Annotated in this window: 51 protein-coding genes and 2 pseudogenes (2 of these 53 only partly in view); 26 read left to right on the top strand and 27 right to left on the bottom strand. The window is 67.5% G+C overall.

Features of this window, described 5'->3' with window-relative positions:
• On the top strand, positions 1–1,338 hold the 3' portion of the coding sequence (locus B1818_RS09820) for a PQQ-binding-like beta-propeller repeat protein (RefSeq protein WP_139363008.1). 3 nt of this gene lie to the left of the window's left edge; only the last 1,338 of its 1,341 coding nucleotides appear in the window; its start codon lies off the left edge, out of view; the stop codon is at positions 1,336–1,338.
• A gap of 13 nt (positions 1,339–1,351) precedes the next feature.
• On the opposite strand, the gene B1818_RS09815 is transcribed toward B1818_RS09820, so the two are convergent.
• The 7 genes from B1818_RS09815 to B1818_RS09785 form a co-directional block, all read right to left on the bottom strand.
• Positions 1,352–1,786, bottom strand: a complete 435-nt coding sequence (locus tag B1818_RS09815) for a hypothetical protein (protein ID WP_078112601.1) — start codon at positions 1,784–1,786, stop codon at positions 1,352–1,354.
• A gap of 281 nt (positions 1,787–2,067) precedes the next feature.
• Positions 2,068–3,528, bottom strand: coding sequence for an aminotransferase class I/II-fold pyridoxal phosphate-dependent enzyme (locus tag B1818_RS09810; RefSeq protein ID WP_078112600.1), 1,461 nt, complete (start codon positions 3,526–3,528; stop codon positions 2,068–2,070).
• A gap of 45 nt (positions 3,529–3,573) precedes the next feature.
• The gene (locus B1818_RS09805; protein ID WP_139363007.1) at positions 3,574–4,680 is read right to left on the bottom strand and encodes a hypothetical protein; all 1,107 of its coding nucleotides are present in this window, start codon (positions 4,678–4,680) and stop codon (positions 3,574–3,576) included.
• A 32-nt stretch (positions 4,681–4,712) separates the two neighbouring features.
• A complete protein-coding gene (locus B1818_RS09800) occupies positions 4,713–4,922 on the bottom strand; it encodes a hypothetical protein (protein WP_058253814.1) in 210 nt (69 codons plus the stop codon).
• Positions 4,923–5,009: 87 nt separating this feature from the next.
• The gene (locus tag B1818_RS09795; protein WP_058253813.1) at positions 5,010–5,702 is read right to left on the bottom strand and encodes a DUF6766 family protein; all 693 of its coding nucleotides are present in this window, start codon (positions 5,700–5,702) and stop codon (positions 5,010–5,012) included.
• A gap of 16 nt (positions 5,703–5,718) precedes the next feature.
• Entirely contained in the window at positions 5,719–6,852 is a 1,134-nt protein-coding gene (locus B1818_RS09790) for a hypothetical protein (protein ID WP_058253792.1), read from the bottom strand.
• An 87-nt stretch (positions 6,853–6,939) separates the two neighbouring features.
• Complete coding sequence (locus B1818_RS09785; protein WP_058253791.1) at positions 6,940–7,983, bottom strand: NAD(P)-dependent alcohol dehydrogenase; 1,044 nt, start codon at positions 7,981–7,983, stop codon at positions 6,940–6,942.
• 373 nt (positions 7,984–8,356) lie between these two features.
• On the opposite strand from B1818_RS09785, the gene B1818_RS09780 reads away from it, so the two are divergent.
• Positions 8,357–9,724 carry an AarF/ABC1/UbiB kinase family protein gene (locus B1818_RS09780; RefSeq protein WP_058253790.1) on the top strand — a complete coding sequence of 456 codons (1,368 nt, stop codon included), beginning with the start codon at positions 8,357–8,359 and terminating at the stop codon, positions 9,722–9,724.
• A gap of 99 nt (positions 9,725–9,823) precedes the next feature.
• Positions 9,824–11,176, top strand: coding sequence for a DUF3068 domain-containing protein (locus B1818_RS09775; RefSeq protein ID WP_058253789.1), 1,353 nt, complete (start codon positions 9,824–9,826; stop codon positions 11,174–11,176).
• Between the two features lie 766 nt (positions 11,177–11,942).
• Here the strand turns inward: B1818_RS09775 and B1818_RS09770 are convergent.
• On the bottom strand, positions 11,943–12,908 hold the full coding sequence (locus B1818_RS09770) for an alpha/beta hydrolase family protein (RefSeq protein WP_065632259.1): 966 nt from the start codon (positions 12,906–12,908) through the stop codon (positions 11,943–11,945).
• 439 nt (positions 12,909–13,347) lie between these two features.
• Between B1818_RS09770 and B1818_RS09765 the strand changes: the two genes are divergently transcribed.
• From B1818_RS09765 to B1818_RS09735, 7 genes are all read left to right on the top strand, one after another.
• Positions 13,348–14,826 (top strand): amidase, encoded by a 1,479-nt coding sequence (locus tag B1818_RS09765; RefSeq protein WP_078112598.1) that lies wholly within the window; start codon positions 13,348–13,350, stop codon positions 14,824–14,826.
• A 75-nt stretch (positions 14,827–14,901) separates the two neighbouring features.
• Positions 14,902–16,578 carry an FAD-binding dehydrogenase gene (locus B1818_RS09760; RefSeq protein WP_058253786.1) on the top strand — a complete coding sequence of 559 codons (1,677 nt, stop codon included), beginning with the start codon at positions 14,902–14,904 and terminating at the stop codon, positions 16,576–16,578.
• 98 nt (positions 16,579–16,676) lie between these two features.
• On the top strand, positions 16,677–17,681 hold the full coding sequence (locus tag B1818_RS09755) for a Dyp-type peroxidase (RefSeq protein WP_058253812.1): 1,005 nt from the start codon (positions 16,677–16,679) through the stop codon (positions 17,679–17,681).
• Positions 17,682–17,716: 35 nt separating this feature from the next.
• Complete coding sequence (locus B1818_RS09750) at positions 17,717–18,526, top strand: family 1 encapsulin nanocompartment shell protein (protein ID WP_058253785.1); 810 nt, start codon at positions 17,717–17,719, stop codon at positions 18,524–18,526.
• Between the two features lie 171 nt (positions 18,527–18,697).
• Positions 18,698–20,431, top strand: coding sequence for an ABC transporter ATP-binding protein (locus B1818_RS09745; protein WP_078112597.1), 1,734 nt, complete (start codon positions 18,698–18,700; stop codon positions 20,429–20,431).
• On the top strand, positions 20,428–22,347 hold the full coding sequence (locus B1818_RS09740) for an ABC transporter ATP-binding protein (RefSeq protein ID WP_078112596.1): 1,920 nt from the start codon (positions 20,428–20,430) through the stop codon (positions 22,345–22,347). Before B1818_RS09745 ends, B1818_RS09740 begins: the two co-directional genes overlap by 4 nt.
• 280 nt (positions 22,348–22,627) lie before the next feature.
• Positions 22,628–23,845 carry an IS110 family transposase gene (locus B1818_RS09735; RefSeq protein WP_058253782.1) on the top strand — a complete coding sequence of 406 codons (1,218 nt, stop codon included), beginning with the start codon at positions 22,628–22,630 and terminating at the stop codon, positions 23,843–23,845.
• A gap of 420 nt (positions 23,846–24,265) precedes the next feature.
• Here B1818_RS09735 and B1818_RS09730 read toward each other — a convergent pair whose 3' ends face one another.
• Positions 24,266–24,838, bottom strand: coding sequence for a YdeI family protein (locus tag B1818_RS09730; protein WP_078112595.1), 573 nt, complete (start codon positions 24,836–24,838; stop codon positions 24,266–24,268).
• A gap of 45 nt (positions 24,839–24,883) precedes the next feature.
• Here B1818_RS09730 and B1818_RS09725 point away from each other — a divergent pair, with 45 nt between their 5' ends.
• Positions 24,884–25,582 carry a hypothetical protein gene (locus B1818_RS09725; RefSeq protein WP_078112630.1) on the top strand — a complete coding sequence of 233 codons (699 nt, stop codon included), beginning with the start codon at positions 24,884–24,886 and terminating at the stop codon, positions 25,580–25,582.
• Positions 25,583–25,596: 14 nt separating this feature from the next.
• Here B1818_RS09725 and B1818_RS09720 read toward each other — a convergent pair whose 3' ends face one another.
• The 3 genes from B1818_RS09720 to rnhA form a co-directional block, all read right to left on the bottom strand.
• Positions 25,597–26,388 (bottom strand): SDR family oxidoreductase, encoded by a 792-nt coding sequence (locus B1818_RS09720; protein ID WP_078112594.1) that lies wholly within the window; start codon positions 26,386–26,388, stop codon positions 25,597–25,599.
• 77 nt (positions 26,389–26,465) lie between these two features.
• The gene (locus B1818_RS09715; RefSeq protein WP_078112593.1) at positions 26,466–27,377 is read right to left on the bottom strand and encodes a D-isomer specific 2-hydroxyacid dehydrogenase family protein; all 912 of its coding nucleotides are present in this window, start codon (positions 27,375–27,377) and stop codon (positions 26,466–26,468) included.
• On the bottom strand, positions 27,374–27,868 hold the full coding sequence (rnhA, locus tag B1818_RS09710) for a ribonuclease HI (RefSeq protein WP_058252779.1): 495 nt from the start codon (positions 27,866–27,868) through the stop codon (positions 27,374–27,376). Before rnhA ends, B1818_RS09715 begins: the two co-directional genes overlap by 4 nt.
• A gap of 59 nt (positions 27,869–27,927) precedes the next feature.
• Between rnhA and B1818_RS09705 the strand changes: the two genes are divergently transcribed.
• The 3 genes from B1818_RS09705 (at position 27,928) to B1818_RS09695 (ending at position 30,934) form a co-directional block, all read left to right on the top strand.
• Positions 27,928–28,695 (top strand): methyltransferase domain-containing protein, encoded by a 768-nt coding sequence (locus tag B1818_RS09705; RefSeq protein WP_058252780.1) that lies wholly within the window; start codon positions 27,928–27,930, stop codon positions 28,693–28,695.
• Between the two features lie 425 nt (positions 28,696–29,120).
• On the top strand, positions 29,121–30,410 hold the full coding sequence (locus B1818_RS09700) for a DUF4185 domain-containing protein (RefSeq protein ID WP_078112592.1): 1,290 nt from the start codon (positions 29,121–29,123) through the stop codon (positions 30,408–30,410).
• Positions 30,407–30,934, top strand: a complete 528-nt coding sequence (locus B1818_RS09695) for a DUF1697 domain-containing protein (protein WP_058252781.1) — start codon at positions 30,407–30,409, stop codon at positions 30,932–30,934. The genes B1818_RS09700 and B1818_RS09695 overlap by 4 nt, the downstream gene beginning before the upstream one ends.
• A gap of 284 nt (positions 30,935–31,218) precedes the next feature.
• Here the strand turns inward: B1818_RS09695 and B1818_RS09690 are convergent, their stop codons facing one another.
• From B1818_RS09690 to B1818_RS24405, 4 genes and pseudogenes are all read right to left on the bottom strand, one after another.
• Positions 31,219–31,695, bottom strand: a complete 477-nt coding sequence (locus B1818_RS09690) for a hypothetical protein (RefSeq protein WP_058252782.1) — start codon at positions 31,693–31,695, stop codon at positions 31,219–31,221.
• Between the two features lie 13 nt (positions 31,696–31,708).
• The gene (locus B1818_RS09685; RefSeq protein ID WP_058252783.1) at positions 31,709–32,980 is read right to left on the bottom strand and encodes an acyl-CoA dehydrogenase family protein; all 1,272 of its coding nucleotides are present in this window, start codon (positions 32,978–32,980) and stop codon (positions 31,709–31,711) included.
• Positions 32,981–33,017: 37 nt separating this feature from the next.
• The gene (locus tag B1818_RS09680; RefSeq protein ID WP_078112591.1) at positions 33,018–34,418 is read right to left on the bottom strand and encodes a phosphotransferase family protein; all 1,401 of its coding nucleotides are present in this window, start codon (positions 34,416–34,418) and stop codon (positions 33,018–33,020) included.
• A 103-nt stretch (positions 34,419–34,521) separates the two neighbouring features.
• A pseudogene (locus B1818_RS24405) lies at positions 34,522–34,749 on the bottom strand (DUF4440 domain-containing protein); the annotation flags it as partial.
• Between B1818_RS24405 and B1818_RS09670 the strand changes: the two are divergent.
• Complete coding sequence (locus tag B1818_RS09670) at positions 34,733–35,122, top strand: LysR family transcriptional regulator substrate-binding protein (protein WP_368275505.1); 390 nt, start codon at positions 34,733–34,735, stop codon at positions 35,120–35,122. The pseudogene B1818_RS24405 and the gene B1818_RS09670 overlap by 17 nt on opposite strands.
• Positions 35,123–35,161: 39 nt before the next feature.
• Here B1818_RS09670 and B1818_RS09665 read toward each other — a convergent pair whose 3' ends face one another.
• Genes B1818_RS09665 through B1818_RS09655 form a run of 3 tightly spaced genes read right to left on the bottom strand, consistent with a single transcriptional unit; the run spans position 35,162 to position 37,017 of the window.
• Positions 35,162–35,959 carry a hypothetical protein gene (locus B1818_RS09665; RefSeq protein WP_078112590.1) on the bottom strand — a complete coding sequence of 266 codons (798 nt, stop codon included), beginning with the start codon at positions 35,957–35,959 and terminating at the stop codon, positions 35,162–35,164.
• Between the two features lie 16 nt (positions 35,960–35,975).
• Positions 35,976–36,401 carry a CoA-binding protein gene (locus B1818_RS09660; protein WP_058252786.1) on the bottom strand — a complete coding sequence of 142 codons (426 nt, stop codon included), beginning with the start codon at positions 36,399–36,401 and terminating at the stop codon, positions 35,976–35,978.
• Between the two features lie 28 nt (positions 36,402–36,429).
• Positions 36,430–37,017 (bottom strand): TetR/AcrR family transcriptional regulator, encoded by a 588-nt coding sequence (locus B1818_RS09655; protein ID WP_078112589.1) that lies wholly within the window; start codon positions 37,015–37,017, stop codon positions 36,430–36,432.
• A 116-nt stretch (positions 37,018–37,133) separates the two neighbouring features.
• Here B1818_RS09655 and B1818_RS09650 point away from each other — a divergent pair, with 116 nt between their 5' ends.
• Positions 37,134–38,267: a phosphotransferase family protein gene (locus B1818_RS09650; protein ID WP_078112588.1), complete on the top strand. Its 1,134-nt coding sequence runs from the start codon at positions 37,134–37,136 to the stop codon at positions 38,265–38,267.
• Between the two features lie 4 nt (positions 38,268–38,271).
• Positions 38,272–39,417: a hypothetical protein gene (locus B1818_RS09645; protein ID WP_078112587.1), complete on the top strand. Its 1,146-nt coding sequence runs from the start codon at positions 38,272–38,274 to the stop codon at positions 39,415–39,417.
• 7 nt (positions 39,418–39,424) lie between these two features.
• Here the strand turns inward: B1818_RS09645 and B1818_RS09640 are convergent, their stop codons facing one another.
• The 4 genes from B1818_RS09640 to B1818_RS09625 are packed head-to-tail and all read right to left on the bottom strand — an operon-like array spanning position 39,425 to position 43,219.
• Complete coding sequence (locus B1818_RS09640) at positions 39,425–40,093, bottom strand: response regulator transcription factor (RefSeq protein ID WP_078112586.1); 669 nt, start codon at positions 40,091–40,093, stop codon at positions 39,425–39,427.
• Positions 40,090–41,679, bottom strand: coding sequence for an ATP-binding protein (locus tag B1818_RS09635; RefSeq protein WP_238994966.1), 1,590 nt, complete (start codon positions 41,677–41,679; stop codon positions 40,090–40,092). Before B1818_RS09635 ends, B1818_RS09640 begins: the two co-directional genes overlap by 4 nt.
• A complete protein-coding gene (locus B1818_RS09630) occupies positions 41,660–42,058 on the bottom strand; it encodes a hypothetical protein (RefSeq protein WP_238994967.1) in 399 nt (132 codons plus the stop codon). The genes B1818_RS09635 and B1818_RS09630 overlap by 20 nt, the downstream gene beginning before the upstream one ends.
• 57 nt (positions 42,059–42,115) lie before the next feature.
• A complete protein-coding gene (locus B1818_RS09625) occupies positions 42,116–43,219 on the bottom strand; it encodes an alpha/beta hydrolase (protein WP_078112584.1) in 1,104 nt (367 codons plus the stop codon).
• A 153-nt stretch (positions 43,220–43,372) separates the two neighbouring features.
• Here B1818_RS09625 and B1818_RS09620 point away from each other — a divergent pair, with 153 nt between their 5' ends.
• Positions 43,373–43,942, top strand: coding sequence for a type 1 glutamine amidotransferase domain-containing protein (locus tag B1818_RS09620; protein WP_058252794.1), 570 nt, complete (start codon positions 43,373–43,375; stop codon positions 43,940–43,942).
• Between the two features lie 17 nt (positions 43,943–43,959).
• Here B1818_RS09620 and B1818_RS09615 read toward each other — a convergent pair whose 3' ends face one another.
• Positions 43,960–44,571 (bottom strand): maleylpyruvate isomerase family mycothiol-dependent enzyme, encoded by a 612-nt coding sequence (locus tag B1818_RS09615; RefSeq protein WP_078112583.1) that lies wholly within the window; start codon positions 44,569–44,571, stop codon positions 43,960–43,962.
• 1 nt (position 44,572) lies between these two features.
• Positions 44,573–46,567 (bottom strand): OPT family oligopeptide transporter, encoded by a 1,995-nt coding sequence (locus B1818_RS09610; protein ID WP_078112582.1) that lies wholly within the window; start codon positions 46,565–46,567, stop codon positions 44,573–44,575.
• A 245-nt stretch (positions 46,568–46,812) separates the two neighbouring features.
• Between B1818_RS09610 and B1818_RS09605 the strand changes: the two genes are divergently transcribed.
• Positions 46,813–47,451: a TetR/AcrR family transcriptional regulator gene (locus B1818_RS09605; RefSeq protein WP_078112581.1), complete on the top strand. Its 639-nt coding sequence runs from the start codon at positions 46,813–46,815 to the stop codon at positions 47,449–47,451.
• Here the strand turns inward: B1818_RS09605 and B1818_RS09600 are convergent, their stop codons facing one another.
• Positions 47,452–49,053: a GMC oxidoreductase gene (locus B1818_RS09600; RefSeq protein ID WP_078112580.1), complete on the bottom strand. Its 1,602-nt coding sequence runs from the start codon at positions 49,051–49,053 to the stop codon at positions 47,452–47,454. It abuts the gene before it with no gap.
• Between the two features lie 433 nt (positions 49,054–49,486).
• Between B1818_RS09600 and B1818_RS09595 the strand changes: the two genes are divergently transcribed.
• Positions 49,487–50,323 (top strand): SDR family oxidoreductase, encoded by an 837-nt coding sequence (locus tag B1818_RS09595; protein WP_078112579.1) that lies wholly within the window; start codon positions 49,487–49,489, stop codon positions 50,321–50,323.
• 19 nt (positions 50,324–50,342) lie between these two features.
• On the opposite strand, the gene B1818_RS09590 is transcribed toward B1818_RS09595, so the two are convergent.
• Entirely contained in the window at positions 50,343–50,765 is a 423-nt protein-coding gene (locus B1818_RS09590) for a DUF5313 domain-containing protein (protein WP_078112627.1), read from the bottom strand.
• A gap of 55 nt (positions 50,766–50,820) precedes the next feature.
• Here B1818_RS09590 and B1818_RS09585 point away from each other — a divergent pair, with 55 nt between their 5' ends.
• The 6 genes and pseudogenes from B1818_RS09585 to B1818_RS09560 all read left to right on the top strand — a co-directional run.
• The gene (locus B1818_RS09585; RefSeq protein WP_065629451.1) at positions 50,821–51,315 is read left to right on the top strand and encodes a MarR family winged helix-turn-helix transcriptional regulator; all 495 of its coding nucleotides are present in this window, start codon (positions 50,821–50,823) and stop codon (positions 51,313–51,315) included.
• Positions 51,316–51,347: 32 nt separating this feature from the next.
• On the top strand, positions 51,348–52,526 hold the full coding sequence (locus B1818_RS09580) for a CaiB/BaiF CoA-transferase family protein (RefSeq protein ID WP_078112578.1): 1,179 nt from the start codon (positions 51,348–51,350) through the stop codon (positions 52,524–52,526).
• A 72-nt stretch (positions 52,527–52,598) separates the two neighbouring features.
• Complete coding sequence (locus tag B1818_RS09575; protein WP_058252802.1) at positions 52,599–54,131, top strand: catalase; 1,533 nt, start codon at positions 52,599–52,601, stop codon at positions 54,129–54,131.
• Between the two features lie 87 nt (positions 54,132–54,218).
• Positions 54,219–55,499, top strand: coding sequence for a competence/damage-inducible protein A (locus tag B1818_RS09570; RefSeq protein ID WP_078112577.1), 1,281 nt, complete (start codon positions 54,219–54,221; stop codon positions 55,497–55,499).
• A gap of 164 nt (positions 55,500–55,663) precedes the next feature.
• Positions 55,664–57,074: pseudogene (locus B1818_RS09565) on the top strand (3' terminal RNA ribose 2'-O-methyltransferase Hen1).
• Positions 57,071–57,671 carry the beginning of a polynucleotide kinase-phosphatase gene (locus tag B1818_RS09560; protein ID WP_058252805.1) on the top strand. 1,895 nt of this gene lie beyond the right edge of the window, so 601 of the gene's 2,496 nt are visible here — the first part of the coding sequence; it begins with the start codon at positions 57,071–57,073; its stop codon lies off the right edge, out of view. The pseudogene B1818_RS09565 and the gene B1818_RS09560 overlap by 4 nt, the downstream one beginning before the upstream one ends.

The raw sequence follows: 57,671 nt of genomic DNA, 5'->3' as shown, positions 1-57,671 counted from the left end.
ACCTTTGTGGTCGTGATGACGTTGGGTGCCACTGCGCTGTTCATCTGGCGGGCGCGGGAACCTGCTTCGTGGCCGCCCCCTGACCTTGGCAGTGTCCCGTCTCTGGTGTGGTCTGTTCATGCAGAGCATGTGCCGGGCCACGATGGCGAAGCGTTGCTGGCTTTGCCTGACACACTGGATGCCTACTACGGCTATGTATCGGTCCTGGACGCGCCCACTGTGATTGTGGGCGCTCTCGGCCGTCTTGCATCCGGCAGCGATGTAGATGAAGGCAGGCGAGTCGAGTCGGTGACGCTCGTCGGATTTCATCGTGTCGACGGATCGGTGCAATGGGAGCGCTCCATCGGCCGCGTCCGGCAATGTTCCGACAGTGTCGAGTCCGGCGTGATCGCCTGTTGGAACGACGATCGCGTGTTGTTCGTGGATACTGTCGACGGTCGCCTTCTGTCGGAGCTCAGCCCCAAGATGGCCAACGTCGATGTGGTGATGGCGGGCGACCGCGCCTACGTCACCGGCATCAAGTCCCAGGGTGGCCGGCACCACCTCGTGGTGTCCGCGGGGCCGCCATCCGCGCCGGGATCAACGTACACGCGTTCAGTGCCGGTGGCTGGGCCACTGTCGGGGATCGTCGACGTACTGCCATCGGGAGAAGTCGTCGTTGTGACAAACCTCGAGGATGCCGCCATGTACCGCTTCTCTGTGCACGACTTCGATTCCGGTCGAGCGGGTTTCAGTCTCGACTCGACTCATCTGCTCGTCGTAGGTGATGGACTGTTCCTCAACAGCCCGGTCATGGTCGACGGCGGCAGTCGACAGCAAATCCTCGACGAGCAGGGAACGGTGGTCTCCACGGCCGCAGTGCCTGCCTACACACATTCCGGGATGGCCGAGGCCACCAGCGAGCAACCGCCGGTACTGATGGCCGACGGCGCCTACGACCCCGAAACCGGGCGCCTGCTGTGGCCCGACCCGCTGCTACTGCGTCGCGACAACAGCGGCGCTGTTCAAGCCATGGCTGGTCGAACGGTGATCGTGGCAGCTCAAGAGACCGGCGATCTCATCGGGTTCGATTCCGCGACGGGCGAGCAGCGCTGGCGAACACGATGGAAAGACGCCTACTGGGTGTACGGCGGAATGACCGACGGGCGGCACTACGTCTTCAGCGACTACACCGGATTCCACGCACTACGCATCACCGACGGTGCCGTTGTTTGGTCTAAGCCTCTGCCCGAAGGCGCCGATCCCCGTCGAACCACGATCCTCAACGCCGGCGGCAACATTCTCATCACCGCAAACGCCACCATCTCGATGTGGCGTGGACAAGCACTCTCGCCGTAAACGCCCCGCATCTCTACAGTGCGAGTTGCGGGTACTTCTGTAGCGCTGCCGCGAGGTCGTCGCCTTGCAGCACCCCCTCTGTCATCTGTTCCCAGTCGAGGCGTGCTGCATGGACGGCGTGAAAGATCGAGTGGCTGAGCCAGTTGCTGTCACCGCGGCCGCGGACAGCGAACTCGACGTCGTACAGACTCTGTCCAGGTCTGCGCCGTCGGCGTGAGGCCGAGTGTTGTTCGTCGTGCTGCCCGTTTCGTGCCGACGTCAGTCCGATACGGCCTGGCTGGTAGCGACCGACACACGCAACGATGGGTGCCACTACGTCGTACAGTGCGGCAGCGAAGCGTTCGGCCTCATCGCGGGTGGCAAAGATCTGGTACTCGAACTCGATCACCATCGACTCATCGAACGGCTCGTAGTCGTCTTCTGGGACCACCCAGTCGTCGTCCGTCATGTACCTGAGAATCGCACTTCGCGGCCCACCGGGTGTCGTGATTTCGCGTGACCCTCATGTTTTCGGTTCATGCCAGGCCGGCCGATTGCACCGGGCGCCTGCGTCGCATCGATTCCGCGAACGGCGCCCGCACCGACGGGATACCGGTGTGCCGGCCGCCGATGCGCGGTGAGAGAACCGGCGATGTAGACCACGCCCGTCATGCGTGGCAGGCGCCGAACTGATCTTCCGGGTTATCCCCACAGCGGCTTTCTGGGCCGACCTCGACGCGCGCCCGGAATCTACCGGACGACCTTGATCGTCTCCAGCGCATCGTCGGCGGCATCGGGGAGGTTCATGCCGGCGTTCTTGCCGGTGCGCAGGTACTCGACCACCGCCCCGTTGAGGACCTCGCCCGGTACCACGACGGGGATGCCGGGCGGATAGGGCGTGATCTGCTCGGCCGCGATCCGGCCGGGGGCCTCGTCGAGGGGCACGGCCTCAGTGTCGCCGAAGAACGCGTCCCGGGGCAGCATGCGGCTCTCCAGTTGCAGCTCGTCCGGGTCGGGTTGCTCGATCTTCGGCGGCGTCTCGAACGACCCTGCGGCGCTGGACAACTTACGCAGGGCATCGAGCAGACGCGCGGCGGTGTCCTCGTCGTCGGCGTGCGACAGGGTGGCCAGGATGCGACGGTGATCGCTCAAACCGACGTCGACGCGACAGTTCTCGCGCAGCCAGTCGGCGCACTGGTAGCCACTGGCGCCGAGTTCGTCGACGTCGATGAGCACCTGCATCTCGTCCAAGTCGTGGCTCGCCTCCTCGTGGAGTAGCTCGTCATGCATCACGTTCAGACCCGGGATCTCGTCGACGCTGCGTCGGACAGACCGCGCCAGTTCGAGTGCCCGGCCGAGGACTTCCCGGCCGGATTCGACCATGTACCGACGCCAGCCGTCCAGTGCCGAGTAGACGAGCACATTGGGGCTGGTGGTCATCAGGAGGTCGGCGCACTGCGACAAGCGCGAACGATCCACCAGGTCGCCCTGTACGTGGAACACCGAACCCTGCTCGAAACCGGCCCCCATCTTGTGGACGCTGACCACGCAGACATCGGCGCCGGCATCCATTGCCCAGGTGGGCAGCTCGTCGTGAAACGGCAGATGCGCGCCCCAGGCCTCGTCGACGATCAGCGGCTTGCCGAACTCGTGGCAGACGTCGGCGATGGCCCGGATGTCGGCGCAGGTGCCGTACGGCGTGGGACTGACCAGCAGGAAGCCCGAGGCCTGCGGGTCGGTCTCCCACGCCTTGCGGACCTCCTCCGGCGACGGCGGGTGGGTCAGGTGGAACGTCTCGTCCCAGCGCGGACGGACCCAGCGCGGCCGCAGTCCCGAGAAGATCAGTCCCGCGACGATCGACTTGTGGGCATCCCGGGTGATGAGCAGTTCGCCGTTCTCCCCACCGGCGACGGCCATCATCGCCGCCTTCACCGACAACGAACTGCCGCAGGTGGAGAAGAACGCCATCTCGGCGCCGACCGCCTCGGCCATCAGATCCTCGGCGTCGGAGAGGTAGCCGCCCGTCATGCGCCGGTCGTCGAGGCCACCCGACGACAACACATCCGAGGCGAACGCGTCCGCACCGATCGCCGACCGGGTCCGCTCGTCCACCCCGCGGCCCTGGCGGTGGCCCGGCGGCGTGAACCCGTATCGTTCGTCGCGGTGGTACGCCTCGAGGGCGTCCAGGAGCGGTGCGCGGGACTGGTCCATGATGCGATGCCTCCCTGTTGATCCGGTTGTCCGATGTCGTGCGGCTCAGCCTTTCTCACCGTCCGCGAGATGACCCGCGTCCTCAGAGGCCTGGCGGCGCAACCGCTCTCGGTATCCATAGGTGGCCCGCAGGACGTCGTCGTAGCTGTCGGCACTGGAACCGAGGGCGCCGGCGAAGATCCCCATCGAGGTCGCCAGCCACGCAAGGTACACGTAATTGCGCAGCCCCACCGGATATCCGAGCTGCGAGGCGAGGAAGTTCTTCTCGATGACGATGAGCGCAGCCGCCAGTGTCGCCAGGAACAACCCGGCGTACAAGACCACCGCACTGAACACGACGGTGCACACCGTCGCCATGTTGTAGAGGCGCGCACGCGGTTTCGCGGTGACCGTCACCCGTTCCCACAGGCGATTGTTGACGATGAGCCACAGCGAGGCGAGCACCAACGACAGCAGGGTGATGGCGGCGAGACGCCACGCACTCAGCGCATTGGCCATCGACCAGATCGTGGAGAAGAAGATGCCGAACGACGCCGCTGCGGCGGCTGCGGCGGTCATGCCGGTGAGGGTCGGGATCAGCCGCCACGGCCGATTTCCCCGCACCATTCCGGCCATCAACTTCAGACGACGCGAATAACCCTCGGCGCATACGTATTCGGTGTCGCCGTCACCGATGACGACGATGCCGCGCTGCCGCTCGAACTCGCGCATGGACCCCTCCCCGGTCACCGCCTCGGCGATGGTCGAGATCAAGGTTCGCAGCGCTCGCCGGGGAGCGGGTCCGAGAGCTGGGAGCGAGACGACGGCGGCGTTGCGTTCGCGGTCGAGTTCGGCCAGCACCACAAGGTTTCGTGGGCTGCGATCGTTGCCGTCGGCGTCCCGCGGCTTGTACAGCCGCGGCATCTCGGTGACGAACACGATTACCTCGTCGGCCGAGTCATCCGTGCCCCAGACGGTCTCCAGATCACCGCGCGGCGTCATCTGCAGTGTGGTATCCCTCGTGACGGTGTGTCCGCGGTACTCCAGTGACAGCTCGTCGGCGATCTGCTCGAAGCGGTCCTCACCGCGCTCGATCAGAGCGGCCGGAAGCCCGTGTTCGGCGACGATCCGCAGCGCTACGGCGCGCCGCGGATCGTCGTTCTCGGTGGTCATGTGCGTCTCTGCCGTCATGATCAGGCGGGGCCTCAGTCCGGCGGCTCGGACTCCCCCGCCGCAGGAGAGTCCGGGTTGTCCTCGTCGTCGCGGGCGGTGGCGGCGGAGGGATCCACCTGCTCGTCCGTGTCGGGTTCGTCGACGGTCCGCTCCTCGAGTTCGTCGACCTTGCGTCGAGCATCATCCGGCGTCGCCTCGGGCGTGCCGGTTTCGGCTGGTTCCATGGGCAATTCCTCAGACATCAGATTCATCGATCCTTCGGTCGGTGTCTCGCGATGGAGCCTCTGTCGCATGTCCGGTTTCCCGGTGACGGCATGACGTAAACGCGATCACGCCCCGGTCGCGAGATGTGGATCGGCCACCGGCTTGGACTCGGCCGAACCGCGTTGACGTAGAACAACCGACAAGACGACGATCGCCGCCACCGCGATGAACTCGCTCTGCCAGTTCTGCATCGACTCGAACCAGAACTGCGAGGTGGCCAGGTACTGCCACACCGAGACCGCGCTCTCGCCGTGCTGTTGTTGCTCGTCGCTGTAGGCGCGCGCACCGCCCACGGCGTGCAGCGCGAACGAGGCGAAGAAAAGTGCGAAAAACGCGATGGTGAGCGAGTTCTGGTAAACGAACAGCACCGGCCCGCCGCGTCGCACCGGCCACGGTGCTGCGCGCATGTCGTCGGCGGCACGCGGGTCCGCGTCCTGCGGGGCAGGACCGTCGACGGGCTTCGATTCCGACGAACCCTTCTGATAGAGGAACGCGGTCAGCACCACGTACATCCCCATCTGCAGGAATTCCGATTCCCAGTTCTCGAAGGTCGCTTCGACGAACTCGCCCGTCGTCAGGTATCGCAGCACCGAGATCGGTGGCGAGCCGTGCGAGGCCTGCTCCGCGTTGTAGACGTGCCACCCCGAGACAATCATGCCGAGCAGGAACACGAGAAACAGACCGAAACACACGAGGAACAAACCGTTGTCGCGCAACAGCTCACGGCCTCGCCGGAGACCGCCCTCCCGTGTGGCCACCAGCACTCACCCCGTCTCAGTCGTCGGCGGACATCCTCGGCGCATAGCGAAGGACCGCTCCGATCCCGTCGCGCGGGGCAACGCGCTCGTCGATCCGGACCAGATCGGCGCCGGTGAGAACCGCCGCCACCGGCAGGGCCTCGTCGGCACGCAGCGTGCGTTCCGGGGCCAGGCCCAGCTCAGAGAGGTTCTCCGCCGTCGGCGCGATCGTGGCGAGGCCCCCCGCGGCGTCTCCGCCGTCGAAGACCGTCGCATCGCCGAGGTCGCCGATGATCAGCGTCTCGACCTCGCCGTTACGCAACGCCCCGCACACGGCCGTCAGTCCTTCGACCGCGAGGGCCGGGCGATGCCCGAGTCCTGCCTGCAGACTCTCCGCCGCGTCGGCCATCGTGCGATTCTGGCGCAGTTCGAGTTCGGTGGTCACCGCCTTGCGGACGTCGTCGTCGGCGATGCCGCTGTCCCGGGCGCCGAGTTGGAGGTCGACCAGTCGCTCGGCGAGCCGCTCGGGAGCCGTTGAACGCAGATCCGACATCGACGAGAGCTCACCGATCACGAACACGAGCTCGGGGTTGTCCGAGTCGACGATCGCGGTCAGCCGGTCGGCGATCTGACGAATGTTCTTGCGGTTCTGCTCGTCGCTGCGCTGCTGCGGGTCCCCGTACCCAGGCGATTCCGCACCGGCGGCGTGGTGGATCGGATAGCCTTCTCCCTCAACGCTTTCGCGCATCAACGAGGATCCGCCGGCTTCGAAGAGCTCGATGTCGGCGCCGGCGTGATCGACCGCGGCGATCACATGTCTCGGGGCACTCGTGCCGTGTTCGACCAGCGGAACCAGGTACGGCACCGGCGAATACCGTGCCACGGATGTGACCGGTGGCCGGATGAGATGGTCGTCGAGGAGGACGCCGTCGGGACCGGCGATCACCGCACGGCCACTGGGCCCGACGGCCGGCGTCCCGTCGAGCAGGACGTTGCCGATCGACTCGGCCACCGCCGCGTCGGCCCCCGCCGACTCGAGCTCCTCGCGCAGGGCTCGCCACCGCAGCTCCATAGTGTGAGCGGCGTCCTCGGTGTTGTGGGAGTCGTCGATGTAGATGGTGGCGAACGGACCGGTTGCAGTTGCCAGCTCGCGGAATCGGGTCGAAATCATGCGCGGCCTCCTTGCCTGTCGTCGGGGCACGTCGACTCTCTCGACGGGTGCCCACCGGATTCAGGCCGCAAACATGACGGCACACCCCTACAGCGTCGAAGTGTCGATCACGAAGCGGTAGCGCACATCCGATGCCACGACGCGGTCGTAGGCCTCGTTGATCCGGTCGGCGGAGATCACCTCGATCTCGGCGCCAATGCCGTGCTCGGCGCAGAAGTCGAGCATCTCCTGGGTCTGCGCGATGCCGCCGATCATCGAACCCGCGAAACTCCGCCGCTTGCCGATCAGCGCGCCGGCCGGGACCTCGATCGGGTGTTCGGGGAGACCGAGTTCCACGAGTGTGCCGTCGAGGGCGAGCATGCCCAGGTACTTGCCGATCGGAAGATTCGCCGACACGGTGTTCAGGATCAGGTCGAAGGTGCTGCGCAGTTCCCGGAAGGTCTGCGGATCGCTGGTCGCGTGATAGTGGTCGGCGCCGAGCCGCAGGCCGTCCTCCATCTTCTTCAGCGACTGCGAAAGCACCGTGACCTCGGCGCCCAGCGCGTGCGCGATCTTCACGCCGACGTGGCCGAGCCCGCCGAGTCCGACGATGGCGACCTTCTTGCCCGGTCCCGCACCCCAGTGCCGCAACGGCGAGTAGAGGGTGATGCCGGCACACAACAACGGTGCGGCCTCGTCGAGTGCGATGCCGTCGGGAATCCGCAGGACGTAGTTCTCGTCGACGACGATCGAGGTGCTGTAACCGCCGTGCGTCGGCGACCCGTCGCGTCCGACGGCGTTGTAGGTACCCACATTGCCCCGCTCGCAGTACTGCTCCTCGCCGAGCCGGCACGGTTCGCACTCACGGCACGAGTCGACGAAACAGCCCACGCCTACCCGATCACCGACGGCGTACCGGGTGACGCCCTCGCCGACGGCCGCGACCGTCCCGGCGATCTCGTGGCCGGGCACCACCGGGAACCTCGTCCCGCCCCACTCGTCGCGCGCCGTGTGGATGTCGGAATGACAGATGCCGGCGAACGCGATGTCGATCGACACGTCGTTCGGACCGAGATCGCGCCGTTCGATGGTGGTCGGTTCGAGCGGGCGATCGGCTGCCGGCGCGATGTAGGCGTTGACCGTGGTGGGCATGCAGAACTCCTCGGTGTGATGCGGGGTCGGGTGAAGCAGGGTCTGGCGAACTCCGGGCCCCACCGCTCCCTGAGGAGGCCCGGAGCTTGCGGACGGCCCCCACCGCTCCCTGAGGAGGCCCGGAGCTTGCGGAGGGCCGTCACGAAGGGTCTCGCGACGAACCCCACCGGGCACACCCCGTGAACGGAAGAGGCCCGAGCGAGACCAACGGACTGACACGAACAGATGCGGGCCGATGCATGTGTCCGATGTGGCCAGTGTGCCCGCCGACCCCGCCGCATCGCCATAACAGCACGTCGCAGGGCCGCGTAGGCGATCCGCCGTCGCCCTATGGCACTGGATTCGCCGCCGAAGATCGTTACAATGACCGACGGTGACGATCAACAGCTCAGTCGACGACGGTCAGCGCACGCAGTTGCACCCGGTGTCCCCGATCGCCGAGCTCACGCGATTCGGGACGACCACCGCTCACGCGGCTGCGGGCGTCGGACGCTTCGTCCTCCACACGGCAGGCGACGCCCTACGGGGTCGCCCACCCGGCGCCGCCCGCGTAGCGCACGAGATCCGGACCACGTTCGAACACCTGGGTCCGACCTATGTGAAGCTCGGCCAGCTCATCGCCTCGAGTCCCGGCGTCTTCTCCGAGTCGATGTCCACCGAGTTCGAATCACTCCTGGACCGCGTGAAACCCGCCGACCCCGCACTCATGCGTGCACAGTTCATCGCCGAACTGGGCCGGGCACCCGAGGAAGTCTTCGCCACCTTCGATCCGGTGCCCATCGCGTCGGCGTCGATCGCCCAGGTGCACACCGCGACCCTGCACGGCGGCGAGGAGGTGGTGGTCAAGATCCAGCGCCCGGGCATCGCCGACCGCCTGGCCCCGGACGTCGCGATCCTCGAGCGCCTGGCCGGCCTTGCCGAGATCTCCGAGTACGGGCGCATGCTCAGCGCGCGGCACGTGGTCGAGGACTTCGCGGCCGGCCTCGACGCCGAACTGGACTTCCGCATCGAGGCCGACACCATGCGCGAGTGGTTCGCCTGCCTGCAACCGGGCCCGTACGGCGACCGAGTCCGCGTGCCGCACGTCTACGACGACTTCACGACGCAGCGCGTGCTGACCATGGAACGAATCCACGCCATCCGCATCGACGACGTCGCGGCCGTACGCGCCGCAGGCCACGACGGAGTCGCGCTGTGCCGCAACCTTCTGCTGTCCCTGCTGGACTCGGCATTCCACGGCGGTTTGTTCCATGGGGACCTGCACGCCGGGAACGTCCTCGTCGACGACGCGGGCAAGCTGGTCCTCCTCGACTTCGGCATCGTCGGGCGATTCACCCCGCGCACCCGGCGCATACTCCGCCAGCTCGTCGTCGACCTCGTGGTCCGCGGGGACTACGAGTCCGCCGGCCGGGCGATCTTCCTCCTCGGCGCCGTCCACAAGCCGGGTTCGACGTCGCAGGGCGCGGAGGACATCAAGAAGGTGACGACTCCGCTGTCGACCACCGACCTCGGTTCGATGTCCTACACCGACCTCGGGCGGCAACTCGCCGCCGTCGCCAAGGCCCACGACGCACGGCTCCCGCGTGAACTCGTCCTCGTGGGTAAGCAGTTGCTGTACGTCGAGAAGTACACGAAACTGCTGGCGCCCCGGTGGAAGGCCATGTCCGACAAGGAGATCTACGGCTACATGGCCGGCATCCTGAAGGAGGCCGAACGCGATCGTCGAGCCGCCCAGGGCTGACTCCCCGCCGCGAATCCCGGCATGTCGGACCGACTGTGGCCAACTGTGGCAAACGCGACAGTTAGGGTGGGAGCGATTAGCTGATTCCAGGAGTCACACATGAGACGTTTTGTGCCGGCAGTGCTGGCCTTCTTCGGCGCTGCGTGTATCGCGGCGGCCATCGCCATACCGCTCTACCTCGTGCCGCAGTTGAAGGTGGTTCCGCTCGATCTGGACATCACCTCTGACGCGACCACGGTGGCGGCGGACGGTTCGACTGGAGAGCGCTTCCCGGCGGTGATCTTCGACCGCTGCTCGGTGTCCGAGGATCGTGCCCGCACTCTCGAGGCGCATCTCACCCAGCAGCGACGCTCGATCATCATCGAACCGTCGGACAGCCGCCAGGCGAGCCTGCAGTCGGCGCAGACCGTGCGCATCGACCGCCTGCGCGACGCCGAGGGAACCGAGACCGAACCCAGCTTCGCGGCTGCGGGCGAGACCCGCACCTGTGAGGACGGTCTGCTGACCGCGACCATCGACCGCGTGTCGGTGAACCGCAAGACCTCGGCACCCAACGGGGCGGTCAGCTCGCTGCAGCTCGAGGCGGTCCCCGAGGGCGGCAACGTCAATGACGTGTCGGTCGCCATCGACAACCGCACCGGATACCAGTACAAGTTCGGTTTCGACGTGCAGCAGCGCGACTACCCGTACTACGACCTCAACACCCGCCAGGACTGCGCGGCGAAGTTCGAGGGCGAGGAGACCATCGACGGGATCAACACGTATCACTTCGTGTGTGACGTCCCGGAGACCGATCTCTCCAACCTCCCCAACGCGCAGGGTGAAGCAGCTCTGGGCACGATGCTGACGATGCCTGCCCGCTGGTGGGGCATCACCGGGCGCGGAGTGCGGGCGAACGACCCGATCACGATGCACCGGTACGCCGCCGCGACCCGCCACGTGTGGGTCGAGCCGGAGACCGGGACCATCGTCGACGGTCGTGAGGACCAGCACCAGTACTTCAAGTCGCCCGACCAGAGCGACGCCACCCCGGAAGCGGTGCGCGAGTTCCGGATGGACGCCCTGAAGGGCACCTTCAAGTGGACCGACGACACCGTCTCCAACCAGGCGAGCAAGGCCAGCGGCTACGTCGACCAGCTGAAGGTCGGCGGCTTCTGGGTGCCGATCATCCTCGGCATCGTCGGGGTGATCCTGTTGATCGCCGCCGCGCTGCTGCTCTTCCGCGGACGCCGCGACGACAACCGGGTCGATGACACCCCGGCGCCGACGACACCGCCCGCCGACGAGCGCGACACCACGCTGATCAATCGCGACGCACCGCCGGCCGGTGCAGCACCCGCGAGCGCCAACCCGTGGGAGCGGCCGACCGAGCAGATCCCCAAGGTCGGTGACACGCCGCCGCCCGACGACTCGGCCACGCGCACCTTCCGCAAGCAGCCGCCGCCCGAATAGGCAGCGACGCAACGACCACCGCGGGCGCATCCGGTACCACCGGATGCGCCCGCGGTGTTGTGTTTGTGGTTAAGGGGCGGTGACACACTCCTCCGTAGGCCGGCCCACCCAAGTGACCTCGACGGACGCGCGGGCACGCTACGCGTGCACGAGCTGCTCGGCCAGCAGGGGTTGCGCGCGGCAGAGTGTCTTCCGCTCCCTGAGGAGCGCCCGGAGCTTGCGGAGGGCGCGGCCAACCCCGCTCCCTGAGGAGCGCCCGGAGCTTGCGGAGGGCGCGGCCAACCCCGCTCCCTGAGGAGCGCCCGGAGCTTGCGGAGGGCGCGGCCAACCCCGCTCCCTGAGGAGCGCCCGGAGCTTGCGGAGGGCGCGGCCAACCCCGCTCCCTGAGGAGCGCCCGGAGCTTGCGGAGGGCGCGGCCAACCCCGCTCCCTGAGGAGCGCCCGGAGCTTGCGGAGGGCGCGTCACGAAGGGTCGGCGACCGAGGTTGCGAAGACCCTTCGTGACGCTCGCAAGCTCGCTCCTCAGGGAGCAAGGGGTGACGCTCGCAAGCTCGCTCCTCAGGGAGCAAGGGGTGACGCTCGCAAGCTCGCTCCTCAGGGAGCAGAGGTCGGGCTCGCAAGCTCGCTCCTCAGGGAGCAGGGGGTGAAGCTCGCTCCTCAGGGAGCAGGGGGTGACGCTCGCAAGCTCGCTCCTCAGGGAGCAGGAGGGGTCCGCACGACAAGGGCCGGTGACCCGAAGGTCACCGGCCCTTGTCAGAGGGTCTGACTCAGAAGAAGGCGGGGCGGAAGGTCTTGGCCCACGACTCCTTGAAGGTGCTCTGCCAGTAGTCCCACCAGTGCGCACCGTCCGGGGTGATCCGGGTGGTGAGCTTGACGCCCGGGACGAGCGCGAGGCGGCCGATGTAGAGCTGGCTGGAGGTCGACGCGGCGACCTCGAGCGGGATCATCTGCGCGAACTTGACGGGGTCGAAGTTGGCGCTGGCCGGGTTGACCGACGAGTCGTACTTGCTGCCGACACCGCTACCGGACGAGACGTACACGTTCTTGCCCGCCAGGTTGCCCGCGCTCAGGAACGGGTCGTTCTGGAACCAGGTGCCCGCGGGGTAGAAGCCCCACATGTTGAACGGGTTGCCGCCGACCTCCGCGACCGAGGCCATGATGCCCTGGGTGAAGCCCGGCATGGTGACCGTCGGGTAGCCGCTGTAGGACGCGACCGCCTTGTAGAAGTTCGGGTGGCGCGATGCGAGGTTCAGCGCCGAGGTGCCCGACATCGAGAGTCCGGCGATGCCGTTGCGACGGCTGTCGCTGCCGTGACGCGCAGCCATGTACCGCGGCAGTTCGCGGGTCAGGAACGTCTCCCACTTGTTGACACCCAGCTTGGGATCGGGGGTCTGCCAGTCGGTGTAGAAGCTGCCTGCGCCACCGAACGGGATGGCGACGTTGGTGCCCTTGCCGGCCATGTAGCGGGCGACGTCGGTGTTGATCAGCCAGCCGCTGTTGTTGTTCGGGGCACGGAGTCCGTCGAGCAGGTACAACGTCGGCTTGGGTCCGCCGCCGCCGGCCGAGACGATGCACACGGGCACGGTCCGGTTCATGGCGTTCGAGCGGACGTACTCGACATTGCAACCGTTGGCCGCGGAGGCCTCCGGCGGAGCTGCGACCAGCGTCGCACCCGACACGGCCACGAGAGCCACGAGTCCGGCGACGAGGCGCTTACGGGCGCGTGTCAGCATTCGTCAGTTTTCCTTTGGATCACCACGGCCGGAGCCGGCCGCTTGCGGGTCTTGCCTACCGGGTACTACTGCGGGCTTGCATACGGAGTCGTACGTAGGGGGATTGTATTGGTCCCCCCGGGCAGCGGTACCCGTCGTGCTGAAGTGTAACGGCACGATAACGCCTCGGCAAAGGCGAGAGCGAGTCCTGTGATGACATCTTTTGGTGGTGCACGTCACAGCACTCGCCGTTGAACAGCTCATTTCGTACATAGGCGGCGCATGTGGCGAATTCTTCATCTGTTCGGGCCACACATCCTCGATCTTCCCGTTACCGGTTTGCCCGGGCAACGGTGACCGTCCGATTCTCCGGTGACGGGCCGGGCGCCCGGGCAGGCCGGGCCATCGGCGCCAAGTCCGCTCGGCCCGCTCCCCGAACAACTAGGGTCGGGACGTGCACATGGGCGAGTATCTGTCCGCGGACGCGACCACCCTGGCCGGTCTCGTGGCCTCCGGCGAGGTGACCGCCGCCGAACTCCTCGACCTCGCACGAGCCCGTGCAGACGCGGTCAATCCGTCGCTCAACGCCATCGTGATCCGCATGGACGCCGAAGCCGACGCCCGCGTCCGCAGTGACCTCACCGGGCCTTTCGCCGGCGTCCCGTTCCTCATCAAGGACCTCGCGCAGGACTACCGCGGGTATCCGACGACCCGCGGCTCGCGCGCCCTCGCCACGCACATCGCCCGTGAACACTCCTTTGGCGTGCGCCGGTTCCTCGACGCCGGCCTCGTCGTCTTCGGCAAGACGAACACCCCCGAGTTCGGCGCGAAGGCCATCACCGAACCCACCCTCTGGGGACCGGCGCGCAACCCCTGGGACCTCGACGTGACGCCCGGCGGATCATCGGGCGGCAGTGCGGCCGCGGTGGCCGCCGGGATCGTGCCGGCGGCCGGGGCGAGCGACGGCGGCGGTTCCATTCGCATCCCGGCCGCGTGTACCGGGTTGTTCGGGCTCAAGAGCTCGCGTGGCCTGATGCCGTTCGGTCCGCAGACCGGTGAACCGCTGTTCGGGATGGGCGTCGAAGGTGTGGTGACCCGGACCGTCCGCGATGCCGCCGCACTGTACGACGCCCTGATCGGACCGACGCCGTCGTCGACCTACCCGGCGCCGCTGCACACCGAGACCTACAGCGCCCGGATCGCGACCCCGCCCCGGTTGCTGCGGATCGGGTACACCACGACCTCTGCGATCAACGCGAATCCGCACCCGGAGGCCGTCGCCGCGGTCGAGCACGCGGCGTCGATCCTGACCGAACTCGGCCACCAGGTCGAGGAGGTCGATCCGCCGCACGACGACGCCGCCCTCGCCCGCGACTTCCTCGACATCTGGTTCGCCAAGTGCGCCGCCCAGGTCGACGAGGTCCGACGCCTCACCGGCGCTCCCGACTCCCACTTCGAGGCCGACACCCTGACGCTGGCGGAACTGGGCCGGGCCGCCGGCGTCGTCCCGCTGTTCACCGCGCTCGACCACATCAACGACCACGTCCTGGCCCTCGACCGCTTCCATCAGACCCACGACCTGCTGCTGACGCCCACCCTCGCGGTACCGCCGCCGCGGGTCGGGTCGATGACCACGCCGCCGGTCCTGCAGCGGGCATCGCGGCTCGCCTCCCGCGCGCGGTCCGGCCGTGCGATCTCCCGCTTGGGGATCGTCGACAAGCTCATCTACGAGAGCCTCGGCTGGGTGCCGTACACGCAGCTCGCCAACCTCACGGGCCGGCCGGCGATGAGCGTGCCGCTGCACTGGACCGATGCCGGCCTCCCGCTCGGCGTGCAGTTCGTCGGCCGACTCGGCGCCGACGGCGATCTCCTCGCCCTCGCTGCGGGCCTCGAAGCCGCCGCGCCGTGGTTCCACCGGTACGCCGACATCGCGCTGTAGTACGGGGCTAATCTCGTCTGCGAATGCACATGTCCCGGGACCGGCCCGGTCATTTTGGCGGTGTGAGGAGATGCGGTGGCGGAGCACGGGGCCGACGCGGTGGTCGTCGGCGCGGGACTGGCGGGTCTCGTGGCGACATACGAACTCACCAAGGCCGGACGCCGCGTCGTCGTGGTCGACCAGGAGAATCGCAACAACCTTGGCGCGCAGGCATTCTGGTCGCTGGGCGGGTTGTTCATGGTGGACACGCCGGAGCAGCGTCGGCTGGGCATCAAAGACTCCGCGGATCTCGCCCTGCAGGACTGGATGGGGTCGGCCGGTTTCGACCGTGACGACGAGGACTACTGGCCGCGTCAGTGGGCCCGCGCCTACGTGGACTTCGCCGCCACCGAGAAACGGCAGTACCTCCACGACCTCGGGTTGCGCATCACCCCGATCGTCGGGTGGGCCGAACGCGGCGGCGGGTTCGCCGACGGCCACGGCAACTCCGTGCCCCGCTTCCACCTCACCTGGGGAACCGGACCCGAGGTCGTGCGGGTCTTCGCCGAGCCGGTCCTGGAGGCGGAGAAGCGCGGGCTCGTCGAGTTCCGGTTCCGGCACCGCGTCGACGAGCTCATCGTCGACGACGACGGCGCCGCCGTCGGCGTGCGGGGTGTCACGCTCGCCCCGACCGACGCCGAACGCGGCCAGGCGTCGAACCGGGATGTGGTGGGCGACTTCGAGATCCGTGCCGGGTCGGTCATCGTCACCTCGGGCGGCATCGGCCACAATCACGACCTGATCCGCAAGAACTGGCCCGTCGAGCGTCTCGGCCCCGCGCCGGAGACGATGATCTCGGGCGTCCCGGCGCACGTCGACGGCCGGATGCTGGAGATCAGCGAGACCGCCGGCGCGAACATCGTCAACCGGGACCGGATGTGGCATTACACCGAGGGCATCCACAACTGGGACCCGATCTGGCCCGACCACGCGATCCGCATCATCCCCGGCCCGTCCTCGCTATGGCTCGACGCCAACGGCAACCGCCTCGCACCGCCGAACTTCCCCGGCTTCGACACCATCTCGACGATGAAGGCGATCCTGGCGGCCGGTCACGACTACTCGTGGTTCGTCCTCACCCAGACGATCGTGGAGAAGGAGTTCATGCTGTCGGGTTCGGAGCAGAACCCCGACATCACCGCGAAGGACGTCAAGCTGGCCGCGAAGAGCCGGCTGGCGAAGGGCGCCGCGGGACCGGTCGACGCCTTCGTGCGCAACGGCGTCGACTTCGTGGTCGCCGACAACCTCCCGGAACTGGTCGCCGGGATGAACAAGATCGCCCGCGGCCCCGAACTCGACCTCGCACACCTCGAACGCATCATCTCCGCACGCGACGCCGAGATCGGCAACAAGTTCTCCAAGGACGCGCAGCTGATGGCGATCACCAATGCCCGACAGTTCGTCGGCGACAAGATCGTTCGGGTCGCCAAGCCGCATCGACTGCTCGATCCCGAACACGGCCCGCTGATCGCGGTCCGGCTCAACATCCTGACCCGCAAGACCTTGGGCGGGCTCGAGACCAATCTCGACTCCCAGGTCCTGCGGCCGGACGGCACCGCCTTCGACGGCCTGTTCGCCGCCGGCGAGGTCGCGGGCTTCGGCGGCGGTGGCGTCCACGGGTACAACGCACTCGAGGGGACGTTCCTCGGCGGATGCATCTTCTCCGGCCGCGCCGCCGGCCGGGCGGTGGCGCGGGCCACAACGCGCCGCTGACCCGTCACCGGTCAGCGTCGAAAAGGGTTGCCTGCCCTATACATTCGCGGCACGATCTGCTGCCCCACGGTTGGTACGCATGGGCTAGTGTGTTCAGCGTGCCGGTGCCCCAGACGATCCTGACGCGGAAGACGAAGTCGGCGATCTTCCTCGTCTTCACCATCAACGACGGCGGTGAAGACGCGGTTCGCGCTGCGCTGGAAGACATCCCCGGCCTGAACAACGCGGTGTCCTCGCGGGCTCCCGAGGCGGCACTGGCCGGGATCGTGTCGATCGGCTCCGCGGCGTGGGACCGCCTGTTCACCGGCCCTCGACCCCGCTCGTTGCGGCCGTTCGTCCCCTACGAGGGCGAGGTCCACACCGCCCCGGCGACGCCCGCCGATCTGCTCGTGCACATCAAGTCCGACGACATGGGCCTGTGCTATGAACTCGGCGCCAAGATCACCGAGGCATTCGGGGACGCGGTCACCGTCGTCGACGAAGTGCACGGGTTCCGCTACTTCGACCTGCGCGACCTCATCGGCTTCGTCGACGGCACCGAGAACCCGATCGGACAGGCGGCGATCGACGCGATCACGGTCGGCGGGGAGGACCCGGACTTCGAGGGCGGCAGCTACGTCGCCATCCAGCGTTACGTACACGACCTGTCGTCGTGGAAGGACCTGAGCACCGAGGAGCAGGAAGCCGCAATCGGGCGGACCAAGCTCGACAACGTCGAGATGGCCGACGACGTGAAGCCCCCGAACTCCCACATCGCGCTGAACGTCGTCGAGGACGAGAACGGCGAGGAGATCGACGTCGTGCGGGACAACATGCCGTACGGCGACGTCTCGGGTGCCGGTGTCAACGGCACGTTCTACATCGCCTACTCGGCAGCGCCCGACGTCACCGAGGAGATGCTGCGCAAGATGTTCATCGGCGACCCACCCGGCACCTACGACCGCCTCCTCGACTTCACCACCGCGGTCACCGGGGCCCAGTTCTTCACCCCAACACTCGACTTCCTTGAAGACCTGCCACCCGCGCCCGACGCCGCACCCACGGCTTCCCCCGCCCCGACGACACGTTCCGACGGCTCGCTCGGCATCGGTTCACTGCACTGACGACACCCTTTCGACCACCGCACCAGGAGGACACCATGAACAACCTGCATCGCGAACTCGCACCGATCTCCGACGCGGCCTGGGCGGAGATCGAAGAGGAGGCGACCCGCTCCTTCAAACGCAACGTCGCGGGCCGTCGCCTCGTCGACGTGACCGGGCCGCTCGGCTCCGACACCGCATCGGTGACGCTCGGACATCGCACCAAGATCGACTCACCGTCGCAGGGGATCACTGCCTTCCAACGGCGCACCCAGTCGCTGGTGGAACTCAAGGTCCCGTTCACGGTGTCCCGCGAGGCCATCGACGACGTCGACCGCGGCGCCAAGGACTCCGACTGGGACCCGGTCGTGGAGGCCGCGCGCGAACTCGCGCTCGCCGAGGACCGGGCGATCTTCGAGGGTTACGCCGCAGCGTCGATCACCGGTATCCGCGCCGAGGCCGCCGCCACCCCGATCCCGCTGCCCGCCGACGTGCGCGACTACCCGGAGGCGGTCAGCCAGGCGCTGAGCACACTGCGTCTGGCGTCGGTCGACGGTCCGTACGCGGTGGCCCTGTCGGCCGAGGCCTACACCCAGGTCAACGAGACGTCGAACCACGGCTACCCGATCCTCGAACACATCCAGCGCCTGTTCACCGGCGACATCGTGTGGGCGCCCGCGATCAGCGGCGCGTTCGTGATGAGCACCCGCGGCGGCGACTTCGAACTGACCATCGGCCAGGACGTGTCGATCGGCTACGACTCACACGACGCCGACGTGGTGAACCTGTACTTCCAGGAGTCGTTCACCTTCCTGACCCACACCGCCGAGGCAGCCGTCGCGCTGACCGAGCCGCCGACCGTCTGAGCAGCTGCCCGCGGTCCCCGCCTGCGCGGATTCCCGGTGGGCAGATACTCGGCGGCGTCCGTTGCGAGCGGCAACTAGTCTGGCGCAGGTGATCGCAGTGAACTCCGGCCGGCTCTCGCTCCCGGCGCCTACCGTTGCCTCCGGCCCGCTCGCTTCGCTCCCGGCGCCTAGATGCTGACCCGACTCGTCCGCACCTACCTCTCCCGGTACCGCATCAACGTCGCGCTCGTCATCGTGCTGCAACTGCTGGCGACCATCGCGATGCTGTACCTGCCGAGCCTCAACGCCGACATCATCGACAACGGCGTCGCCCGCGGGGACACCGGTTACATCCTGCGCATCGGCGGCTGGATGCTGCTGGTGAGCGTCGCCCAGATCATCGTGACGGTGACCGCGCAGTACTTCGGCGCGCGCGCCGCGCTCGGGGTCGGGCGCGACATCCGGGGCGACCTACTGCATCGGGTGAACTCCTTCTCCGCACGCGAGGTCGGCACGTTCGGCGCGCCGTCACTGATCACCCGCACCACCAACGACGTCCAGCAGGTGCAGCTGCTCATCGTGATGAGCAGCGCGATCCTGGTGATGGCGCCGATCATGTGTATCGGCGGGATCGTCATGGGCGTCCGGGAGGCGCCGGCCCTGTCCTGGGTCATCGCCATCGCGGTGCCCATCCTCGGGGTGTCGATGGGGGCCATCATCGCGAAGATGATCCCCGGCTTCCGCGCGATGCAGGAACGGATCGACAACGTCAACCGCGTCCTGCGCGAGCAGATCACCGGCATCCGGGTTGTGCGGGCGTTCGTGCGAGAAGACTACGAACGCAAGCGTTTCGCTGTCGCCAACGACGACCTCGCCGACGCGACCCTGCACGTCGGCCGGTTGATGGCCCTGATGTTCCCGGTCGTCATGGTGATCACCAACGTCACCATCGTCGCGGTGATCTGGTTCGGCGGGCACGCGGTCTCCGACGGTTCGCTGGAGATCGGCGCACTGACCGCGGTGATGAGCTACGTGATGCAGATCCTGATGTCGGTGATGATGGCGTCGTTCCTGGCGATGATGGCCCCGCGCGCGGCGGTCTGCGCTGAACGCATCTCCGAGGTCCTCGCCACCGACACCTCGGTCCATCCGCCGACTGAACCGGTCGGTTTCGCCACCCACCCCGGTACGGTGGAGTTCGATGCCGCCGAGTTCCGCTATCCCGGCGCCGACGACCCGGTGTTGAGCGGCATCGACTTCCGCGTCGAGCCGGGCACCACGACCGCGATCGTCGGCTCGACGGGGTCGGGCAAGACCACCCTCGTCGGGCTGGTGCCGCGGCTGATCGACACGACCTCCGGCACGGTCCGGGTCGGCGGTACCGACGTCAAGCGGCTCGATCCCGACGAGCTCCGGTCGGTCGTCGGTCTGGTGCCCCAGCGGCCGTACCTGTTCTCGGGAACCATCCGCTCGAACCTGCTGCACGGTAAGGCCGACGCCACTGACGACGAGATCTGGGAGGCGCTGCGCATCGCGCAGGCGGAGGACTTCGTGTCCGCGATGCCCGACGGTCTGGACACCAAGGTGTCCCAGGGCGGGACGACCGTCTCCGGCGGGCAGCGGCAGCGCCTGGCGATCGCACGCGCCCTCATCCGGCGGCCCGCGATCTACCTCTTCGACGACTCGTTCTCCGCGCTCGACCTGACCACCGATGCGCGGCTGCGCGCCGCACTGCGCCCCGCCACCCGCGACGCCGCGGTCATCGTCGTGGCGCAACGCATCTCGACCATCGTCGACGCCGAGCAGATCGTCGTGCTCGATCGCGGCCGGGTCGTCGGGCTCGGTACCCACGACGACCTGCGGCAGTCGTGCCCGACCTACGCCGAGATCGTCGAATCGCAGATGGCGATGGAGGAGCGCTCATGACCCGGCCCGGAGGCCCGCCGATGGCGGCCGGACCCGAATCCAAGCCTCGCTCGTTCTGGCCGTCGGTCAAACGCGTTGTCGCACAGCTCGCGTCGTACCGACTGCTGATGACGGTCACCCTCGCGTCGCTGGTCGGCTCGGTCGTGCTGATCGCGATCGCGCCCCGCGTGCTGGGTTACGCCACTGACCTCGTCTTCGACGGCGTGATCGGCCGCACCCTGCCCGAGGGGCTCACCAAGGAACAGGCGGTGGCCGGGCTCCGCGAGAGCGGAGACGACACGTTCGCCGACATGGTCTCGTCGATGGACGTGACCCCCGGCGTCGGAGTGGATTTCGGCGCCGTCGGTCGCGTGCTGTTGATCACCCTCGTGCTGTATGTGGTGTCCTCGGCGCTCGCCTGGCTCGCCGGGTACCTGCTGAACATCGTCGTCGTCGGCACCATCCGCCGGCTCCGCGACGACGTCGAGGCCAAGGTGCATCGCCTGCCGCTGCGCTACTACGACACGATGCCGCGCGGCGAGCTGTTGAGCCGGGTGACCAACGATCTCGACAACCTGTCGCAGAGCATGCAGCAGACCATCTCCCAGTTCGCGAACTCGGTGCTGACGGTGATCGCGCTGCTGATCATGATGATCTGGATCTCGCCGCTGCTGGCGCTCATCGCGGTGGCCACGGTGCCGCTGGCGATCATCGCGACCGGCATCATCGCGAAGCGTTCGAAGCCGCACTTCTCGGCCCAGTGGTCGTCGACGGGCGCGCTCAATGCTCAGGTCGAGGAGGCCTTCACCGGGCATGAGCTGGTGACCGCCTTCGGCCGTCAGCGCGAGATCGAGGCGACCTTCGACGAGCGCAACGAGAAACTGTACGAGTCGAGTTGGCGCGCACAGTTCATCTCCGGCGTCATCATGCCGACAATCATGTTCCTGGGGAACCTGAACTACGTGGCGGTCGCGGTCGTCGGTGGTCTGCGCGTGGCGTCGGGCTCGCTGAGTCTCGGTGAGGTGCAGGCGTTCATCCAGTACTCGCGCCAGTTCACGCAGCCGCTGACGCAGATCGGTTCGATGATCAACCTGATGCAGAGCGGTGTCGCCTCCGCCGAGCGGATCTTCGACATCCTGGACGCCGACGAGCAGTCGCCCGACGCCGCGAATCCGAAGACGCCCGCCGAGGACAAGGGACTCATCGAGTTCGACGACGTCTCCTTCCGCTACGTCGAGGACAAGCCGCTGATCGAGAATCTCAGCCTGGTGGCGCGCCCCGGGCACATGGTCGCGATCGTCGGCCCGACCGGCGCGGGCAAGACCACCCTGGTCAACCTGATCATGCGGTTCTACGACGTCGATTCCGGCGTCATCCGGGTCGACGGCGTCGACTCGACGGACATGACGCGCGACGACCTGCGCGAGCGCACCGGTATGGTGCTGCAGGACTCGTGGCTGTTCGGCGGCACGATCTACGACAACATCGCCTACGGCGATCCCACCGCCTCGCGAGAGGAGGTGCTCGACGCCGCCCGGATGAGTCACGTCCACCACTTCGTGCGCACCCTCCCCGACGGCTACGACACCGTGCTCGACGACGAGGGCGGTGGCGTGAGTGCCGGTGAGCGGCAGCTCATCACGATCGCGCGGGCCTTCCTCGCCCGGCCCACGATCCTCATCCTCGACGAGGCGACGAGCTCGGTCGACACCCGCACCGAGCTGCTCATCCAGAAGGCGATGGCCAATCTGCGGTCGGATCGCACGAGTTTCGTCATCGCCCACCGGCTCTCCACGGTGCGCGACGCCGACGTCATCGTCGTCATGGAAGACGGGCACATCGTCGAGCAGGGCAACCACGACGAACTGCTCGCGGCCCGCGGCGCCTACTGCCGGCTGTACGAAAGCCAGTTCACCGGGGCCATCGAGGCGGGCTGAGACCCTAATGGGGGTGGATCGGCTTCTCTTTGGAGGGGATGCTGGTCCGTGTGAGCCTTCCCGGTCGGTGACCACTGCTGGACCCTGAAACGGTGTTCGGATTCCTACACGAAGACCGTGGCCCGGCCGGGTGAGGATCACCCGCTAGAACGCTTCTGGGATGTCGTGCCCCCTGAACTTGTGGGTGAGCACTGATCCATTAGGCCGCGTCAGGGTGATCACCCGAAGGTTCACACCGACGATCGTCGAAACGGACTGAAAGACGAGGTGAACGACTGTCATGATCTTTGTGGGCAACGACTGGGCGTCAGATCATCACGACGTGTGCGTGATGGATGAACACGGCACCACCCTGGCCGCCCGCCGACTACCCGAGAACGCGGCCGGCGTGACGGCGATGCATGAACTGATCGCCAGGTTCGCCCACGACCCGACTGAGGTGGTGATCGGTATCGAAACCGATCACGGCATGTGGGTCGCCGCCCTCGTCGCCGCGGGCTATCAGGTGTTCGCGATCAATCCGTTGTCGGTGTCGCGGTACCGCGACCGCCACCATGTCGGGGGCACCAAATCCGATAAGGCTGATGCGAAAACGCTGGCTGATCTGGTGCGCACCGACCGGCACAATCATCGCCTCGTCGCCGCCGACACCGTCGCCGCTGAGGCGATCACGGTGATGGCCCGCACCCATCAGAATCTGGTGTGGGCGCGCTCAGCACAACAGAATGTGCTGCGCGCTCAACTCGGCGCCTACTATCCGGCCGCGGTCGATGCCTTCGGCGACGACCTCGCCCACAAAGACTGCCTGGCGGTGTTGCGGCGCGCCCCGACCCCCCGCCAGGGGGCGGCCCTGACAGTCGCGGCGATCCGGTCGGCTTTGAAAAAGGGTGGCCGCCAACGCAATATCGACCATCGTGCCCGCGAGATCCAGCAGGCCCTACGCGGAGGCGGTCACCTGAACGCGCCCGAGGCGCTCACCGCCGCCTATGCCGCGACCGTGACCGCGACCGTGGGAATGTTGGCCGCTCTCACCACCCAGATCGATCAACTGGAAACCACTATGGCCCAGTCTTTTAGAGCGCATCCGGACGCCGAGATCTACCTGTCCATGCCCGGAGTCGGTGACATCACCGGCGCCCGGATGCTCGGCGAGTTCGGGGATGACCCCGAACGCTATGCCACCGCCAAGTCTCGCAGAAACTACGCCGGCACCTCACCACGGACCATCGCTTCGGGCAAAGGCCACGTCGTGCTGGCCCGCCATATCCGCAACACCCGACTCAACGCCGCCGCCATGTGCATGGCCCAAGGCGCGTTAACCGGCAGTCCCGGCGCCCGCGCCTACTACGACAGCCTCAAAGATCAGAAGAAATCCCACACCCAAGCCCTGCGTGCGGTCGCCAACCGGCTCGTCGGCATCCTCCACGGCTGCCTGGCCCACCGCACCCTCTACAACGAACACACCGCCTGGGGCCACCGCACCCACCTCGCCGCTTGACACCTTGCACCCCTGGGATGTCTTCGTGACGCTCGCAAGCTCGCTCCTCAGGGAGCACAAGAAGGCTCGCTTCGCTCGCACCTCAGGGAGCAGGAAAAGCGCGTCCCCACCCCGCTCCCTGATCCGAAAGCGCCACACACCCATTGGTCCCTGAGGTGCGAGGAGCGATAGCGACGAGCCACGAAGGGCCTGGTAAGGCACCTTGCGAGCCCCTTCGTGGCTCGCTTCGCTCGCACCTCAGGGAGCACAAGTAGGCTCGCTTCGCTCGCACCTCAGGGAGCACAAGAAGGCTCGCTTCGCTCGCACCTCAGGGAGCACAAGTAGGCTCGCTTCGCTCGCACCTCAGGGAGCAAGAAAAGCGCGTCCCCACCCCGCTCCCTGAGGAGCGCCCGGAGCTTGCGGAGGGCGCGTCACGAAGGGTCACGCCGGCCGCTCGTTGCGCGCCGCCCGTTCGACGATGGTGGCGATGCGTTTGGTCTTGGTCTCCGGTCGTTTCGCCATCGCCAGTTGCGACAGTCCGACCTTGCGCGCACTCGGCGGGAACGCATCCCAGTTGGCCCGGGCGACCGGGTCGGAGTCGAGGGCGGCGGCGAGTTCGGGGGACTCGATGAGCGCCTCGGCGTCGTCGAACAGCGTCCACAGGCCGCGGGCCTGAGCGTCGTCGATGACGGCCTGCCCGGCGGGCTGGATGCGGCCGGCGGCCGCGAGGTCGGCGACCCGCGCCTTGTTCGACGCCGACCATCCGCTGTTGCGACCGCGCCGGGTGAACCACATTCCGCGGCGGTCGGAGTCGATCACACGGGTGTGACCGTCGATCCACCCCCAGCACAGCGCTTCGCGCACGCACTCGTCGTAGTCGAGCGGTTCCCGGCCCGAACCCCTGCGCCAGAAGACAAGTAACACCCCCGGCGAGGTCTCATGGTTGTCGCGCAACCACTCTCGCCAGGCCTCGACGGTGTCGAGGCTGAGCTTCGGCGCGTCCGGGTCGGCCATGTGTTCACCCTAATGACCTCGGCCTTCTCCCGGTACAGTCGAGCCGTGAACGAGATCGTCGACTTCGCCGAGAGCTACTGGTGGCTGATCTTCCCGGTCGGCGCGGTCGTCGGCGGGTGGGCCGGTTCGATCGGCAAGTACAACGAGAAGCGACGCAAGGACAAGATCGAGCTCGCCCGGATCAAGGCGAACGCCCAGACCGAGCAGCTGAAGCTCACGACGACCTCGGCCGACCAGTTGCGCCGGGTCCGCAAGCAGCACAACGCGCTCAACGAGAAGTGGTTCGCCTACGAACTCGATCTCGCGACTCTGATCGAGTTCCCGCTGATGACCGACATGCGCGAACCGTTGACGCTGGCCTTCCACCGGGCCCGGGTCCGCGCGGATGATCTACGGCCCGAATCGGATTCCGCCGCCGCTGGCACGGCCGAGGCCTCCATGTCCGCAGCCGACTTCGCCGAGTACCGCGATGCGGTCGGCGACTACGCCGCCGCGTTCGACGCCGCCGAGCGAGAGGCGCGGCGTCGCAAGCAGACCGGGTTCTCCCCAATCGAACGCGAGGCGCTCGACCGGGCGCGCAAACTCATCAACGTCGCCGCCGACACCGGCGCCACGCCGGCCGAGAGGCAGGCCGCCTACAAGAAGGTCCGCGCCGAGCTCGACGGCATCATCGACGTTCCCCGGGTGGCGGCCGCACATCTCGAACAGCAGATCGCCGGCGCGCTGGAGCGCGGCTCGGACTGAACCTTCCGGGTCGATCAGAGGTCCGGGATCGGGAGATCCAGGTTGGGCGCGATGATCCCGCCGTCGACCTCGAGGATCTTGCCGGTGACGTACGCACCGGCGGGCGACGCCAGGTAGAGGGCCGCCGCGGCGATGTCCTCCGGATCACCGAGGCGGTGCAACGGCGTGGAGGTCTCGACCTCGGTGCGCATCCCTTCGTCGCCGGCGACGATCTCCAACGCCGAGGTCAGGATGGCACCCGGCGCGATGCCGTTGACCCTGATCTTCGGGTTCAGATCCATCGCCGCGATGCGGGTGTAGTGCGCGAGAGCGGCTTTCGCGGTGCCGTAGGCGGCATAGGCGCGTCCGGGCACGCGGCCGACCGCGGAGGTGATGTTGATGATCGACCCCTGGCCCGTGGTCGCGAGGATCTGCTTGGCGCCGGCGACGACCAGCGCGTGCGCGTTGCCGACGTTGAAGTCGAAGGCGTCCCGCAGGTGCTTGGGACTGGTGTCGAACAGCGGCCGCGGCATCGCACCGCCGACGTTGTTGACCACGGTGTCGAGGCGACCGAACTCTTCGACCGCAGTCTGGGCGAGTGCCGCCGCGGCGTCGGGATCGGCGAGATCCACGGCGACGGCGTGCGCCCGTCGGCCGGCCGCACGGATCCGGTCGGCGACCTGCGCGAGGTCGGACTCACTGCGGGCCGCGATCACCACGTCGCCGCCTGCCTCGGCGAAGGCGACCGCGATCGCCGCCCCGAGTCCCCGGCTCGCGCCGGTCACGATGGCCACCTGGTCGTCTGTCCGGAATCTGTCGAGAATCACCCGTTGACCATGCCACGGCGAGGCACGAAACGAGAACGTGTTCTAGAAATCGGCTGAAACCGGCAGGTCACCCGGGCTCAGTAGTCGCGGTTTGTGGTCACCACGGACAGGAGTTCCTCATTCGCGACGAATCGGCGCAGGTTCTCGGCGACCCACGGCGCGAGCTCGCGCGTCAGCCCCGACGCCGGGTTGGCGACGTGCGGGGTGATGATCACGTTCGGAAGCGACCAGAGCGGATGGTCGTCGGCGGGCGGTTCCGGATCGGTCACGTCGAGCGCCGCCCCCGCGATCTGCCCGTCGACCAGTGCGCGGTGCAGCGCCTCCTCGTCGACGAGGGGCCCGCGCGCGACGTTCACCACCCACGCGTGCGTGGGTAGCGCGGCGAGGCTCTCGGCGTTGATCATGTGCCGCGTCTCCGGCGTCGACGGCGCGGCCAGCACGACGTGGTCGAAGGTCCCCCACAGCTCATCCAACTCATCCGACCGTCGGACCTCGTGCGCGCCGGGCACCTCGCGCCCGGACCGGTTCACTGCGACGACGCGAGCGCCACATGCCCGAAGACGCGGAGCGAGGGAGGCGCCGATCCCGCCGGCTCCGACGATGGCGACCGTGGAACCGTGCAGCGACCGGACCGCGGTGTCGATCCGCTCCTTGTCCCAGTGGCGCAGGACGGCGGTGTTGATCTGCCGGAGCCCGGCGAGGAGCAGAGCCAGTGCGTGTTCGGCGACGTTCTCCGCATAGAAGCCGGACGCATTGGTCCAGATCCGACGGTCGTCGAGGACGTCGGCGGCCACGAAATCCTCGATCCCCGCGGTCTTGAGCGCCACCCATTCGACGGCGTCCGGCAGCTCCGGGAACTCCCCGGGCGGCCCGATCCACACCAGCACCCGGGCGTCGTCGAGACCGACGATCCGGCCGCCCGCACCTTCGATCGCGGCGACCAGGTGCTCGTCGCGGACGGGTTCGACGGCCACCGCCACCGGCGTCATCGGGCCACCGATCGGGCCGCGGTGGTCGCGAGTTCGTCAGCGATCTCGTTGAAGTGATCGCCGGCATGCCCTTTGACCCAGCGCCACTCCACCTGGTGTCGCTTCTCCTCCTCGACCAGACGACGCCAGAGATCGGCGTTCTTGACCGGCTTGCGATCCTTGGTCTTCCAGCCGTTGGCCTGCCAGCCGTTGACCCACTTCATGATGCCGTTGCGCACGTAGGTCGAATCGGTGTAGATGATGACGGTCGACGGCCTGGTCAGTGCCGCCAGACCCTCGATGGCGGCCGTGAGCTCCATCTTGTTGTTCGTCGTGTCCGGCTCGGACCCGGAGATCCGCTTCTCGGTGCCCTTGTAGCGGAGCACCGCGCCCCAGCCACCCGGGCCCGGGTTGCCCAGGCAGGCACCGTCGGTCGAGATCTCGACGACGGCCGAGCCGGCCGCCGGATCTGCAGAGGTGCCATCGGTTGCCTGGTTCGCGGAAGCTGTCACGCAGGGAAGCCTACGGCAGCCGCGACCCCCGATCGCAGGCTCACGGTTAGGGTGGAGTCATGGTTGTGTGGGACCCGACACGCTATCTGCAGTTCGCTGACGTCCGAGCGCGTCCGTTTCTCGACCTCATCGCACAGATCCCGACCGACCCGCTGTCGGTGATCGACCTGGGTTGCGGACCGGGTCATCTCACCAAGCACCTTCGGGCACGCTGGCCGTCGGCGGAGATCCTGGGCATCGACGATTCGGCGGAGATGGTCGATCGCGCGATCCGCGACAACACGGATCCGCATGCCAACTACGACGCCGCCGACGTCTCGCAGTGGACGCCTCACCGGCCGGTCGACCTGATGATCTCCAACGCGATGTTTCAGTGGGTACCCGACCACCTCGACGTCATCGACCGACTGCTCGGCCACCTCACCGACGGAGGCGCGTTCGCGCTGCAGGTGCCCAACAACACGGACTCCCCCACCCACTCTGTCCTCGCCGATCTCGCCGCGACCGAGCCGTATCTGGGAGCTTTCGGCGACCTGCGGGCACTGCCCCGACTCGACGCCGAGATGTACCTCGAGTTCTTCGCCGGCCGCGGTTACCACGCCGACGCCTGGGAGACGACCTACTTCCACGTGCTCGACGGCCAGGACCCGGTGTTCGACTGGATGTCCGGCACCGGCGCCCGCCCGTACATGCAAGCGCTGTCCGACGAACTCCGGGTGCAGTTCGTCGCCGATCTCAAGCAACGCCTCGCCGAGGCCTATCCCCGACGCGAATGGGGCACGGTCCTACCCTTCCGCCGCACGTTCGCGGTGGCCACCCGCCGCTGATCCGCTGGGCGCCGCGATCCAGATCCCAGAGAAGCAACTTCCCCACTGCTCCCTGAGGAGCGCCCGGAGCTTGCGGAGGGTGCGTCAACCCCCCTGCTCCCTGAGGAGCGCCCGGAGCTTGCGGAGGGCGCGTCAACCCCCACTGCTCCCTGAGGAGCGCCTGGAGCTTGCGGAGGGCGCGTCAACCCCCCTGCTCCCTGAGGAGCGCCCGGAGCTTGCGGAGGGCGCGTCACGAAGGGTCTTCGCAACCCGACTCACCAAGACCCTTCGTGACGCTCGCAAGCTCGCTCCTCAGGGAGCAGGAGGAAGGCTCGCAAGCTCGCTCCTCCCGGGTCACGCACCGGCTTCGGTTTGGCATCGACGCTTCTCCCAGCTGACACTTCTGCAACACTGGCACCACCTGCCATCTCCCAGGGGGTACCTCCATGCCTCGACGCAGCCAGATTCGTCTGCGCCCGGCCCGCCACGTGCTCGCAACCGTCGCGATCGTCGCCCTCACGGGCGGCCTGCTCGCCGCTGGGTCCGCACCCGCCGAAGCCGCGGTCTGCAACGCCACCGGCATCACCGGGGGCGATGTCGGCAGCACCGGCAGTTCGGGCTCCAGCGAGCTCGGCTGGGGCAGTCTCGACTTCGGCAGCTATCGGGCGGATGGGAAGAAGCCGCAGGGACCGCTCCCGAAGCTCACCGGCGCCAGCAAGGCCATCTCCTGGGTGACCGGTCCCCGAAGTCCCGCCCGCACCGACACCCGTTTCGGGATCACCGCGACCGACGTCGGCGTGCCGTGGGACAACGGCTCCGGTCAGATCCTGATGGCCTTCGGCGACACCTGGGGCCGATGCGCGGGGCAGATGGCCTGGAAGCACAACACGATGCTGCGCAGCGACGCGACTTCCGACCTCGCCAAGGGAATCCGATTCCCGAACGCCGTACCCGGATCGGTCCGGTCGGGCGCCTCGGTGACACCGGCCCACCCGACGTGGGCGCAACCCATGTTCAACGCGGTCGGGGTGCGCAACATCGAGGTCGGGCGGATTCCCACCGGCGGGATCTCGATCAACGGCACGCAGTTCGTCAGTTTCATGTCGATCCACCGGTGGCTTGGCCCAGGCCGCTGGAACACCAACTATTCGGGAATCGCCGTGTCGTACAACAACGGTCAGACCTGGACCGTCGACAACAACACCCTTCGCTGGAATGCCGATCTGACGATCCCGGGCGTTCCCCAGGTGACGCGTGGCCACAACCGGTTCCAGATGGGCGCCTTCCTCCGGAGTGGCGAGTACATCTATCAGTACGGCACCCCGAATGGGCGTTTCGGCTCTGCTCACGTGGCCCGTTTCCGGCCCGCCGACATCCTGAACCTCGACCGGTACCAGTACTTTCGCGGCGGCACGGGCTGGTCGTCGAATCCGGCCGAGGCCACGCCGATCGTCGCCGGCCCGGTCGGCGAGATGTCCGTGGCGTACAACGCATTCCTCGGCCGGTTCATCATGCTGACCGAGCGGTCGGGGGCGATCGTGATGCGCACGTCGCCGTCACCCGTCGGTCCGTGGAGCGGCGAGCGGGTGCTCGTCTCGCACAAGCAGTCCAGCGGTCTGTACACGCCCTACATCCACCCTCGATCGTCGGGTAGGGACCTCTACTTCGTCGTCTCCCGGTGGGACGACTACAACGTGATGCTGATTCGGACCGACCTGTCGAAGGTACGTTCGTGAGCCGGCGCATCGTGCTCATCCGCGCGGTGAACGTCGGCGGCGCGAAACTCCCCATGGCCGAACTACGTGATCTGGCAGCCGATCTCGGAGCCACGGAGGTCTCCACCTACATCGCGTCGGGGAACCTGATCTGTTCGCCGCCCGCCGACCCCGAGCGGTTCGACCGCGCGCTCGAGACCGCGCTGCAGGATCGCTACGGCTGGTTCCGGGAGGTCATCAGCCGCTCGCCCGAACAGGTCCGGGCCGCGCTCGAGGCGCATCCGTTCGACGTCGTCGACGACAAATACTCCTACGTCTACTTCCTGACCAGCGAACCGGCGCGCGACAAGGTGGCCGCGTTCGAACGCAAGGACTTCGGCGACGATGTGGTCCGCGTCCTCGGGTCCGACCTGCACATCCGCTACGCCAACGGGGCCGGACGATCGACCCTGACCGCCCCGGTCATCGCGCGCGGCCTGGGTGTACAGGGCACCGGCCGCAACCTGCGGACCGTGCGCACACTGCTGGAACTCGCCGGCCCCTGAGTGTCGCCCGGTGGCCGGGCTCCCGGCACGGGCGTAGCGTCGGAGAAGTCATCAGGACGAACCAAGCGAACCGCGAACGACACATTCGCGTCGAGAGGAGTCCGCACATGAGTCAACCGGTCCCGCCGCCCCCACCTCCGCCCGAGCCCGTGCCTGCGCCCGAGCCCATCCCGGAGCCGCCGCCGGAGCCGCCGATTCCCGTTCCCACCCCGCCGCCGGCTCCCGACCCACAGCCTGCTCCCCCGCAGCCGGACCCGCCGCCACGGCCGACGGTGATCTGACCGTCAGCCGCGCGACAGCACTCGGGCGACGCGGTCGAGGTCGGCGAGCTGTTCCTCGCGAGGTGCCTCCCACAGCTTCTTCGGCAGCTTCTCGAGGTCCTTGATCGCCGACTCGGCGTGATCGAGCGCCTCGGTCGACTCGTCGTCGCCCAGATCCACCGACGCGATCAGCCGGTCGTCGAGTTCGAAGACCGCGTCGTCGAGGCGGTTGCGTGCCGCGACGAGTTCGTCGTCGTGCGGGATCGCCGGGTTGGCATGCACGTCGGCGATCGCGTACCGAATGCGCCGATGCAGCAGCGCTTCCCGGGTGTTGTCGGTGGCCCAGCTCTCCGGCGCCCGACCCGGTCGGCCGGGAATCAGGTCGGTGGATCGGGCGAAGGTGCGCACCCGTTTGTCCGAGTCGTACGCGAACCAGGCGGCGCCGCCGAGGATGAACAGGGCAACCACCACAGTGGCCACGATGATGATGACCGCGATCATGTGGTCAGCCTACTCAGGACGACTGCACTCCCTTGGGCGCCTTTCCCGACATGAAACCGAACAGGTATCCGGCGACGCGTCGCATCTGGATCTCGTCGGCACCTTCGGTGATCCGGTAGCGCCGATGGTGCCGGTAGATGTGCTCGAACGGCTCGTGCCGCGAGTATCCGCGTCCGCCGAACACCTGCATCGCCTGGTCGGCGGCATCGCAGCACAGCCGGTTCGCCTGGTAGTTGCACATGGAGACCTCGGCCGACGCGGCGAACGGCCCGTAGGTGTCCATCTTCCAGGCGGTTTCGCGGATCAGCGCCCGGATCATCGCGCACCGGGTGTGCAGGTCGACGAGCGGGAACTGGATCGCCTGGTTCGTCGAGAGCTTCTTGCCGAACGGCGCGCGCTCGTTGGCGTAGGCCACCGCACGGTCGACGCAGTACTGGGCGGCACCGAGACTGGAGGCCGCCTGCCGGATGCGGTTCTCGTTGAAGAAGTGCTGCACGACCTGCAGGCCGGCTCCCTCCGCCCCGAACACCGCGGAGTTCGGCACCCGGACGTCCCGCAGCGTGATGTGCGCGTGGTCGGTGGGCATGTTGAACGTCCAGAGATATTCCTCCACGGCGAAACCCGGATCCTGCGGGTCGACGAGGAACGCCGTGATGCCGCGGGCCTCGCCCGGTTCGCCGCTGGTGCGCGCGAAGATGATGTCGCGGTGGGCGGCGTGGATACCGGTGTTCCATGTCTTCTCGCCGTTGATGATCCAGTCGTCGCCGTCGCGGACGGCAGTCGTCTCCATCCACGTGGCGTCGGAGCCGTGGTCGGGTTCGGTGATGCCGAAGGCGAAGAACTTCGTACCCGCGGCCAGGCCCTCCACCCATTCCTCCCGCTGCTCGGGGGTGCCGTACTCGAGCATGAGGAGCAGCCCGATGTTGTTGCCGACGATGGCGTGCTCGTTCTGCAGATCGCAGTGCAGCCCCAGACCTTTCGACGCCAGGTGCTCGCGGATGATCGCCATCGCCAGGTTCGACCCGTCCCGACCACCGAACTCGGACGGGAAGGGGTAGCGGAAGTGGCCGGCCGCATCCGCGCGTCGTCTCGCCTCTCCCAGAAGAGCTTCCCACTCCTTGTTCGGCAGTCCACCACGCTCCCAGTCTGTTCGGGAGTCCTCGCGCCGATGGTCGAAGAAGCGGATGTTGTCGTCGGTCTGCTCGAGGGGAATGATCTCCGCCTCGATGAAGGCATCGAGTTCGGCAAGATAGTCGGTCAGCGACTCGGGCAGTGCGAAGTCCACGATGAACCCCTCTCGGTTGGGATCGGATGTCCGGCGGTCACGGGTGAGGGACCGCGAAGTACTTGGGGTTGGCGACCAGGAGTCGCGCCCGCACGTCGGCGACAACGGCGTCACGGACCTTCGGGTCGGTGCCGTCGAGTTCGCCGGAACGCAGGGCCTCGCACAGCGCGTACTGATCAGCGACGCCGAGCGCACTCAGACGTTGCGCGCTCGCTTCGGCGTCCCGTGCACCGGTGAGCATCTGTCGACGCACGACGTCGACGACGTTGCCGGCCACTCTCGTATGGAAACGCACCTGCGGCGACAGGTCTGCCTGTACCGCGTCGGACCGCAGGAATTCGGTGAGCGCCTCGAGTAGTTCGACTGCAGTCGGTGAACCGTAGAGATCGTTGTCCGGTTCCTCGCCCGGCGCCTCGGCCAGCGGATCGGGTACCGGTCCCGGCGACACGAGACCCAGGTCGAGCAGTGCGTCGAATTCCTGCTCGGCACTTCGGCGTCCGATCGCGGCCAGTTCGACGGATCGTTCGACGCCATCGAGGTGCCGGGCGGCCTGCACCGCGCAGATCAGTCCCCACTTGACGGTGGCGTAGAGCTCCCACCAGCGCAGGGCTTGTTCGGTGGGACGCCAACCCGCCTCGCGCGCATAGGCGTCGAGGAGCGAGGTCCGGTCACCCATCCCGGCCACGGGCGTCGACCCTCCGAAACGCCACGCCTTGGCACATAGCCAACCGAGGTCCTCGACGGGATCGCCGAGGTGCACCAGTTCCCAATCCAGAACCGCCGCAACTCCTTCGGCGTCGACGAGCAGATTGCCCAGACGGAAGTCGCCATGCACGAGCGTGTGCCGTGGTGACGGTTCGGGTCGGTTGTCCGTGAGCCACTGGGTGGCCAGCACCAGGCCGGCCGGCATCGCATCGAACTCGCGTGGGAACAGGTCCCGCAAACCGTCGATCGGATCGCCGAGATCACCGAGACCGGGCGTCTGTGCGACGTCTATCCGGTGGATACGTGCGAGGATCTCGCCGCACTGATCGACGAATCCGGCGCGCGCACCCTCGTAGGCATCGTCTCGCAGAATGCGCCGCGGGATGGATTCTCCGTCGATGAAATTCATTGCCAGATAGGGGAATCCCAGCGCGTTGTCGTCCTCGTCGAATCCGGCGTCGAGGATCTCCGGCACCGGCACCCCGGCGTCGGCGGCGGCACGCAGGACCTGCGCCTCGGCCCGCAGTCCGCCGTCGTCGGTTGCAGCGGGAACCGCGCGGATGATGATCGGCTCGACCTGCCCGGTTCCGTCGACGAGGGTGGCCGCGTACGTCGCCCTGCTCGCGCCCGCCGGCAGGAGTCTCGCGCCCTCGACCGAGAGCGTGCCACCACGCTCCTCGCCGAGGCGGGACGCGATCTTCGCGGCGACACCGTCCGCTTCCGGTACTCCCACGCCCGATCCGTCCCTTCGCACCGTCGCCCGGCGGATGTAACCGCCACCACAGCGAAGCTAGCACGGGATCTGAATCCGGCCTCAGAAATCCGGGCCCGGAGTCTCAGGACTGCGGTGCCTGGAACTCCGGTTGGTCGATGATCCGCACCCACGATCCGTCGGCCTGCCGCGCCACCACCTGCGCGCGGGCACCTGCACCATCACGGGGTGGAGTCGACGTGAGTGCAAGATCGTCCCCGAATACCAGGGTCGGCAACGGCGGTTCCGGCGCGAAGGTCGGCCGGTGCGCCAAGACCGATGCCCAGAGATCCCGGATCGCGGCCCGTCCGCGCGCGACCTCACCGCGCCGGCCCCGGGGCCGCACCGTCGATCTCGCCTCGCTGCGCGACCGATCGCTCATCTGCCTGCCCCGCGGCGCGGGTATCCGAAGCGTGTTCGACGCGGCGGCCTCGGTCGCCGGAGGAGCCATCCGACCCGCGATCGAGGCCTCGTCGCCGGACGCCATCATCGAGTTGGTCTGCAGCGGAATGGGAGTCGGCATTCTCAGCGAGTCGATCGCCGCGGCCGACGACCGCGTGGTCGGGGTGCCGATCCGGGATGTCGATGCCACCGCACATCTGGGATTGCTCTGGAGGTCGGGGAACTCCGCTGCTGCAGCACGGTTCGTCGAAATTGCCCGAGACGCGTTCGCGGTTGGTGACTGATGAACTCGAACTCGACTGATGGACTTCGATCGAAGTCCATCAGTCGAGTTGACGTTCGTCGGTCGGGTGCGTCGGCCCGGGATCGGCGGCGGCCGAGGCCTCCAGCGACGGGGCGACCACGCTCGCGGGGTCGGTGGGCTTGCCCGCGATGAGGTCGCCGATGCTCAGACCCCAACGGCCCCAACGGTCGTCGAATCTCTTCGCGCGGGCCCGCGCTTTCTCCGTCTTCGCCGGTGCGTACCGCCGGCGCGCCCACGCCGAGTGTGGCCGGGCCAGCCGGATGGCACCGGCCCAGGCGAACACCGGGATGAAGACGCCGACGATGGCGGTGGAGAACTTGCCCTTGAGCACGCACAGGATCGCGCAGGCGACATTGATCGGCACGGTGGCCACCAGCGCGACGGGACCGATCTCCACGTCCGCGTCGTCGAGCGGGTTGAACCCGAGGACCGCCATGCCCAGCGCGGCCACAGTCAGCGCCACCACCTGAACCGAGAGCTGGCCCTCCGGTGACCAATACACGTCCTGAAGGCGCAGGATCAGTGCGAACTCGTCGAGCACCAGTGAGGCGCCGACACCGATCAACACCGCACTGATCTCCGCACCGGGCGACGCCCCGTTGACACCCACCGAGAGGAAGGCGCCGACGATCGTCAGGATCAGACCGGGCACCATGTGGTGCACGTGCACGCCGTCTGAGACGTTGTTGCGGAAGGGGCCCTTGCCCGCCCGGATGAGTCGGGTGATCACCCGCGTGACGATGAACGTGATGACGAACGACGCGAACAGCAGGAACAGCGGCAGTCGTTGGTGCGTGAGCTCGTCGAGGAAGTTCACCGGGTCACCTTCGGCGTCAGCCGGGGACGATACCGGTGCGGCGCTGCTCGATGATCAGGCAGCGGTCCTCGACGTACAGCAGACCCGCATCCTCGGCGATCGCCCGCGCCTCCGCCGAGATGATCCCGAGCTGCAGCCAGAGTGCGGTCGCGCCGGCGGCGACGGCCGCCCGGGCGACGTCGGCGCACTCGGGTCCCGGGCGGAACACGTCGACGAGGCCGACCTGTTCCGGGATGTCGGCCAGGGTGCGGTACACCTTCTCCCCGACGATCTCGTCGGCCGCGGGATTCACCGGAATGATCCGCCAGCCACGGTTCTTCATGTACGCCGGCACCTCGTTGGCGGCCTTCGACGGATTGGCGCTGGCACCGACCACGGTGATCGCGTCGTAGGTGGACAGGATCTGCTCGACGACATCGTCGGTGTTGCTGGGGGCGGTCATCCCACGAGTGTAGGTGGGCGCGGGCGAGTCATCGGAGAACTCCGTGCACGACGATCGCGCTCAGCTGATCGGCCCACGCGGTCTCGAAGTCGCGATTGTCGAGCAACACCGCATGCAGCATCGCCGCCCCGCCGACGACCTCGATGAGCCGATCCGGATCGACATCGGGATGCACCTCGCCGCGATCGACGGCGACCACCAACCGATCACGCAACGCGCCGAACACCTCCGCGAACCCGGAGTGCACACGTGCCGCCAGCTCGGGATCGGCGGCCATGTCCGAGATCAGCCCGGGTAACGCCGCGCGGGTCACGGGGCTCGCGAAGAGGTCGCGCGCCGCTCCGACCATCGTGCGGATGTCGGCGCCCACCTCTCCGCTGGACGGCGGGAGTCGTGTCATGCGGGCGAACGCCAGATCGTGCACCAACTCCGCCTTCCCCGACCAGCGGCGGTAGAGCGCGGTCTTCGTCGTCCCCGCACGATCGGCGATCGCGGCCATCGTGAGTTTGCGGTATCCGACATCGACGAGCAGTTCGGCTGCGGCGTCGAGTACCGCGGAGTCGATACGCAGGTCGCGCGGCCGCCCCGAGACCGCTTCTCCCGTCTCAGTACTCATCGCTTGCCAACTCTCGCACAGAGATTTCCCGAAGTCGCTGCGGACCGCACGACCGTTCTGCTGTCATAACGCTACTCACCGTAGCGAATCCGCCGGTATCGATCACAGGGGGTGCCATGGCCACCGAGCCAGCCGTCGAGCAGATCGACCATCTGCAACGTTCCAGCCGCGACAACGCCTCGGTCCCCGAGACGCTCGCGCGCTGGCTGTCCGAGCAGGACGACACATCCGAGGTCGTACCGGAGGTCACGGTCGCAGCCTCCGGAGACAGCAACGGCATGTCGTCGGAGACCATCCCGGTATCGGTGACCTGGCCCGGCGAACCGACCCGGCACTGGGTGATGCGGATGGCACCCTCGACCGCCGACGTCCCTGTGTTCCGCTCCTACCGCATGGATCACCAGTACGAGACGATGCGGCTGGTCGCGCAACTCAGCGACGTCCCGGTCCCCGCGGTACATCACCTCGAACCGAGTGGCTCGCTGCTGGGCGCCCCGTTCTTCCTCATGGACCGGTGCGAGGGCGAGGTCCCACCCGATGTCATGCCGTACACGTTCGGCGACAACTGGTTCGGGGACGCCGCCGAGTACGATCGCCGGCGGGCCCAGGAGTCCGCGGTCGGCGTGATCGCCGCCCTGCACTCGATCCCCGACGCGGCCCGGCAGTTCGACTTCCTCTCCGACGACCTACCCGCCGGTGACACTCCCCTCGCTCGTCTGCTCGCCTGGTTGCGGGACTGGTACGACTTCTCAATCGAGGGGATCGGGCGCTCGCCTCTCGTCGAACGGGCGCTCGCCTGGCTCGCCGACAACTTCCCCGACGATGCCGCGAACGCCGAACCGGTGCTGTCCTGGGGAGATTCGCGCATCGGGAACATGATGTTCGTCGACTTCACCCCGACGGCGGTGCTCGACTGGGAGATGGCGCGCACCGGTCCCCGCGAACTGGACATCGCCTGGGTGATCTTCGCACACCGGGTTTTCCAAGAGCTCGCGACGATGGCCGGCCTTCCCGGGCTGCCGGACCTGCTCCGCGAGAACGACGTCCGCGACACCTACCGCGAGCTCACCGGAGTCGAGTTGGGCGACCTGCGCTGGTTCTACGTCCATGCCGCGGTCCAGTGGTGCTGTGTCTTCATGCGGACCGGCGCCCGCCGCGTGCACTTCGGCGAACTTGAACGTCCCGACGACGTCGACGGCACCCTGTTCTACCACCGACCACTGCTCGAACGACTCCTCGAGGAGGACTGACCACATGAGCCGACGCGGCCTGGGGCCGATGGACGAGTATCCCATTCACCAACTGCCACAACCGATCGCCTGGCCGGGCAACAGCGACCGCAACTTCTATGACCGCGCGTACCTCAACGCCCACGACCGCAGCGGCACCATCTTTCTCATCACCGGGATCGGTTACTACCCCAACCTGGGTGTGAAGGACGCGTTCGTGCTGATCCGGCGGCGGAACCCGGACGGCACCGACACCCAGACCGCGGTGCACCTCAGCGACGCGATCGACGACAACCGGCTCGAGCAGCGCGTCGGCAACTATCGGCTGAGCATCGAGAACCCGCTGCGCGCGCTGCACCTGACGCTGGACGAGACCGAGGGCATCGCCCTGGATCTCCACTGGGAGGGCCTGTTCGACGCACTGCTCGAACAGCCGCACGTGATGAGGCAAGGCGCAAAGGTCACCCTCGACGCGCAGCGGTTCGCGCAGGTCGGCAGCTGGCGTGGTTCTATCACCGTCGATGGCGAGGACATCGTCGTCGACCCGTCGACCTGGATCGGCACCCGCGACCGTTCGTGGGGAATCCGGCCGGTCGGCGAGCCCGAGCCCGCGGGGCGGCCGGCGGATCCACCGTTCGAGGGCATGTGGTGGCTGTACGTCCCCATGGCCTTCGACGACTTCCAGCTCGTCCTCATCCTCCAGGAGGACCCCGACGGCTACCGCACACTCAACGACTGCTCGCGCGTGTGGAAAGACGGCCGCGTCGAGCAACTGGGCTGGCCGAACGTCTCGGTCCATTACGCCCCGGGCACCCGGGTACCCACCGGTGCAACGATTTCCACGACCGGGGCGGGGGGATCCTCGGTGACGCTGGAGGTGGAGTCCCTGCTGCCCGTGCCCATTCATGTGGGCGGCGGTTACGGCGGTGACCCCGACTGGACCCACGGCGCTTGGCGCGGAACGGACTTCACCGAACGCCGCACCTACGACATGAACAGTGCCGAGATCGTCGGTCGCATGCCGTTCGGCGTGATCGATCACGTCGGACGCGCCGAATGCCGGGAGTCCGACGGCACCACCCGCACCGGTTGGGGGCTCTTCGAGCACGGGGCATTGGGCCGGCACGACCCCTCCGGGTTCGCCGACTGGCTCAGTGTCGCACCGGAGTGAGGAGCGACTAGTTCGACGCGCGTAGCCGATACCCCATGCCGCGCACCGTCTCCAATCGGTGAGAACCGATCTTGTTCCGCAGGGCGCGCACGTAGACGTCGACCACATTCGACGCCGGGTCGAAGTCGTAACCCCAGACGTGGCCGAGGATCTGTTCGCGCGAGAGCACCTGATCGGGGTGACGCAGGAACACCTCCAGTAGTGCGAACTCGCGCGCGGTGAGGTCGAACGTCTCCGCACCCACCCGGGCGCGCCTGGACTTCAGATCCAACCGAAGATCCCCGGCGGACAGCAGGTTCTCCGACGCGACCGCCGAATCGTCGACGAGCCGCAACCGGATGCGCGCCAGCAACTCGGCGAACTGGAAGGGCTTGGTCATGTAGTCGTTGGCGCCGCCCTCGAGTCCGTTCACCGTGTCGCTCACGCTGTCCCGGGCGGTGAGAACGACGACCGGCGTCGAGATCCCCTCGCCGCGCATCGAATACAGCACGTCGAAACCGTCCATTGCCGGAAGTCCGATGTCGAGGACCACCATGTCGAAAGCACCGCTGCGCACGGCTTCGAGCGCGGACAAGCCGTCGGACACGTGCTCGGTGCTGTAACCCGCCGCCCGCAATCCGTTGCCGATGAACGACGCGATCCGCGCATCGTCCTCGGCGATCAGAACCCGGCTCATCGCCGCTCTCCTTCTCCTGATACCGACGACGCTGTATCGACGTAGGTGGTCATGTCGGGGGCCGGGACATCGATGCCGAACGTTGCACCGTGGCCGGGAACACTGCGTACCCAAGCGATTCCGTGGTGGGCGTCGGCGATGGCCCGCACGATCGCGAGGCCCAGGCCGGCCCCGGACGAGTGTTGCGGCGACGACGCCGACCGCCCGCGCTGAAAGCGCTCGAAGATCCGCGCCGCGTCCTGCTGCTCGACGCCCGGGCCGTCGTCGGTGATCCAGATGGACAGATGCCGCTGCTCTCCGACGCCGGCGAAGCGTGAACCCAGCTGGATGACGGATCCCTCGCGGGTGTGCCGGACCGCATTGGACGCGTACTGCAGCATCGCCTGGGTGATCCGCTCGTGATCGACGGTGCACGGCCCCTCGGCGACCTCCATGAGCAACCACTGCCGATCACCGAGCGGTTGCACCTTGGACTCGATGTCGAGCATCAACTGCGCCGCGTCGGTCGGCCTGGCCACCACGAAGTCGGGTTGCTCGGACTTCGCCAGCATGAGCAGATCGGCGACGATGCGTCCCATCCGTACCAGCTCGCTGTCCACGAGATCGAGGGTCTTACGCCGTTCTGCCGGATCGTCGGGCAACAACTCGAGATGACCGCGCACCACCGTGATCGGCGTCCGTAGCTCGTGCCCGGCGTCGTCGACGAACTGCCGCTGCGTCGTGTACGCGTCCTCGATCCGGTCCAGCATCGCGTTGAAGGTCTGGGCCAGCGCGGCCACGTCATCACGGCCGATGACCGGCACGCGCGCGGTGAGGTCGTTCTCGCTGATCTCCGCGGCGACCATCCGCACGCTCCGGACCGGAGCCAGGATCCGTCCCGCGACGAGATAGGCCACACCGGTGGTGACGATCATCCCGCCCAACCCGACCATCGCGAGGACTCGCATCGTGCGGTCCACCAGTTCCCGCCCCGGGTCGGTGTAGATGCCCACGATGAACGTCCCCGGTTGCGCCGCCTCGGACGCCGGATCGGCCGACCCACCACCGGCCGGCTCCAGATCGACCTTGCCCCAACGAATTTCTCCATGAGCGGTCATCAGCACCCCGGCCGCCCCGCTCTGGGCGCGCAGTTCGTCGAGCACACGGCGTCCTTCGCCCGGCTCCGGCCAGGCATTACCCGGCAGTTCGAGGATCTCGGTGTCGCCGACGACGCCGGCCATGACCTCCCCCTCGCCGGCCGATTGCCGCGACAGGAACACCTCGAGCAACCGTGACACCGAGGTGAACGGTTCGGTGGTCGTCGGGTCGACCCCCTCGGCCGCGAACGTCCGGAACTCACTGGCCTCCTGCGCGACGTAGTTGTTCACGCGGGTGTCCACGTCGCGGAGCAGCAGGTTGCGCGTCACCACGAACACCACCACCAGCAGCAGGAACGTGGTGAGCATGATCCAGGCCGTGATACGCCAACGCGCCGAGAGCGCCGGACGCTGGCGCACACCCGCACTCTCGGCTGGATTCGGCCCGCTCGCTCCGCTCCCGGCGCCGGCTGCCTCCGGTTTCGCGTCGTCAGTCGTCCTGGTCGTCATCGATGTCATCGTCCCAGTCGTCGCCCTGGTCGTCCCAGTCGTCGTTGTCGTCCCGACCGTTGTCGTCCCAGTCGTCATCACAATCGTCGTCGCGATGGGCCGCGTTGACGTTGCACCAGTCGTCGTCGTCGGAACCCAGGTTCGGCGGGACGGCCCGCTGCACCGGAGCCCCGGCCGGGATCTGGGGAACCGGCGCCGGGGCAGGCGGGGTCTGGGCCTGAGGCGTCGGAATCTGGGGTGTCTGCGACGACACGTCCACGGACACGGCGTCCGACGCGAGGTCGGGCTCGGGCGAACGGATGAGGAAGAAGCTGGCGGTCACGACGGCAACCGCGAGCGCACCGAGGGCGATGGTGGCGAGTACTCGTGAGAAGTTCATGTCAACGACTCTGGCGGACGCCGGTGAGCCGTCCATGAGTCGAAGATGAAGGTTTTTTCATCTACGAACTGCGTGCACCGACGTCAAGAACTCGTCGATGCGGGGCCACGTCTGTTCGACCGCAGCCGACCCGGCGATCAGACCCAGGTGACTGGTCTCCACCGTGGTGAACTCGACGCGTGGCGCCCCGGACAGCAGCTCCACGCCGTGGTGGGCCGCGGCCCAGCTGACGATCGCATCCCGGTGACTACCGAACAAGGCGACCGGGACATCGACATCGGCGAGGTCGACGACGCGCCCGCCGAAGTCGAGCACGCTGTCGGCCAGCTCACCGCGCATGATGAAGTTCTCCCACATCTGCTCGGACACCTTGCCGGGATAACCGGGCATCGTCTCCTGGAAACGGTCGATGGCCTTCATCCGCACGAGGGCGTCGGTGTCGTCGGCGTTGCACAGGATGTAGCCCGGCTTCTTGAGTTCGCGCTGCCAGGCCGTGCCTCGATAGGCGAGGCGGACCAGCGGCGCGGGGATCCCGCCGAGCGCTCGCAGCGCCATCGTCACCGGCGCGGTGCCGACCGGTTTCATCAGCGTCTTGACCAGTGGATACGGCGGGACCTTGGAGTAATCGAGAGGCGTCCCGACCGCGACGACCGACGCCACCGGCAGGTCCGGGTTCGCGGCAGCGGTCATGAGGCTGATCGTCCCGCCGATACTCCACGCGAGCAGATCGACCCCCGCGGGATCCCGCGACGTTCCGGGGGTCGGGTCATCGGCGCTGCCGTAGAAGTCTGCGACGGTCGCGGCGACGGCCCCGGGGACGATGTCGTCGAAGAAGTCGGCGAACCCGAGGTGTCGGTCGTCGCGGGTCATGTCGCCGAAGTCGAGAACGTACGGAACCCGGCCGGTCGACAGGAGGAACTGCACCACCGACAGCCCGTCGGCGAGGTCGTAGCACGATGTGGACACCGCGAGCGGCGGGATCAGCAGCACCGGTCGCCGTCCCGTGCCGACGGTTGCGATCACCTCGTCGTCGGTGCCGTACCGCCGCAGCGTGCGGTGCGGTCCGTCGGCGATCACCGTGTGCGGCGTCTCGTGGGACTCGCCGATCTGTCCACCACGTGCCAGATGGACCAGCGTCGCGAGGCCGTCGAAACCACCCACCACTACCTCCCAGTCTTCGTCCGGGGACATTCAACACACCCCGCCCGGGTCATGCCCGGGCGGGGTGTGACCGTTTGGTGCACGACGCCCGCGGGTACCGGATCCGACGAGGCGCCGATGCCGTAGTCGGCGCGTACAAGGAGGTACACGGCCATGGCCGAAGAACTGAACGGCACCACCATCGCTTTCCTGGTCGCCCAGGAGGGCGCCGAGCAGGTCGAACTCACCGAACCGTGGAAGTCGGTCGAGGCGTGCGGCGGCAAGCCCGTCCTGGTGTCCACCGACTCCGGCACGGTGCAGGCGTTCAACCACCTCGACAAGGCCGACACCTTCCCCGTCGACACCCCTCTCGAGGACGCCCGCGTGATGGACTTCGACGCGCTGGTCCTGCCGGGCGGTGTCGCGAACCCGGATTTCCTGCGAACCTCGGAGCCCGCCGTCCGCTTCGTGCGCAGCTTCTTCGATGCCGGCAAGCCGGTCGCGGCCATCTGCCACGCGCCCTGGACCCTGATCGAGGCGGACGTTGTCCGCGGCCGCACCCTCACGTCGTTCCCGAGTGTGCGCACCGACGTCATCAACGCCGGCGGCACCTGGGTCGACGAGGAGGTCGTGACATGCCGCGACGGGGACAACGTGCTGATCACCAGCCGCAAGCCCGACGACCTCGCCGCCTTCAACGCCGCGATCGTCGCCGAGTTCGCGCGCACGAACGTCGCGAGCTGACCGCCCCGTCGGGGACGTCAGACGACGGACAACGGTGCAGATTCCCTGCCGGTCAGGGTGAGCAACGCCTGCTCGCCCTGACCGGTGAGCAGTGCGGTGGCGGCCGCCGTCGACAGCGCTGACGCCAGCACCTCGGCCGGCAGCGGGAGATCGGAACCGATCGCCCGCGAGATGTCGAGACCGTGCACCGCGAGTTCGAAGGTCCGGGTGGGCAGGTAGTCGGACAGCATGATGCCGCCGAACGGCGTCGTCAGGGGCCGATCCCCCGTTCCCGCAAGGGCGTCGACGGCCTGTGCGCGCCGCTCCCGGACCCCGGCGCGCGGATCGTTCCCCAGGGACAGCCCGGCGTCCACTCCTCGCTGTCGGACCGACGCGGGGTCTCCGTAACCGCGGATCGATGCGAAATAGGCCGCGGTCGAGGTCAATTCGACATCACCACCAGGCTCGGCCAGGTAGGTGACGACCGTCGTCAGCGATCTGCTCGCATGTCCGACGAGCGATCGCAACGACCATTCGCCGAGACCGGTTCCGTCCCAGCGATCGTCGGCGATCAGGTTCACCAACCGCGTCAGATGTTCGGCACCGGCCGTGAAATCGTCGATCGCACGTGTCAGTGTTCCCCCTGCCATCTCAGTCCTTCGGAGTGCCGGCTGTCGTCGACGACGTCCCGCTCTCGGTCGCGATCTTGCGGACACGGTCGTAGAGGAGGGCGATGGTCGCGGCGAACACGATGACGCCGAGGATCTGTGCCCAGGTCCCGAAGCCGTCGCCGACGATCGCCAGCGCCGAGTCATCCCCTGTGGCCGCCACGATCCCGGCGAAGACCACGCCGAAGAGCGCCTCGCCGACGATCAGACCGGTGGCCAGCAGGACACCCATCCGCTTCTTGTGTTCCACTGCGCCGCCGCTGCGTTCGGCCCACCGGTTGTAGTAGTGACCGATGAAGGCGCCGATCGGGATGATCAGGACCACCGACATCGGCAGGTACATACCCATCCCGACAGCCAGCGGCGGCAGCCGGAAACGCCCTGCGCGAACAAGGAGTTCGTCGATCACGATCACCACCGCGCCGATCAGGGCGCCGATTCCGACGAGTCCCCAGTTCAGGTCCGCCCCGAGGACACCTTGCGCGAGGGTCGTCAGCAGCCCGGCCTGCGGTGCCGCGAGCGCGTCCTCGGTGGCACCCGGCGCGCCGACGAACCCGAAGGCCTCGTACATCAGCTGCAGGATCGGCGGGATCACGGCCGACCCGAACAGCACGCCGATGATCAGCGCCACCTGCTGTTTCCACGGTGTCGCCCCGACGAGTTGACCGGTCTTGAGGTCCTGCAGGTTGTCATTGGAGATGGTCGCGACGCCGAAGACGACCGCGGCCGTGAACAACGTGTAGGCGATGAGCGCGTCGGTCTGCGAGTCGTCCGCCGGCCCGAAGGTCAGCTTCACGAGCAGTGCGGCGATGAGAACCACCAGGATGCCCACGCCGGAGATGGGGCTGTTCGACGACCCGATCAGGCCCGCCATGTACCCGCACACCGACGCGACCGCCAGTCCGATGACGAACACGAAGACGATGCTGACCACGATGATCCCGGTGGCACTGCCCTCCAGAACCGTGTCGCGCACGAAGTCCCACAACAGGATTCCGATCGGGATGAGCAGCACGAGGATGCTGCCGCCGACGATGTTGATCGGCATGTCCCGCTCGGTGATGTCGACCGTGACCCCCTCCCGACGCGATCGCGAGGAGACCATGGCCGCCCGGATTCCCCGCACGATCGGACCGATGACCTTGATCAGCGTCCAGACGGCCGCGATGGCGATCGCCCCGGCCCCGATGAGTCGCACGTCGTTGGCGAAGATCGAGCTGACGGCGTCGCCGAAATCCTCCCCCGCCGTGCGCCCCTGGGTCTCGATGGGCAGCAGTACGACGTAGGAGATCACCACCCCGACGAGCATGGCGATGCCCACGGTGATCCCGACGAGATGGCCGATGCCGATCAGCGACATCGACAACCCGGCACTGAACAACGTTCCGCCCGTGCCGATCCTGATCGTCGTCGAGATCGAATCGCTGAGGACCTGGAGTTTGGTGAGCAGGGCGAAACCGGCCGACGCGAGCGAACCGATGACGATCGTGCGCAGGCCGGCCTTGTTCTCCGCGGCGCCGCCCGCGGAATCGCCGACCTTCAGTACCTCTGCTGCCGCAACGCCTTCCGGGTAGGGCAGGTCGGAGCCGGTGACCAGCGCGCGCCGTAGCGGGATCGAGTACATGACGCCGAGGATTCCGCCGATCGCGCAGACCGCCACCGTGATCCAGTACGGGAAGCCCGTCCACCATCCGATGATGACCAGACCGGGTATGACGAAGATGATCGCCGACAGCGTGCCGGCGGCGGACGCGATCGTCTGGACGATGTTGTTCTCGACCACCGAGTGGTTGGCGAAGTACCGCAGAATGCTCATCGAGATGACGGCGGCCGGGATCGCGGTGGCGAACGTGAGGCCCACCTTGAGTCCGAGGTACACGTTGGCGGCCGTGAAGACCAGCGTGATGATGCCACCGAGGACGGCACCTCGGAGCGTCAGTTCTCGCAGGTTCGCCGTGGCCGGAGGCGCAGTCGCCATCTGGTCCCCTAACAGTCGGGTCCTGCGACCGGCGGTCGGTCGGACGGTGGATCATCCGGACATTCGTCGATCCACCTTAGGCCCGGATGACCACTCGCGCTGCGACTTCCCGCGCAGCCGGGGTCGGTTCGCGTGTCGCGTCGACGCACCTCCGTACGGCACTGACCGCTTTGCGGTGTTTCGGCGAGTCGGACACGGCCACCATCCCGGCGTCTCGATCGGCGACGGTAGGGCATCATCGATCCATGAGCGAAGGGAAGACGGAGCAGTCTGCCCGCACCCGTGCGCTGCTCATCGAGGCGGCCGAGAAATTGATCGCCCTGAACGGGGTCGCGGCCGTGTCCAGTCGCCAGATCAGCAAGGCGGCCGGTCAGGGCAACAACTATGCCGTCGGCCATCACTTCGGTTCCAAGGACGATCTCCTCCGCGCCACCCTGACGTCGCACAACGTCCCGATCGAGCGGCTTCGCCAGAAATGCCTGTCGGAGGTCGGACCCGACCCCGGGGTCCGCGACTGGCTCCGCTGCCTCGTCGGGCCCGAGGTCGAGTACCTCGCACAGATCGGTGCGCCGAGCTACTTCGCCCGGTTCTTCGCCCAGGTGTCGAGCGATCCGTCCGCGACCGCCCTGCTCTATGCGGAGACCGCGCGATCGGAGGTCCTCATGACGATCCTCGACCGGTTCTACGCCACCTTGCCGACCTTTCCCGACGACGTGCTCGAAGTGCGCAACAACCTGACGCGCCACATGATCGTCAACGCGCTCGCCGACATCGAACGGGCCGCCGAGGACGGCGGGACTCGAACAGCCCCATGGGAGCACGAGCGCGACCTGGTCGTCGATGCGCTGACCGGGATGTGGCTCGCGCCGGCCGCCTCCCGGTGATCAGATGACCGTGCCGACATCCCGGGCGACGATCCGGTCGAGAGCGCGCTCGGCGACCGCCGCGATGGTCATCGACGGATTGCAGGCCGCCGTGTTGCCCGGCATGAGCGCGCCGTCGATGACGTAGAGCCCGCGCTGGCCGTGGACGCGCCCCTCGAGGTCGCACACCGCACCCATGTTGGCCCCGCCGAGCGCGTGCCAGGTCGAGGGGAACACCGCATTGGTGTCCGTCAGGACGGCGTCGGGTCCGGCGATCCGGCGCACGGTCCGGTCGATGTGCTTGGTCTGGATCTCCGAATCGCCCTCGTGTGGCCAGCGGATCACCGAATCTCCGGTCGCCGAGTCGTAGGAGATGACGCCACGTCCCGAGCTCACCCCGAAGCCGACCATCATCGTGGTGCCGGCGTACACGGGTAGTGGCGGCAGCGATGCCTGGATGACGGTGAACGCGCTCTTCGGATCACTCCAGTTGGGGCTGCCGAAGACCACCGGTCCGCCCTGTACCGTCCCGAAGTCGATACTGGGGCTGGTCCAGGTGTAGATCCGGTCGGCGTTGGTGCCCCATCCGTGCCCCACCCCGTCGGGCAGGCCCGGCACGGTTCCGGTCGCGCGCGCCTTCACCAACAGCTTGGTCGTGTTCACGCTGCCCGCCGACAGGATGAGTGTCCCTGCGATCAGTTCGTTGTGCTCCAACACTTTCCCGGACTCGTCGGTGCGTTCGACCTCGAGGGACCATCGGCCGTCGGGTCGGCGGGCGACCTGCCGCACGGTGTGCAGGGTTCGGACCTGAACCCGCCCGGTCGCCTCGGCCTCGCGGATATAGGTGACGTCGACGCTGTGCTTGCCACCGTTGTTCACGCCGATGGCGCCGTCGCCGTTGGTGTAGGCGGGCTTCATCTCGCCACGCAGCTCGGCCGCGGCATACCCCCAGTCGATCGGCATCGGGATCTTCTGCAGCGGAAGGCCCTCGGCCCGAACTCGTTTCGCGAACTGTCGCGGTGCGAGGTATTGCGGGGAACGCACCACAGAGTTCGGCGCCACCGCGACCTTCAGCATCCGCGCGACCCGCGGGTAGTGCACACGGTTCATCAGTTGCCAGTCGAGTGCGTTCGGGAAGTGCTCGTTGAACACCGCCTCGCTCGGTTGCAGTGTCATGCCCTGGTAGACAAGGGAACCACCGCCGAGGCCGGCCGGGCAGAGTGCGGTCATGTTGACGCCCGCGACCGACTCGAACAGTCCCACATAGGGTTCGACGCTCAGCGGCTTGCCGAAGAGGTTCGGGGTCGACTCGTGCCACAGGATCCGCTTGTCCGGACTCGACGCACGCGGGAAGGTTTCCGAGTTCGGACCCGTCGGCCACCGCCGACCCCGCTCGAGCAACAGGACCGGCACGCCGGCCTGCGCGAGCCGGAGGGCCGCGACGCCACCGCCGAATCCCGAGCCGACGATCACCACCCGATGCTCTTCGCGTGTCCGCCGGATACGTCGCGATGGATCTCCCGACGCCGGTCCGGCTCCGGTGACGGCAGCGGCCGCCGAACCCGCCGCGGTCATCGCCGCCGCTCGCAGGAAGGTACGTCTCGTCGGTGATACCCCGGTCATGGCTCTCCTGTCGTTCGGCGCGAGATGGCGCCGGGTGCTTGATGATTCGGCAGCTCGAGAGACGGTGGAGACCGTGGTCGCGGGCCGAGGACGCCGCGCGGGACGGACCGGGGCGTGGCCGTCGCGACACAGGATTTGTCATGGACGACCTATGTGTCAAGGGCCACTTCGGTGACCAGCGGTGATCGGGGACATCGCCGACGCAACCCTTGACAAGCCCTTCAGTCATGTGACTGAATCGTCGCGGGCGTGGGTAGGGCCGCCATCGGTGTACGGCCGATGCGCAGGCGTGAGTGCGGCGCGCCGCGCTCGCGTGGACCTGGTCGGGATCGTGGCCGAGTGCCGAAGAGCGAAGAGAGGACGGGGAGTTCGCCGAGCAGGCGGCAACGGAACGCTAGGATGACGCGACCATTTGTCGCGGGCGGGGAGTTGCATGTCTGATCATCTGCAGGGCAAGACCATCATCATCACCGGCGCCGGAGGCGGTTTCGGCAAGGTGATCGCGGAGATGTGCGCGGCACAGGGCGCTCACATCGTCGGTGTGGACATCGACGCCGACAGGCTCACCGCGGTCGCCGACGGCATCACCGCCACCGGCGGGTCGACTGTCGCACACGTCGCCGACGTCACCGACATGAACCAGATGAAGGGCGCCGCGGCGGCGGCCGTCGACCGGTTCGGTGCGATCGACGTGATCGTCAACAACGCCGGGGTGATGCCGCTGGCGTTCTTCGCCGACCACGAGCGGGCCTGGGAGAAGTGGCACCGGGCCATCGACATCAACATCAAGGGCGTCGTGAACGGCATCTCGGCGGTGTACGACCAGATGATCGCGCAGGGCCGGGGTCAGGTGGTCAACATCGCGTCGATCTACGGCAACGGCGGCTTCGAGGGCTCGGGTGTCTACAGCGCGACCAAGGCCGCCGTGACGATGCTGTCGGACTCCTTACGCATCGAGGCCAAGGGCAAGATCAAGGTGACGACGGTCAAACCGACCGGCGTGGCCGGCACCAACCTGGCGAGCTGGATCGTCAACGACCGCGCGATCCGCGGGATCGTCGGGCAACGTGCGGCGTCGTACCGCGAGCACATCACGGAGCTGATGCAGGGCACGCTGCCCGACGAGCTCGTCGACGTCGACTCGGTGAAGTACTGGCTGATCACCCCGGAGGATCTCGCCCGGGCGGTCGTGCATGTCATCGACCAGCCGTGGGGCATCAGTCTGTCCGACGTGACGGTCCGGGCCAGCGGCGAGGACTACCTGTACTGAACGTGGGCGCCGCCTCGGCCTAGTTCGACGGGCGGCGTCGTTCACCGCGGTACTTGCGGTGGTACTCGTCGTAGAGGTCCGAGTTCTTCTCTCGTTCGAGCTTGTTCACCAGGTCGGGATCGAGTCCGTGCTGGACGAGCCGGTGACGGCGGTAGACCCGGTTCAACGCGATCGAGAAGAAGAGGTAGGCCAGCAGGATCGGCATGGTCATCGTGATCCGGACGCCCCAGTCGGCCGGGACGAACAGCATCGGGGTCAGCACGATGATGCACGGCACCGCCCAGCGGACCACCATGCGTACCGACGCACCCGGGCCGGCCAGGTCGTTGGTCACCCAGCCGAGCATCGATTTCGGCAGACGCGCCCAGTAGGCGTACGTCACGTACTCCCAGGCATTCGGCTTGGTGCGCGGTGCAGAGGTCACCTGTCGATCGTGCACCACGTGCGGGAGTCGTCCGACGTCGCCTCCCCCACCCCGGCTGGGTAACCTGACCGGCATGGGTTCGGAGATGACCGCGTCGGCCGACGACCCCACCGGCCCGGATCCGATCAGCGGCCTCGAGGCCGAACTCACCGATTTCTGGCGACGGGGCCGGGTGCGCACCCGGTTGCGCGCCCGCGCCATCGACCCGCGGCTGGACCCGTCGTGCTACCCGCTCATCACCGTGCTGGCCCGGCACCATTCGATGCCGATGTCGGATCTGGTCACCGCCGTCGGCATGGAGAAGTCGACGGTGACGCGGCAGATCGACGCGATCGTGCGGCTCGGGCTCGCCGAGCGGCACCCGGACCCGCGCGATGCCCGCGCCCGCGTGGTCACCCTCACCGATCACGGTCGCGAACGTGTCGACGCCGTGCTCGCCTCGGCGGTCACCGATTGGCGTGCTCGGCTGGCCCAATGGGACCCCGACGACATCCGGACGCTCACGTATCTGCTGCATCGCCTCACCGAGGCCACCAACGATCCCGAGGCCGGCGAGGGGTCTCGTTGACCGGGCGTGGCACCGTCGGCGATCCTTGGCCGGTGACTCCGGACGAAGGACTTCTGCCCCTCGAGGGCATCACCGTGGTGGCGCTCGAACAGGCCGTCGCCGCACCGCTGGCCACCCGACACCTCGCCGATCTCGGCGCCCGGGTCATCAAGGTGGAACGGGTCGGTGACGGGGACTTCGCGAGGCAGTACGACGCGGCGGTGCGCGGCGGCGCCGCCTCGCACTTCGTGTGGCTCAACCGCGGCAAGGAGTCGGTCGCGCTCGACCTCAAGAGCGAGGACGGACGCCAGGCGATCCGAACCCTGATCGCCGGCGCGGACGTCTTCGTCCAGAATCTCGCTCCCGGGGCGGCCGCCCGGCTCGGCCTCGCCGCCGACGATCTGCGCGCCGACCAACCCGAGCTCGTCGTCGTCGACATGTCCGGATACGGCGACGCCGGACCGTATCGCGACCGCAAGGCCTACGACATGCTGGTGCAGGCCGAGGCCGGGCTGATCTCGGTGACCGGGACGCCCGACGAGATGTCCAAGACGGGTATCCCGACCTCCGACATCGCAGCCGGTATGTACGCACTGACCTCCGTACTGTCGGCGCTGTTCCGACGCGCCACCACCGGAGTCGGCGCGCGCGTCTCGGTGGCCATGTTCGACGCCACGGTCGAATGGATGGGCCACCCGATGTACATGCGCCTGTACGGTGGCCGGCAGATCGCCCGTGCCGGGCTCGGCCATGCGGCGATCGTGCCCTACGACAAGTACCCGACCGCCGACGGCGACATCCTCATCGGCGTCCAGAACGACCGCGGCTGGGACACGCTCACCCGCGTGGCCCTCGAGCGTCCGGATCTGGCCGACGACCCCCGCTATCGCACCAACATCGAGCGGGTCGCCCGACGAGCCGAGGTCGACGCCGCGATCGGCGCCGAGACCAAACGCTTCACCACCGACGAGCTCGACCGTCGCCTCGCCGACGCGGGCATTCCCGCGGCCGAGATCCGCGACCTCGAAGGCGTCGTCGCGCATCCGCAGCTGAGTGAGCGCGACCGCTGGCGCGAGGTGGACACCGAGGTCGGCCCGGTACGGGCGCTGCTTCCGCCGCTGACCTTCGACGACGTCGAGCTCGCGATGGGTCCGGTACCGGCTCTCGGACAGCACACCGAGGCGGTGTTGCGGGAATTCGGGATCGGCGTCCCACCGACGCCGTCGGCGTAGGATCGGCGGCACGGACCTGCAGCCCTCGGGTCCGCTTGTCATGCACGGATACGACGACCTCTCGGAGGCGATATGTCCGACGATTCTCTGTTCACCACCCGGGATTCGGGAGCACCCGCGGGGAGTGACGAACACTCCCTGACGGTTGGCGCCGGCGGCCCGATCGTCCTGCACGATCACTACCTGATCGAGCAGATGGCCCAGTTCAATCGCGAGCGCATCCCCGAGCGCCAGCCGCATGCCAAGGGCAGCGGCGCTTTCGGCACTTTCGAGACGACGCAGGACGTCTCGGCCTACACCTGTGCCGCACTGTTCCAACCTGGCGTGAAAACCGAGATGGTGGCCCGGTTCTCGACCGTCGCCGGCGAGCGCGGCAGCCCCGACACCTGGCGTGACCCGCGTGGTTTCGCACTGAAGTTCTACACCGACGAAGGCATCTACGACATGGTCGGCAACAACACGCCGGTCTTCTTCGTCAAGGACCCGATGAAGTTCCAGCACTTCATCCGTTCGCAGAAACGCCGTCAGGACAACAACCTTCGCGACCACGACATGCAGTGGGACTTCTGGACGCTCTCGCCGGAGTCGGCGCATCAGGTGACCTGGCTGATGGGCGATCGGGGGATTCCCAAGACCTGGCGCCACATGAACGGATACAGCTCGCACACCTACCTGTGGGTCAATTCCGAAGGCGTCAAGCACTGGGTCAAATACCATTTCAAGTCCGACCAGGGAGTCGAGCACCTCACCCAGCACGAGGCCGACCAGATGGCTTCTGCGGACACCGATTTCCACACCCGGGACCTGTTCGAGAACATCGCGGCGGGCAACCATCCGAGCTGGACTCTCAAGGTGCAGCTGATGCCCTTCGACGACGCGGTGAGCTACCGGTTCAACCCGTTCGACCTGACGAAGGTGTGGCCGCACGGCGACTACCCGCTCATCGAGGTCGGCAAGATGACCCTGCACACCAATCCGGTCGATCACCACACGCAGATCGAGCAGGCCGCGTTCGAGCCGAACAACGTCGTGCCGGGTATCGGTTTCAGTCCCGACCGCATGCTGCTCGCGCGCGTGTTCTCCTATGCCGACGCCCATCGCCACCGGATCGGCGGCAACTACAAGCAGATCCCGGTGAACGCGCCGAAGAACGAAGTGCATTCGTACTCCAAGGACGGGGCGATGCGCATCCACAACGTCCCCGACCCGGTCTACGCACCCAATTCCAAGGGCGGCCCGTCGGCGCTGTATCCCGGCCAGGGCGAACCGCAGTGGGCGGCGAACGGGGAGATCCTGCGCAGCGCCTACGTCGACCATCCCGAGGACGACGACTGGGGTCAAGCGGGGACGATGGTCCGGGAGGTCTTCGACGACGAGCAGCGTGAACGTTTCGTGGACAACGTCGTCGGGCACCTCCTCAACGGTGTCTCCGAACCGATCCTCCAGCGGGCGTTCGAATACTGGCATCGCGTCGACCCCGACATCGGCGCGCGGATCAAGTCCGGTGTGACCGAGAAGCAGGACGAATCCGATCCGAAGGCCGATGACCAGGCCAACCCCGCCCGGTCGTCCGCCCAGGAGAAGGCCAAGGCCGAGAAGGCCTGACATTCTCCGCGCAGTTCGCACCGAACCGTGGAACGCGCCCTCTGACGGGGGCGCGTTCTGCGTGGGTGGCCTACTAGGCTCGATGGCGTGAGTGTGCGCGCAGGCATCGTGGTCACCGGAACCGAAGTCCTCACCGGCCGGATCACCGACCAGAACGGGCCATGGCTGTCCGAGGAACTCCTCGAACTCGGGGTGGACGTCGCCCACATCACGATCTGCGGCGACCGGCCCGCCGACCTCACCGCGCAACTGCGCTTCCTCGCCGAGCAGCGGGTGGATCTGATCGTCACCAGCGGCGGGCTCGGCCCCACGGCCGACGACCTCACCGTCGCCACCGTCGCCGAGTTCTGCGGCCGCGAACTACTCCTCGATCCCGGACTCGAGGAGCACATCGCCGCGATCATCCAGCGCTGGCGCGGGATCGGATTCGACGTCGATTCCAGCCCGACGAGGGCGGGTATCCGCAAGCAGGCCCTGGTACCGGTGGGGGCAGTTCCGGTTCCACCGACCGGCACCGCGCCGGGTGTCGTCATCCCCGCGGCGGCCGGCGTGCCGACGATCGTCGTCCTGCCCGGCCCGCCCTCGGAGCTCCAGGCGATGTGGCCGACCGCGATCGCCACGGCTGCCGTCGCCGACGTCCTGTCCCGCGCCGACGATCTGCGTCAGGCGACCATCCGCGCCTACGGTCTCCTCGAAGCGGAACTCGCCGAGACGCTGCGATCGGCGGAGAGCGCGATCCCCTCATTCGGGCAACTCGAGATCACCACGTGCCTGCGGCGAGGCGAACTCGACATGGTCACCCGATTCGCCGCCGCAGATTCATCGGTCTACGACGCACTCCTCGACCTCCTCGTCGAACATCATGGGCGGCAGATCTTCTCGACCGACGGTTCCACGATCGACGATCTCCTGGTCGCCGCGTTGGACGGGCGACCGATCGCGACCGCCGAATCGTGCACCGGCGGACTCGTCGCGGCGCGGCTCACCGACCGGCCCGGCTCCTCGGCCTATGTGATGGGCGGCGTGGTGTCGTACTCCAACGACGCCAAGTCGGATCTGCTCGACGTCCCGGCCGAGCTCATCGCCACGCACGGAGCCGTCAGCGAGGAGGTCGCCGCCGCGATGGCCGAGGGTGCGCTCGCACGGTTCGGAACCGATGTCGCGGTGTCGACCACCGGAGTGGCCGGTCCCGGTGGCGGCACCGAGACAAAACCGGTGGGCACCGTGTGCTTCGGGGTGGCTCTACGAGACCGGCCCACGGTCACCGTCACCCGCAGATTCCCCGGTGGCCGCGATCGTGTCCGGTCGCTGACCACCACTGCCGCACTGCATCTCGTCGTACGCGCGCTCAGCGACGCCTCCGCCTGACACGACCCTGCGGTGGTTTAGTGCAGCGATCCTCGGCTCCTCAAACCCGCAAGAGGCGACGCTCCATTGCTCCCTGAGGTGCGAGGAGCGCAAGCGACGAGCCTCGAAGGGCCGCCGCCCAGAAATCTGTTTCCCGGCAATGCGCAGTAGGTCAGACTGTCCTGATGCTGTTGACCATCTCGGCCGAACGTTCATCCACGCTCGAGACCCCGAGCGATCTGGGCTTTCTGCTGCACAAGCATCCGGAGAAGGTGCAGCCCTTCGACGTGTACGGCGGAACGGCGCACGTCTTCTACCCCGAGGTCACCGATGTTCGCTGCACAGCCGCGCTCCTGGTGGAGGTCGACCCGGTTGCGTTGGTGCGAGGACGATCCGGGACGCGCGACGGGTTCGCGTTGGGCCAGTACGTGAACGATCGGCCCTACGTCGCCTCGTCGTTGCTGGCAGTGGCGATGGGAAAGGTCTTCCGGTCTGCGCTCCATGGGCGCTGCGCGAGTCGCCAAGAGCTTGCGGACTCGAAGTTGGATCTGACGATCACCCTACCGGTGGTCCCGGGCGATCCCTCCCTGTTGTGCCGCCTTTTCGAACCCATGGGTTGGACTGTCACCGCCGAGGCCATCGAGCTGGATGCCACGCGACCCGATTGGGGTGATGCGCCGCTCGTGTCCCTGGCCCTCGTCGGATCGCTTCGTCTGGCCGCGGCACTCAATCACCTCTACGTCTTGCTGCCGGTACTCGACGATGCCAAACATTATTGGGTCGGTGACGACGAGGTGGACAAGCTCGTCCGCGCCGGATCGGGATGGTTGGCCGGCCATCCGGAGCGGGAGCTGATCACCCATCGCTACCTGGCCCACCAGCGCGGGCTGAAAGATGCTGCCACAACGGTTGGTCGAACTGGACGACCGGCCGGTCGAGGACGCCGCGGAAGACGACGATCCCGATGTCTCGCGCCCGCTGGTGCGGACAAGGCACGACGCGGTTCTGGACGTCGTGCGCGAGTACCGACCGGCGACGATCGTCGACCTCGGATGTGGGTCGGGAGCTCTGCTCGGTGCGTTGCTCGAATTGCGCGGCGTGACACGGGTGATCGGCACAGATGTGTCCGACTCGTCCCTGTCGAAGGCGGCCAATCGGCTGCATGTCGACCGGATGACCGAGCGTCAATCCGAGCGCCTCACATTGTTGCTGTCGTCGCTGCAGTATGAGGACGATCGCCTCGAAGGCCTCGATCTGGCAATTCTCATGGAGGTCATCGAACACATCGATCCAGCACGGCTCCCGGCGGTCGTCGACAACGTCTTCGGGACGATGCGGCCCCGCCGCATCGTCGTCACGACACCCAACAGCGAGTACAACGTGCGGTACCCGGCTCTGGTCGACGGCGGCTTTCGACACCCGGACCACCGTTTCGAGTGGACGCGCCGGGAATTCGAGACCTGGGCCGGTGCGGTGTGTGAATCCTACGGCTATGTCGTCGATTTCAGACCGGTGGGCGAGCACGACGACGCGATCGGGCCGCCGACGCAGATGGCTGTGTTTGCACAACTGTCGACGGGACGGGCAAACGCATGACCGAGCTCAGTATTCCGGAACTGTCCCTGGTCGTCCTGATCGGTACGACGGGTTCCGGCAAGTCGACCTTCGCGGCCGGCCACTTTCTTCCGACGGAAGTCGTGTCCAGTGACGACTGCCGAGCGATGGTCTCGGATGACCCCAATGAACAGGGCGCGACGTCGGATGCGTTCGATGTGCTCGAGTACATCGTCGGCAAGCGACTCGACCGCGGCCGGCTCACCGTCGTCGATGCCACCAATGTGCAGGCGTCCGCGCGTAAGTCGTTGTTGGCGCTGGCCAAGGAGCACGATGTCCTCCCGGTGGCGATCGTCCTCGACGTTCCGGTCGCACTGGCGCTGGAGCGCAACGCCGCTCGGCCGGATCGGGACTTCGGCGCGCACGTCGTGAAGCGTCAGCATGACCAGCTACGAAGGTCGCTACGCAGCCTCAAACGGGAAGGGTTCCGCACGATCCACGTCCTGGATTCTGTCGAAGCCGTTTCATCGGCGTCGATCGTGCGGACGCGTCTGTTCAACGACCGCCGAGACGAGCGCGGCCCGTTCGATGTGATCGGCGACGTACATGGTTGCCGCGACGAGCTCGTGGCGTTGCTCG

Source organism: Gordonia sp. IITR100, assembly GCF_002009645.1.
In the GTDB taxonomy this organism is placed as follows: domain Bacteria; phylum Actinomycetota; class Actinomycetes; order Mycobacteriales; family Mycobacteriaceae; genus Gordonia; species Gordonia hongkongensis.
This window is presented reverse-complemented; position numbering and strand designations above follow the sequence as displayed.

Excerpts from the sequence above, each read along its gene's own strand:
- B1818_RS09655 (WP_078112589.1), bottom strand. The coding sequence starts at position 37,017 with ATGAGTACTGAGACGGGAGAAGCGGTCTCGGGGCGGCCGCGCGACCTG.
- B1818_RS09690 (WP_058252782.1), bottom strand. The coding sequence starts at position 31,695 with ATGATCGCGGTCATCATCATCGTGGCCACTGTGGTGGTTGCCCTGTTC.
- B1818_RS09640 (WP_078112586.1), bottom strand. The coding sequence starts at position 40,093 with ATGAGCCGGGTTCTGATCGCCGAGGACGATGCGCGGATCGCGTCGTTC.
- B1818_RS09800 (WP_058253814.1), bottom strand. The coding sequence starts at position 4,922 with ATGTCTGAGGAATTGCCCATGGAACCAGCCGAAACCGGCACGCCCGAG.
- B1818_RS09810 (WP_078112600.1), bottom strand. The coding sequence starts at position 3,528 with ATGGACCAGTCCCGCGCACCGCTCCTGGACGCCCTCGAGGCGTACCAC.
- B1818_RS09645 (WP_078112587.1), top strand. The coding sequence starts at position 38,272 with ATGAGCCGACGCGGCCTGGGGCCGATGGACGAGTATCCCATTCACCAA.
- B1818_RS09700 (WP_078112592.1), top strand. The coding sequence starts at position 29,121 with ATGCCTCGACGCAGCCAGATTCGTCTGCGCCCGGCCCGCCACGTGCTC.
- B1818_RS09775 (WP_058253789.1), top strand. The coding sequence starts at position 9,824 with ATGAGACGTTTTGTGCCGGCAGTGCTGGCCTTCTTCGGCGCTGCGTGT.
- B1818_RS09615 (WP_078112583.1), bottom strand. The coding sequence starts at position 44,571 with ATGGCAGGGGGAACACTGACACGTGCGATCGACGATTTCACGGCCGGT.
- B1818_RS09745 (WP_078112597.1), top strand. The coding sequence starts at position 18,698 with ATGCTGACCCGACTCGTCCGCACCTACCTCTCCCGGTACCGCATCAAC.
- B1818_RS09610 (WP_078112582.1), bottom strand. The coding sequence starts at position 46,567 with ATGGCGACTGCGCCTCCGGCCACGGCGAACCTGCGAGAACTGACGCTC.
- B1818_RS09585 (WP_065629451.1), top strand. The coding sequence starts at position 50,821 with ATGGGTTCGGAGATGACCGCGTCGGCCGACGACCCCACCGGCCCGGAT.
- B1818_RS09740 (WP_078112596.1), top strand. The coding sequence starts at position 20,428 with ATGACCCGGCCCGGAGGCCCGCCGATGGCGGCCGGACCCGAATCCAAG.
- B1818_RS09815 (WP_078112601.1), bottom strand. The coding sequence starts at position 1,786 with ATGACGGACGACGACTGGGTGGTCCCAGAAGACGACTACGAGCCGTTC.
- B1818_RS09785 (WP_058253791.1), bottom strand. The coding sequence starts at position 7,983 with ATGCCCACCACGGTCAACGCCTACATCGCGCCGGCAGCCGATCGCCCG.
- B1818_RS09750 (WP_058253785.1), top strand. The coding sequence starts at position 17,717 with ATGAACAACCTGCATCGCGAACTCGCACCGATCTCCGACGCGGCCTGG.
- B1818_RS09650 (WP_078112588.1), top strand. The coding sequence starts at position 37,134 with ATGGCCACCGAGCCAGCCGTCGAGCAGATCGACCATCTGCAACGTTCC.
- B1818_RS09660 (WP_058252786.1), bottom strand. The coding sequence starts at position 36,401 with ATGACCGCCCCCAGCAACACCGACGATGTCGTCGAGCAGATCCTGTCC.
- B1818_RS09635 (WP_238994966.1), bottom strand. The coding sequence starts at position 41,679 with ATGACGACCAGGACGACTGACGACGCGAAACCGGAGGCAGCCGGCGCC.
- B1818_RS09735 (WP_058253782.1), top strand. The coding sequence starts at position 22,628 with ATGATCTTTGTGGGCAACGACTGGGCGTCAGATCATCACGACGTGTGC.
- B1818_RS09715 (WP_078112593.1), bottom strand. The coding sequence starts at position 27,377 with ATGACGCCGGTGGCGGTGGCCGTCGAACCCGTCCGCGACGAGCACCTG.
- B1818_RS09765 (WP_078112598.1), top strand. The coding sequence starts at position 13,348 with ATGGGCGAGTATCTGTCCGCGGACGCGACCACCCTGGCCGGTCTCGTG.
- B1818_RS09575 (WP_058252802.1), top strand. The coding sequence starts at position 52,599 with ATGTCCGACGATTCTCTGTTCACCACCCGGGATTCGGGAGCACCCGCG.
- B1818_RS09705 (WP_058252780.1), top strand. The coding sequence starts at position 27,928 with ATGGTTGTGTGGGACCCGACACGCTATCTGCAGTTCGCTGACGTCCGA.
- B1818_RS09805 (WP_139363007.1), bottom strand. The coding sequence starts at position 4,680 with ATGACCACCGAGAACGACGATCCGCGGCGCGCCGTAGCGCTGCGGATC.
- B1818_RS09790 (WP_058253792.1), bottom strand. The coding sequence starts at position 6,852 with ATGATTTCGACCCGATTCCGCGAGCTGGCAACTGCAACCGGTCCGTTC.
- B1818_RS09600 (WP_078112580.1), bottom strand. The coding sequence starts at position 49,053 with ATGACCGGGGTATCACCGACGAGACGTACCTTCCTGCGAGCGGCGGCG.
- B1818_RS09730 (WP_078112595.1), bottom strand. The coding sequence starts at position 24,838 with ATGGCCGACCCGGACGCGCCGAAGCTCAGCCTCGACACCGTCGAGGCC.
- B1818_RS09630 (WP_238994967.1), bottom strand. The coding sequence starts at position 42,058 with ATGAACTTCTCACGAGTACTCGCCACCATCGCCCTCGGTGCGCTCGCG.
- B1818_RS09620 (WP_058252794.1), top strand. The coding sequence starts at position 43,373 with ATGGCCGAAGAACTGAACGGCACCACCATCGCTTTCCTGGTCGCCCAG.
- B1818_RS09770 (WP_065632259.1), bottom strand. The coding sequence starts at position 12,908 with ATGCTGACACGCGCCCGTAAGCGCCTCGTCGCCGGACTCGTGGCTCTC.
- B1818_RS09595 (WP_078112579.1), top strand. The coding sequence starts at position 49,487 with ATGTCTGATCATCTGCAGGGCAAGACCATCATCATCACCGGCGCCGGA.
- B1818_RS09605 (WP_078112581.1), top strand. The coding sequence starts at position 46,813 with ATGAGCGAAGGGAAGACGGAGCAGTCTGCCCGCACCCGTGCGCTGCTC.